This is a genomic window from Streptomyces sp. E11-3 (genome assembly GCF_046540415.1).
GTDB lineage: Bacteria > Actinomycetota > Actinomycetes > Streptomycetales > Streptomycetaceae > Streptomyces.
Genome location: NZ_JAZGRL010000001.1, coordinates 2306827 through 2350148, shown reverse-complemented (window position 1 = coordinate 2350148; position 43322 = coordinate 2306827). Strand labels below are relative to the sequence as shown.

The following is a 43322-nucleotide window of genomic DNA, read 5'->3' as shown; positions in this document are numbered from 1 at the left end:
GACGGGGTGGCGGGGTGGCGGGGTGGCGGTCGGGGTCTCAGCCACGCGGCGACGCCCGGCGCGCGGCCCCGGCGACCACGCCGCCGATCAGAGCGACGGACAACAGGAAGGCCGCCGAGGTCGCGGTGCCGCCCAGCCACGGATCGCTGAAGCCGACCTGCGCGTACAAGGACACCGCGGCCGCCACACCAACAGCCGCTGCCGCCCATCCGAGTACGGCGACCTGGCTGCGGGCGGCCACCAGCACCAGCGCGCCGACCACCACCAGCACCACCCCGCCGACGAGGTTGTACCTGCCGAGGCTGAGCGACCAGTCGGTCGACGCCAGGCCGGAGCCAAGGCGGGCGAGGGGCTCGTCGGCCGATGCCACCACGCTGTAGGCGCCGACGACCACCGCGAGCGCGCCCCACACCTGGCCGAGAGCCCGGGCGGAGCCCACGCCGGACCGCACCGCGTCGACGGCGAACACCCGTCCGGCCGAGGAGAACAGAATCACCAGATGGGCGCCGACCATCAGCCAGTACGACCAGGGCCATTCGTCCGGCGCGAAGGCCACCGACAGGCCGATGGCCAGGGACTGGGCCACACCCAGAACCGCGGCCACCCGCACCCAGGCCCCCGTCAGCAGCAGCACCGCCAGCGCGGTCTCGACGAGGAGGACGACCCACCCGAAGGCCACGATGTTGGGCAGTACGGCGTGCTCCACGACCCAGCTGTACGGCGGGAGCACCGGGTCGCTCACGGCGAAGGACGTGAAGTGGAAGAGCCCCTTGTCGGCGTCCTCGCCGAAGTCCGGGGGACGCTTCCACACCACGTTGTAGAGCCACATCAGGCCGAGCAGGACGCGGAGGAAGCCCGCGGCGTAGGCCTGTTCGCGACGGACCTCGTCGGTCGCGGGGGCGAGCAGCCAGCGTACGGGGGCGAGCAGTGAGCGGGTCTCAGGCAAGTGCGAGCGGGATTCAGGCACAGCGGAACACCTCACGTCCCGATTGGGCGGCGGCGTCCTGGACGGCGAGCGTGTCCCGTACGACGCCGAAGACCTCGGACAGCGGCAGCGGGGCATCGGCGATCCGCATATACGGGTCGGTGACCGCTACCGGGTGCCACCAGGCGCCGTCCGCCGTGAGCGTCGGCTCCGGCTCCAGACCCTCAAGCGAGACATGCACCCCCTTGTCGGCGAAGCCCTCGTGCGCGACCGGCCGAATGATCCGGTCCGGCATCGCGATCCCGGCGTCGTCGAGGCGCCGATGCAGCGCTTCGACGCCCTTCGGGTCCTCGTCGTACAGCGTGGCGGCCACCCGTACCCGGAACCCGAGCGAACGGGCCAGCGTGATGCCGTCGACCGCGCGGTTCCACGACCCCGCACCGCGCTGCCGGTCGTGCAACTCGGGCGTGGCCGAGTCGAGGCTGATCTGGAGCACCACATCGCGATCCAGGTGCTCCAGGGTCTCCCGACGGGCGCCCCTGCCGAAGATCATCCCGTTGGTCAGGATGGTGCGCTCCAGACCGCCCGCCGCCCTGACCAGTGCACCGAGATCGGGATGCATGAAGGGCTCGCCTCCGGTGAAGAACACCTCGCGCCCGTCCTGGGCCGTGAACTCCCGGAACACCTCGGTGGCCAGGTCCGCGTCGAAGCGCCGGGCGGCGGCCTTCGGGGAGGACTCGGCGCAGCAGTACTCGCACGCGAGGTTGCAGTCGAAGTTCGTGTAGATCCACAGTCGGCGGCCCACCGGCAGCCGCTCACCCGGAGTGAACACCGTGGCCGCCTGCGCGGGCTTGCCCGCCTTGCTGACGGCGAACCACCACGGGCCGTCGGGCGACTCGGCGACCTCGGTGACGAGGTCATGCCCGATCAGCTCGGCCCACGCGGGCAGATCGGTGACGACACTGACCTCCGCGCTGCGCACCCCGAGCAGCTGCCCGGGTTCGAGCCGGCGCATCGCGCGGGTGATCAGCAGCAGCAGGCCGCTGCCGCAGTCCATGTCACCGCCGTCGACCAGCGCCGCGACTTCGCCCAGGGGATTCGGCGCCTGACCAGCATCTGTCCGTTCGACCATGGTTTCACCGTAGCGACGGGCGGCAGGGCCCGCACCGGATCGCTCCTTACGAAACCCTGACGGCGGCGGCTCCCCGTACTCCCGTACCTGCTGAGGCGCACCCCCGGGTCTACCCTCACCCCCATGACGACCGACCACGGCACACCGCGCCCTGACGACGCAGCGACCCGGACGGAGTTCTGGGAGGGCGTCCACGACAGCAAGGACGTCGACGGAGTCTCCTGGTGGCAGTCGGTCCCTGGCCTCTCCCTTGGCCTGGTCGACAGGGCCGGGCTCGGCCTCGACGAGCCGATCATCGACGTCGGCGCCGGCTGGTCGACCCTGGTGGACCACCTACTCGAACGCGGCTACCGCGACCTGTCAGCGGTCGACCTCTCGACCACCGCCCTGCAGACCGTCCGCGACCGCCTCGGCCCGGCCGGCGCCGACGTCGTCCTCACCATGGCCGACGTACTCGACCTGCGCATGGGCCGCACGTACGCCCTGTGGCACGACCGCGCGGTCTACCACTTCCTCACCGAGCCCGAGGAACGTGCCGACTACCTCGCCTCGTTGGAGCGCTCGCTGCACCCGGGCGGCTGGCTCGTCGTGGCCACCTTCGGCCCGGACGGCCCCACCACCTGCAGCGGCCTGCCCATCGTCCGCTACACCCACGCCGAACTCGCCGCCCAGTTCCCCGGCTACGACCTGATCGACACCGCGGGCGAGGACCACCGCACCCCGTGGGGCACGTCCCAGCAGTTCACGGCCGTACTGATGCGACGCCGCTGAGCGGGCGAGTCGCGGCAGACGGACGGCGCCCCCGGCGTGACGGCACGACCCGGCGCGGAAGGGCGTGGACAGGAGCGCTACTCTCCGGCGAGGTACGCGGTCACGTAGGCCACGTGAACGGTCTGAGGCGGGGAACGACGGGCGTGGAGAAGCAGCAGAGCCGCGGCGGCGCGCGGAGTGCGGCCGACGGGGCGCGTCTCGCCGCACGCGCCCTCGTGTACGCGGTGGTCGGCGGTGTCGCGCTGATCGTGATCGCCACTGTCGCCTCGGTGCTCGGGCCGATGCTGGCGCTGGATCTCTACACACCGGCGGTGGCCGCCTGGTGGACGGTGTTCACGGCCGTGGTCGTCCAGGGCGTGCCGTTCCTGATGCTCGGCACGGTGGTGTCGGCGGCGATCGGCGCCTTCGTACCGGAACACGTCTTCCGTCGCCTGCTGCCCAAGAGCCAGGCGCTGGCCGTGCCCGTCGCGGGAGCGGCCGGAGTCGTCCTGCCGGGCTGCGAGTGCGCGTCGGTGCCGGTGGCCGACAGTCTGATGCGGCGCGGGGTCGCCCCGGCGGCCGCGCTGGCGTTCCTGCTCTCCGCGCCGGCGATCAACCCGGTGGTCCTGGTGGCCACGTCCATCGCCTTCCCTGACAGTCCGGAGATGGTGGTCGGCCGGCTCGTCGCCTCGCTCGCCACAGCCGTGGTGATGGGCTGGCTGTGGGTCCGTTTCGGAAGCGAGAAGCTGCTGCCGCCACGCAGGAGTCGTACGTCGTCGGGGCGGGAGGGGCGGGAGCCGAAGACCCGCGCCGACCGGTGGCAGGAGTTCCGCGGCGGGGTGCAGCACGACTTCCTGCACGCGGGCGGGTTCCTGGTCGTGGGCTCGGCGGCCGCGGCGACGTTCAACATCGTCGTGCCGGGCTCGGTGCTGGACGCGTTCACGGGGTCGCCGTGGCTGTCGGTGCTGCTGCTGGCCGTGCTCGCGGTGGTGCTGTGCGTGTGCTCGGAGGCCGACGCGTTCGTGGCGGCCTCGCTGAGCGGCTTCTCGCCGACCGCGCGGCTCGCGTTCATGGTCGTCGGGCCGATGGTGGACCTGAAGCTGATCGCGCTTCAGTCGGGCACGTTCGGGCGCGCGTTCGCGTTCCGGTTCTCGGCGGCCACGTGGGTGGTCGCGGTGGCGAGCAGTGTGCTGGTGGGGTGGTGGTTGCTGTGAGGCGGAACGTCCAGGCGGGCCTGTTGGTCCTCAGCGGGGCCGCGGTGCTGCGGATCTCGCTCTTCAGCGACCTGTACCTGCGGTATGTGAAGCCGAGCCTGCGCCCGTACCTGATCCTCTCGGGAGGCTTGCTGGTCGCACTCGGGCTGCTGGCGGCCATCGCCGCGTGGAGGTCTTCCACGTACGAGAAGAAGCGGTCGTACGCGGACGAGGAGTCGTACGGGGACGAGGCGTCGTACGAGAAGACGCGGTCGTACGAGGAAGCCGACCAGGGCCAGGGCGACTACGCGGGCGAGGACGCCGGCCACTGCCACGACCACAGCAACGGCCCCCGCGTCGGCTGGCTCCTGGCCGTCCCGGCGGCGGCCCTGCTGCTCTTCCCGCCGCCCGCCCTCGGCTCGTACAGCGCCGAACGCGAGGAGGCCGCGCGTATCGCCCAGCGAGTCGGCACCTTCGACGCGCTGCCCGACGGGGACCCGGTCGACCTCACGCTCGGTCAGTTCACCTCCCGTGCCGTGTACGACAGCGGCGGCTCGATGACGGGCCGCACGCTACGGCTGACCGGGTTCGTGACCCGCGGGGACGACGGCACCTGGTACGCGACCCGGCTCCAGATCTCCTGCTGCGCGGCCGACTCGCGACCGATCAAGGTGGAGGTCCGGGACGCGGCCGCCCCGCCGGACGGTGCCTGGGTGACGGTCACCGGCACCTGGCATCCCGAGGGCGAGCTGGGCACGGACGAGGCGTGGCCGCCCGTCCTGGAGGCCACGGCTGTGCGGCGCGTGGCAGAGCCCGAGAACCCGTACGAGAAGTGGTAGACGTTCAGAAACAGGCTCTCAGGGATTCGCGGCCCGGCTCCTGGCCCAGATCGACCGGACGTGCCCGAGATGCTTGGCCATGCACGCCTCCGCGCCCTTCGCGTCGCCCGCCAGCATCAGGTCGAGGAGTTCCAAATGCTCCTCGGCCGACGGGATCAGCTCACCGCGCTCGTCCAGCGCGGTCAGCCCGTACAGGCGTGAGCGCTTGCGCAGGTCACCGACGGTCTCGACCAGGCGGTCGTTGCCGGAGAGTGCGAGTAGCGAGAGGTGGAATCGCCGGTCGGCCTCCAGGTAGCCGATGAGGTCGTGGGCGCGCGCGGCCCGCACGATCTCCTCGGCGACCGGCCGCAGGGCTTCCAGCTCCGCACGTGTGGCGGACTTGGTGATCCGGCCGATCACGGGGACCTCGATGAGCGCGCGGATCTCCGCGTACTGGTCGAGGTCGCGCTCGTCGACCTCGGTGACCCGGAACCCCTTGTTGCGGACCGGCTCGACCAGGCCCTCCCGGGCCAGGTCGAGCATCGCCTCGCGCACGGGCGTGGCCGAGATCCCGAAGTCCTGGGCCAGGGTCGGGGCCGAGTACACCACCCCCGGCCGCAGCTCGCCGGAGATCAGGGCGGCCCGCAGGGCGTGGGCGACCTGGTCGCGCAGCCGCTCACGGGTGGCGCTGAGATCGTGGTGCTGCAGGTGCCCCATAGCGGTGGTGGTCCTTCCAGGCGGAATGGACCACCACCTTACAATGTCACATTGTTTTTGCAGGTGACAGGGTGTGCGCAGCCAAGCCGACGGTCCCTCAGTGCCCTCCCCTGGGCCGGTCGCAGCTCCCACCCACCCCCGGCTCCATGTAGGGCCCGTGCGCCTCAGCGCTCACCTCACGCCCGCGTACGACCCCGCTCACACAGGCATCACCGGTGTGCACCCCGTACGAGATCCACTCACCATCCCCCTGCACATACATCGCGTTCCCCGCCTCGCAGCCGAGCCCGTGCAGTACCGCGGTGATGTCGTCGGCCGTGGCGCCGCCGCTCTTCTCCACAGCCGTCGTCAGAGCCTTGCGTACGAGCTCAGCCGACGCGTCCCCACTCGCCTGCGCCTGCCGCGAGAGCGCACTGGGCCGCTTGAACGCGTTGTTCTCGGCGTACTTGGGATTCTCCGGAACGGGCTCGTCGCCGGCGCCCGCGTCCGTCTCCTGCGTGGCGGGAGGCTTGGGCGTCGGCGTACCCGGCGCCTGGGCGCAGCGCGGCCGTGCCTCCGGTGACGGAGCCTGGGGAGCCTCCGCACTCGGCGAGCCCCCTCCGGCGCTGGCCGATGGCCGCTCCTCGCCGCAGGCGGCGGTCGCCAGGAGTATCAGGGTGACCGCGGCGGCGGCACGCAGCGGCCGAGCGGTACGCAGTGAATTCACCATGGCCACAGCATCGACCATGCCCCGCCCGCACCGACCGCCACCCTCGATCCACGCGACTGACCGAGTTTTGGGCGACCCTTTCAGGGGAACCCTGACCAGGGTCGGCGAGTCGGCTTCTCTCGAGTGGTCCTCAGCCGAAAGGTCCCACCATGAACTGCTATGAATGCGGCCAGCAGGGCCGTACCACGCCCGCCACCGCCGTCTGCCGCGTGTGCGGAGCGGCTGTCTGCACCGACCACGTGCGTACGGAGAGCAAGAGTCTTCGCGAGTCCGCGAGCCCGGGCAAGGTGACCCACGACCAACCGGCCCGGCAGCTGACCTGTCCGGTGTGCCACGCGGCGGAGGAGTCTTCCTGAGGCCGTCCCCTTGGTGGCACCAGAGGCCCGGGATGGATCCCCGGCCAGGAAGAGAGGGCGAGACATGGCCGACTTAATCGAGGTCATTTCCGGGAGCGGTCAGGAAGTCGGCCGGGGCGAAGAGCTCGCCCCCTTCACCGTCCGACTCGTCTCCGAAGAGGACGGCAGCCCGGTGGGTGGCGCCGTGGTCAGCTACTTCGTCGACGACGTGCAGGGCACCGGGACGGACTTCCGCGGCGGCTCTCCCGTCATGGTCACCAGCAGCGCCAACGGCATCGCGACGACGGACGTCCCGCTCATCGCGGGCGACTCCGCGGGGCGGGTGGACGTCAAGGCGATCGCGGAGTCCGCCCGCTGCACGCTGACCTTGCACGTGCGGTAGCCGCAGGACGTTCTGCCTGGCTCGTCTCAGCACGTTCTGCCTGGCTGGTCTCAGCCTGCCGCTCTCATCAGGGTGCGCGGCCCTCGATCCGGGCCTGCTCCCTCGGTCTGCCAGTCTGCGCTGGCGCCTTGGTATCGCCTTCCCCCTGCTCGCCAGGACGCGCCTGATCGTCCTCGACGAGCCCACCAACGGCCTCGACCCCGTGGGCATCCGTGAGATGCGCGGCATCACGCTCATGGTTCCAGCTCGATGCCGATCGTGGGCGTGTGGTGCAGCGTGTTGTGGACCGTGCAGTGCGAGGCGACGGCGAGCAGGGCCGCGCGACGCTGCTCCGACAGCCCCGGCGGCGTACTGATGGCGATACGCACGGATGCCACGCGGGCCGGCCGGTCGGTCGCCATGGCGAACTCGGCGCGCACCCGCAGCCCCGCGCGCTCCAGGCCGTGGCGCTTCAGGTAGCGGCCGGCGTAGAAGGCGATACAGGTGGCCAGGGAGGCGGCGAACAGCTCGGTGGGGGTCGGCGCGGTGTCCGTGCCGCCAGCGTCCTCGGGCTGGTCCACCAGCAGCTGGTGGCCGCGTACGTCGACGGCGTACGCGTCTCCGTCGACGTGGGTCACGTCGAGGACGTGCGCCGTGGCGGCCGGCATGGGGGAGGTGTCCGGCGTGCGTGGGGCGGTGGTCTCTGATGCTGTCCCTGTCATGACCGCGCCTCCTTAGCCAATGTCATCCGTTATCCGTTATCCGCTATCCGTTATCCGTCAGCTGCCAGTTGTCCGATGCCCGATGCCCGATGCCCGATGCCGGCCGTCATCCGTAATCCGCTGCCGACTTCCAGTGGACCGCGAGCGGAGCGGTGGCGCGAGGGGCCGGTGGGGCGCGGTCGGGACCGTTCGGCCCTGTCTCCGCCTGAGCTCCCTCACGAGAGTGGAGGGATGGCCCACCACATCGTGATTCTCGGAAGCGGCACCGCCGGCACGCTGACGGCCAACCGGCTGCGGCGGCAGTACGACGAGCGCGAGTGCCGGATCACGGTCGTCGACCAGAACGACGACCACGTCTACCAACCCGGTCTGCTGTTCGTCCCGTTCGGGCTGACCCAGCCGCACCACCTGATCCGGTCCCGGCCGCGCCAGCTGCACGCCGGCATCGGCTACGAGCGCGCCCGGATCGACCGGGTCGACCTGGACGCGCGGACGGTGCACTTCGCGGCCGGCGACCGGCTGGGCTACGACGTACTCGTCGTGGCGACCGGCGCCGCGCTCCAGCCGGAGGAGACCGAGGGACTGACCGGCCCCGGCTGGGGCGAGAACGTCTTCACCTTCTACGACCTGCCCGGCGCGGTCGGCCTGCAGCGCGCGCTGGAGCACTTCACGGGCGGCAGGATCGTCGTAGACGTCGCCGACATGCCGATCAAGTGCCCGGTCGCACCTCTGGAGTTCGCCTTCCTCACCGACTGGTACCTGCAGCGCTGCGGCATCCGCGACAAGGTCGAACTGACCTACGTCACCCCACTCGACGGCGCCTTCACCAAACCGGTCGCCGCCCGCGCCCTGGGCGGCCTGCTGGAGCGCAAGGGCATCGAACTCGTCACCGAGTTCACCCTCGGCGAGGTCGACGGCACGGGCGGCCGGCTGGTGTCGTACGACGAGCGAGAGGTGCCGTTCGACCTGGCGGTGGTCGTGCCGCTGCACGGCGGCGCGGAGTACGTCGGCCGCTCGCCCGGCCTCGGTGACGCGCTCGGGTTCGTCCCGGTCGACCCGCACACGCTCCAACACCCGGACCGGCCGGAGGTGTTCGCCATCGGGGACGCGGCGGGCCTGACCGCATCCAAGGCCGGCTCGGTGGCGCACTTCGAGGGCGAGGTGCTGGTGCACAACATCGGCCGCTTCCTCGCCGGACGGCCACTGGACGCCACGTACGACGGACACACCAACTGCTTCATCGAGACTGGCTTCCACAAGGCCCTGCTCATCGACTTCAACTACGACACCGAGCCGTTGCCCGGCCACTTCCCGGCCTCCGTAGGGCTACCGCTGCTCAAGGAGTCCTACGCCAACCACCTCGGCAAGCTCGCCTTCGAGTGGCTGTACTGGCACAGCCTGCTGCCCGGCAGGGAACTGCCCGGGATCGGCTCGGCGATGCCCGAACGCGGCAAGACCCACATCCCCGCCTGACCCTCCGACCCTCTCGCGCCCCTCCGACCCGAGTAAGGACACCGTCATGCCCACCGCCACCTTCGACGGCACCACCGTCACCATCGACGACGAGGGCTTCTTCACCGACCCCGGCCAGTGGACCGAGGACATGGCCACCGGGATCGCCCGCGAGCTGGGCATCGAGGAGCTGACCGACCGGCACTGGACCGTCATCCACTTCATGCGCGCCGAACACGCGGCGAAGGGCACCGGCCCCACCGTCCGGGTGCTCGGCAAGGCCTCCGGCGTGAGCGTCAAGGAGCTCTACCAGCTCTTCCCGAAGGGCCCGGCGAAGACCGCCGCGAAGATCGCCGGGATCCCCAAGCCGCGCGGCTGCATCTGAGGAGCGTGCCCGTCATGCCCGACACCGCCACCCACGACACCCAGGCCACCCCCGCCACCATCGAGAAGGTCTCGATCATCGTCTCCAAGGGATCCCTGGAAGGGATCTACCCTGCCCTGATCATGGCCAACGGCGCCCGCGCCGAAGGTATCGAGGCCGACCTGTTCTTCACGTTCTTCGGCCTCGACGCCATCACGAAGAAGCAGTACGACCACATCAAGCTGGCCACCGTCGGAAACCCGGGCCTCCACCTTCCCACGCTCCTCGGCGGGCTGCCGGGCGTACCGGACCTGATCACCCGGTACATGGAACGCAAGATGGAGAAGCTCGACATCCCGCCGATCCCCGAGTTCATCGAGATGATCTCCGACACCGGCGCCGGCATCTACGCCTGCAAGGCATCGGTCGACCTCTTCGACCTCGACAAGGACGATCTGATCGACCAGGTCCAGGGCATCATCACGGTCGGCGAGTTCTACGAACACGCAGCCGGCGCCCAGATCATCTACACCTGAGGTGCCCGGCACCGGCCTGCCGGACGGAACGGACCCGCAGTCAGGAGGAAGGGCCAGCCTGCGGGGGTTGCGGGGGCTTCGGGGCGGGGGCTTCGGGGGTTGCGCGGGCTTCGGGGAAGGCCCAAGAGCCTCGGGGTCGTCTTCGGCCAGACCGGCGTGAAGAAGGAGCAGGCGGGCAAGTTCACGCGCCTCGTCGGCGCTGAGCGCCGCCCACACCCCCGGTTCGCCGCCCTGGTCCTGGCCAACGTCCAGGGTGACCCGGCTGATGGGCCGGTTCGGGGACGCGAGCCGCAGGCGCCCCACCGCGATGCGGCGTCCGCAGGTGGTCACGAGAGGCGTGTCATCGGTGATGCGGAACCGCTCTCGCCCAGTCGTCATCGCTCTCACGCCCTTCCTCGTGGGTGGCTCCCGTTCCCCGGCCGGGTATTAGGCGCAGCGTCCGACGGCCCCGGATTGTTCCCCGCGCGTGCCTGCGCGGACGCCGCGTCCCAGGCCTGTCCGTCGGACGAGGGATCGGCGTCGCCGCCAGGAGTCACTTCCGTACGGCGCGTACGAGCACAACGACAGCCGCGTGGCTGCCGTCGGCGTCGGTCACCGGTCGGGTGACGGCCTCGGCCCGCAGGACGTCGGCGTACGGCCGCCACAGCTCGGCGATCTGCTCGGCCGTGTACAGCACACGCGGATCCTGCGGGCCGCCGTGGCCGTGCTCGAGATTGGCCGCGTCATGGCCGACAAGCAGCAGGGTTCCGCCCGGACGAACAGCGCTCGCGGCCCTCCGCAGCACCTGGGCCATCTGCGGCCACGGCAGGTGCAGATACGCGATCAGGGCCAGGTCGTACGGCGCCTCAGGGGCCGACCAGCCCGTCAGGTCGGCGCAGACGGTACGGAGGAGCCCCACCCCGCGCTCGGCGGCCAGCCGTCCGGCCTTGTCCAGCGCGACGGCCGAGAAGTCCACGGCGTCCACCTCCCACCCCCGCTCCGCGAGCCAGAGCGCGTTGCGCCCCTCACCGGCGCCCAGGTCCACGGCCCGCCCGACCGGCAGGCCGGCCAACTCCTCCTCGACGAACCGGTTGGGCCCCGCCGTCCACACCAACTCGGCACCGCGGTAACGCTCGTCCCAGCTCGCTGCGTCCATCGTGTGCACTTCCTTCCCGGTCCCTCCGTGTGAGCAGACTCCCATGCAGGCATGGCAGGCCTGGCAGGCATAGCAGGCCTGGCAGGGACGGCATCCGCCATCCGCCGAGAACGCGGCGTCGGCGAAGTCGCCTACGAGCGGCAGCGATCCCACGCCCGTTCCCACGCCCGTTCCCACGCCTGTTCCCCCGCCCGCTCCACCGCCCGTTCAACGAAGGCGCGGAAGCTGCGCGGTGGTTGGCCGGTGAGGCGCTGGACGATGTCGGTGGTGCGGTCCTCGGCGCCTCCGGCGATGGCACGGTCCATGCCGGCGAGCATCGCGGCGAACTCGCCGGGCATGTCGGCGGCGGCCAAGCGGTCGCGCAGCTGCTCGTAAGTCAGCTGGCGGTGGGTGATCGTCCGGCCGGTGACTTCGCTGAGGATGGCGGCGATGTCGTCGTAGCTCAGCGCGCTGGGCCCGGTGATGATCAGGTCGGTGTTCGGGGCCTGGGTCTCGGTCAGTGCGTGCACGGCGACGGCGGCGATGTCGTCGGCATCGACGAATCCGACACGACCCTCGCCGGCCGCCGTACGGATGATCCCGTCCACTCTGATGGACCGGGCATGCACGTGATCGCCGGTGAAGTTCTGCATGAACCACGACGGCCGCAGCACCGCCCACTGGGAGAACAGTCCGGGCAGAACCCGGTGCACCTGTCCCACGGCAGGGCCGCCGGCGGGGATCGCCGACGAACTGAGGAGCACCGCCCGTCGGACCCCGGCGGCGCGGGCCTGCTGGAGAAAGGGCAGCATCACGGCTGCCGGGTCCGGAGCGCCGAGCGGCGGGATGAGATACACCCGCCCCGTGCCTTCGAGCGCGCCTGCAAAGGACGCGGGATCGCCCCAGTCGAACCGTACGGGCAAGGCCTCACCCACGGGAGTGGCGCCCCGGCTAGCGGCCTTGACGCGCTGGCCTGCGGCGGCCAGTCGGGCGGCGACACGGCTGCCGGTGGTGCCGGTGGCCCCGATGACCAGAGTGAACTCCTGCGACCCATCCATCAGTTGCTCCCAGCGAAGTTGGCGGCGGGGTGGGCGGGATTCTGGACGGCGAGTGGGTTCCAGTAGTCGCGGTAGTGGGTGATGAGGCCGTTCTCGACTGTGACCACGGCGATGTAGGACATGTCGAAAGGACTGCCGGTATTAACCAGACGGCCCACACCCCGCATCTCGACCACGATGGTCTCCGGGGCGGTGGTCTGGTGAATCTCGACGTAGGGGAAGTCGTGCAGGTCGATGTGGTCGGGGTAGCCGCGCATGTACTCGGCGACGGCCGCCTTGCCCTCCAGCCGCTTGGGCCAGCCGTCCGGCGCGAAGGGGAACTCGAAGATCCCGCCCTCGTCCCAGAGGCCAACCCAGCCGGGGATGTCCTTGTCCAGCAGTAACTGCAGGCCGTGGCGGTACAGGTCCGCCGGTGCGGTGCTCGCGCTCATCGGGTACTCCACCCACTAGGATACGGACCAGGGGTCCGTTTTACCCTCTCGACAATACGGACCCAAGGTCCGCTTTGTAAACGGAGAACCCGCATGCCCGAACGGAAGCCACGCGCGGACGCCACGCGCAACCGTGAGGCCGTCCTCGCGGCTGCCGACACACTCTTCGCCCGTTGCGAGAGCCCACAGGCGGTCACCATGGCCGACATCGCGGCAGCGGCCGGCGTCGGCAAGGGAACGCTCTTTCGCGGCTTCGGCGACCGCACCGGCCTGATCCACGCCCTGTACGAGATGAGACTCGCGCCGATCAGACTCGCCGCCGAGGAGGGGCCACCGCCTCTGGGACCCACCACCCCGCCACTTCAGCGGATCCCCGCCCTCCTCGACGCCGTCCTGTGCTTCAAAATCGACCACCGCCACCTCGCCCTGGCCCTGGAGGGAACCAGCAGCGACAGCCCCTACGCGGCAGACCACTATGAGCGCTGGCACGCCACACTCCGAACCGCGCTGGACCAGATCCCCGAACTCACCGACAGCGACTTCACGGCGCACGCCCTACTGGCCGCCACCCGCGCCGACCTCATCGAACACCTCGTAAGCCGACAGCGGATGACGCGTGAACAACTGCGGGCCCACCTGCGGGCCTTCACCACCAAACTCCTGGAACCCGGTGCACCAACAGTCTGAACACCCCGCGCGGAACCGAAACTGGCTCCGCCAAGCCCGACCAGGCACCTCACACAGGTTGCCCCGGCCAGCGCGCGGCGCACCGTATGCCTCACTCAGGCGCGGCGTCGCCGCCTGGTGACCATCGTGTAAGCGATGGCCACGGCGGAGCCAGCAGCAAGACCGAGGCCGATACCTGTTTCGAGATTGGTGGGGCCCGATGCGCCGCCGATACCGCCCTGGGCTCCGCGAGTATGCATCACGGTCGGGCTGGCGGGGCGAGGGCTGGCGGTAGCGCTGCCCCTTCTGGGGAGTACCTCGCAGGCAATGCCATCGTTCGGCCCCGGGTCCTCATCGAGCCGGTGCGGGTCACTCGGGTCCCTATCGAACTCTGCTTGCGCGTCTTCCTGAAAGACGAAGTCGGCGCAGTCGAGATCCTGCGCGAGCGCGACGCCGGAGAGCGGAGCGATGGAAGCGACAGCCAGGGCTATGCCGCTCACAGCGGTACGGCAGTTCACGAGGGCCTCCTTGGTCGGCGGGACCGTCAACTCGACCGTAGGAGCTGGGTGTTTTCCCGGCTCGCGACGCTAGGCCGAACGGGAACGCGGGCCCGGACGCACCCAGCCGCTCCCACTCCAAGCGGAACGCTGGGATTGGGGGGTTGCCACACAGAGCTCGTGATCAAGAAGGAGCGCAGTTCGTAAGAGCGGCGTACGGCCGCACACGTACAAAGACCCCGCACTCAACGCAAGCGTTGATGGCGGGGTCTTTAGGCACCTCATCAGGGGTGCCCCCGGCAGGATTCGAACCTGCGCACACGGCTCCGGAGGCCGTTGCTCTATCCCCTGAGCTACGGGGGCGTGTCGGGCGCTCGGTGAGCGGCGACGGGTAGAACCCTACCAGCTCGTTGGGGGTCTCCAGGAACGGGTATTTCGTGTCCCGTCCGTCGCATGCGTCCCGGGGGTATCAGGGGTGGGGCGCAGGTCAGCCGGTGCGTTGTGGGTGTGGGGTACCCGAGGGGGGTGGAAGTGGGGAAAAGCCGGACGCGACGGTGGGCGCGGACCTACGCTCGAGTTGTGCCAGGGGCGTCCGGCCGCGTGCTTGTTGTGGACGACAACAAGGTCATCCGGCAGCTGATCAGGGTCAATCTCGAGCTTGAGGGCTTCGAGGTCGTGACCGCGGCCGATGGTGCCGAGTGTCTGGATGCGGTGCATCAGGTGCGGCCCGATGTCGTGACGCTTGATGTGGTGATGCCCCGCCTTGATGGGCTGCGGACCGTCGCGCGGCTGCGGGCCGATGCGCGGACGCGGCATCTGCCCGTGGTGATCGTGAGTGCCTGTACGCAGTACGAGGTGGAGACGGGCCTGGAGGTGGGGGTGGACGCGTTCCTCGCCAAGCCCTTTGAGCCCGGTGAACTGGTGCGTACCGTACGGCAGTTGGTGGAGCAGGAGCGTCGTCCCGCGTTCGGGGGCGAGCAGGCTCCGGGGCAGGGGCCTGGCCGCGCCGGGCTTGCGCGGGGGCGGGCTGATCAGGGGTGCGAGCGAGGGGCGGGCCCCGCGCGGTGCTGAGCAGCTGAGCAGCTGAGCAGCTGTATGGGTGGCCAGCGCGCCTTCGGGGCTGACCACACGGTCGGCCCCGTGCGGTTGGCCCCGTGTGGTTGGCCACGTGGTCGGAGGGCTTGTCCTTCGTGCGTGGATGGGCCGGCTCCGTACCCTGATCGCTGGCCTCCCCGCACCCGCGCTGTCCGTATCGCGGGAAGTCGGGCTAAACAGTTCGCCTTCTCACCCCCCTCCTCCCATACGCTTGTCCCGTGACCCCCGCCGATCTCTCCCGTACCGTGCTGCGCGCCGTGCGCCGCGCTGTCGAGGAGGGGGAGCTGTGCGTGGCCGTACCCGCACGGGCCGTGGTCGAGCGGCCTCGCCCCGGAGGCCGTGGGGACTACGCCACGAACATCGCCCTGCAGCTCGCCGGGCCCGCGGGGCGGCCGCCCCGCGAGGTCGCGGACGCGCTGCGCGGGCGTATCGCCGCTGTCCCCGGCATCGCGCGCGTGGAGATCACCGGGCCCGGGTTCCTGAACTTCACGCTCGCTGGTGGCGGGCGGGGGGAGCTGGTTCGTACGGTCTGCGCGCAGGGGGCCACCGGGTATGGGCACAGCACCACGATGGCCGGGCGGAGCGTGACGTTCCGAGCCGTCGACGAACTGCGGGCCCAGGTCGTGACCCAGGCGGTCGTACGGCTGCTTCGCGCGCAGGGCGCGCGGGCCGAAGTGCTGGCGAGTGCGGCGGCTGAGCCGCTGCCCGACGACGTCGAGTCGCTGCCGGTAGCCCCCGTCCCCGCCAGCGAAGGTGACGTACTCCGTCGGTTCGGGCGGGATGCCGTCGTCTGGGCGGCGCTCAGCGGCGCCACGCAGGAGCGGCCGCGGTTCGGGCCCGGGCTGCTCGTCCAGGACGAGAGCAATCCGTTGTTCCGGGTGCGGTATGCGCATGCTCGTACGCGGGCGCTGCTGCGTAATGCCGATGACCTGGGCTTCGGGGCGGAGGCAGCGGAGATTCCGGACGGCGACGCGCTGCTCGACGCCCTCGCCCAATACCCCGCCACCCTCGAAGCCGCCGCCCACCACCGCGCCCCCGACCGGCTCGCCCGTCAGCTGGTCCTTATCGCCGATGCCGTGCTCGCCTACCAGCACACCGTCCTCCCGCTCGGCGACGAGAAACCCTCGGCCGCCCACCGCGCCCGGCTCGCGCTCGCCGAAGCCGCCGGGACGGTGCTCGCAGGCGGCCTGTCCCTGCTCGGCATCAGCGCACCCGATCATCTGTGAGATGTGAGAGAGACGACAGAACCATGAGCCGTTCCGCACACCCCGCCGGGCCCCGCCACGCCGACGTCCTGCCCGAGGGGCACTACCACGCGCCGCCCACCGACCTGAACGCCCTGGACGACAAGGTCTGGGCGCACACCGTCAGCCGTAACGAGGCCGGAGTCGTCAGCGTCGGCGGTATCGAAGTGACCCGGCTCGCCGAGGAGTTCGGCACCCCGGCCTACTTCCTCGACGAGGCCGACTTCCGTTCGCGGTGCAAGGCATGGCGGGATGCCTTCGGGGCCGACGCGGACGTCTTCTATGCCGGTAAGGCCTTCCTGTCGCGGGCCGTCGTCAAGTGGCTGCATGAGGAGGGGCTCAATCTCGATGTGTGTTCCGGGGCTGAGCTGACCGTCGCCCTCGGCGCCGGGATGCCCGCCGAGCGCATCGCCTTCCACGGCAACAACAAGAGCCCGGAAGAGATCGAGCGGGCCATCGAGGTCGGGGTCGGGCGGATCGTGCTCGACTCCTTCCAGGAGATCGCCCGGGTCGCGCACACCGCGCAGCGGCTCGGCAAGCGGCAGCGGGTGCAGATCCGGGTGACCGTCGGCGTCGAGGCGCACACCCACGAGTTCATCGCCACCGCCCACGAGGACCAGAAGTTCGGCATCGCGCTGGCCGACGGCCAGGCCGCCGAGGCCGTACGCCGCGCACTCCAGCTGGACGGCCTCGAACTCATCGGTATCCACAGCCACATCGGCTCGCAGATCTTCGACATGGCGGGCTTCGAGGTCTCCGCCCGACGTGTCGTCCAGCTGCTCGCCGAGGTCAGGGACGAGCACGGCGTCGAGCTGCCCGAGATCGACCTCGGCGGCGGCCTCGGTATCGCGTACACCTCGGACGACGACCCGCGCGAGCCGCACGAGATCGCCAAGGCGCTCGGCGAGATCGTCACCCGTGAGTGTGAGGCCGCGCAGCTGCGCACCCCGCGGATCTCCGTCGAGCCGGGCCGCGCGATCGTCGGGCCGACCGCCTTCACGCTCTACGAGGTCGGCACGATCAAGCCGCTGCAGGGCCTGCGCACGTACGTCTCGGTCGACGGCGGCATGTCGGACAACATCCGCACCGCGCTGTACGACGCCGAGTACAGCGTCGCCTTGGTCTCCCGCCGCTCGGACGCCGAGCCGATGCTGGCCAGGGTCGTCGGCAAGCACTGCGAGAGCGGTGACATCGTGGTGAAGGACGCCTTCCTGCCCGCGGACCTGGCACCGGGCGACCTGATCGCCGTGCCCGCCACCGGCGCGTACTGCCGTGCCATGGCGAGCAACTACAACCACTCGCTGCGCCCGCCCGTCGTCGCGGTCAGGGACGGCCAGGCGCGGGTGGTGGTCCGGCGCGAGACGGAGGAGGATCTGCTGCGCCTCGACGTCGGCTGAGGCCGGCGCGGGCCGCGCGGGCGGCGCGTGAGGTCACCTGGTGTCGGGTGATGAAATAGACATCTCAGGATCCGGACGATGGATGGAAAGTCCGTTCCGGTGGGTGAGACTGGTTCAACCGTCGAAGTACGAGAAGTGAAGTACGAGAAGTGAGGTCGGATGATGCGTACGCGTCCGTTGAAGGTGGCGCTGCTGGGCTGTGGGGTAGTCGGCTCAGAGGTGGCGCGCATCATGACGACGCACGCCGACGACCTGGCGGCCAGGATCGGTGCCCCGGTGGAGCTGGCGGGCGTGGCGGTCCGCCGCCCCTCCAAGGTGCGTGAGGGCATCGACCCCGAGCTCATCACCACCGACGCCACCGCCCTGGTCAAACGGGGCGACATCGATGTGATCGTCGAGGTCATCGGCGGCATCGAGCCCGCCCGTACGCTCATCACCACCGCCTTCGAGCACGGCGCGTCCGTCGTCTCGGCGAACAAGGCGCTGCTCGCCCAGGACGGCGCCGGACTGCACGCCGTCGCCGAGGAGCACGGCCGCGACCTCTACTACGAGGCCGCGGTCGCCGGGGCGATCCCGCTGATCAGGCCGCTGCGCGAGTCCCTCGCGGGCGACAAGGTCAACCGCATCCTCGGCATCGTCAACGGGACCACGAACTTCATCCTGGACAAGATGGACTCCACCGGGGCCGGCTACCAGGAAGCCCTGGACGAGGCCACCGCGCTCGGGTACGCGGAGGCCGACCCGACCGCCGACGTCGAGGGCTTCGACGCCGCCGCCAAGGCCGCGATCCTCGCCGGGATCGGCTTCCACACGCGCGTGCGTCTCGATGACGTGTACCGCGAGGGGATGAGCGAGGTCACCGCCGCCGACTTCGCCTCCGCCCGCGAGATGGGCTGCACCATCAAGCTGCTCGCCATCTGTGAGCGCGCGGCCGACGGCGGGTCCGTCACCGCCCGCGTACACCCGGCGATGATCCCGCTCAGCCACCCGCTGGCCTCCGTACGCGAGGCATACAACGCGGTGTTCGTGGAGTCGGAGGCCGCCGGGCAGCTGATGTTCTACGGTCCCGGCGCCGGTGGCTCGCCGACCGCGTCCGCCGTGCTCGGCGACCTGGTCGCGGTCTGCCGCAACAAGCTCGCGGGGGCCACCGGGCCCGGCGAGTCCGCGTACACCCGCCTGCCGGTGAGCCCGATGGGCGAGGTCGTCACGCGGTACCACATCAGCCTCGACGTGGCCGACAAGCCGGGTGTACTCGCCCAGGTCGCGACGGTCTTCGCCGAGCACGGCGTATCGATCGATACGGTGCGCCAGCAGGGCAAGGACGGCGAGGCCTCACTGGTCGTCGTCACCCACCGCGCGTCCGACGCCTCCCTGAACGGGACCGTCGAGGCGCTGCGCAAGCTCGACACCGTGCGCGGTGTCGCCAGCATCATGCGTGTTGAAGGAGAGTAAGGGACATGACCGCCACCCGGACCGGCGCCCACCAGTGGCGCGGGATCATCGAGGAGTACCGCGACCGTCTGCCCGTGAGCGAGACGACGCCCGTGGTCACGCTCGGCGAGGGCGGCACTCCGCTCGTCCACGCAGAGGTGCTGTCCGAGCTCACCGGCTGCGAGGTCCACCTCAAGGTCGAGGGCGCGAACCCGACCGGGTCGTTCAAGGACCGCGGGATGACCATGGCCATCTCCAAGGCCAAGGAGGAGGGCGCGAAGGCCGTCATCTGCGCCTCCACCGGCAACACCTCGGCCTCGGCCGCGGCGTACGGCGGCAAGGCCGGGATGGTCAGCGCCGTACTGGTGCCGCAGGGCAAGATCGCGATGGGCAAGCTGGGCCAGGCCCTGGTGCACGGCGCCAAGATCCTCCAGGTCGACGGCAACTTCGACGACTGCCTGGTTTTGGCGCGAAACTTGTCCGAGAACTACCCGGTGGCATTGGTCAATTCGGTCAACCCGGTGCGTATCGAGGGCCAGAAGACCGCCGCGTTCGAGATCGTGGACGCGCTCGGCGACGCCCCGGACATCCATGTGCTGCCGGTCGGCAACGCCGGCAACATCACCGCGTACTGGAAGGGCTACAAGGAGTACGCGGCGGACGCGTTCGCGACGCACACCCCTCGAATGTGGGGCTTCCAGGCCTCCGGTTCCGCCCCGATCGTGCGCGGCGAGGTCGTCAAGGACCCGTCCACCATCGCCACCGCGATCCGGATCGGCAACCCGGCCTCCTGGGCCTTCGCCGAGGCCGCGCGGGACGAGTCGGGCGGCTTCATCGACGAGGTGACCGACCGTCAAATCCTGCGCGCCTACAAGCTGCTGGCCTCCCGTGAGGGCGTCTTCGTGGAGCCCGCCTCTGCCGCGTCCGTCGCCGGACTGCTCAAGGCGGCCGAAGAGGGCAAGCTCGACAAGGGCCAGCGCATCGTCTGCACGGTCACCGGAAACGGCCTCAAGGACCCGGACTGGGCGGTCGCGGGAGCCCCGCAGCCGGTCACCGTTCCGGTTGACGCGGTCGCCGCTGCGGAGCGCCTCGGCCTCGCGTAGGGTGTTCACGACTTGACGCAGGGAAGGCGGGACCGGAAGCGAGTGATCGTTTCCGGTCCAAAACCACCCAACCCTGGGTAGTAGGTGCATGGGGGGCTTACGACACGCATCGTGCGCCTCCTGTGCGCCCTATGTCGCCGCAGAACCTTCCTTCGATAGGCTGTACCGAACCCGCCCCGCCGCATATGCCAGCGGTGCCGCCGGTAGCGGCCTTCGGGGGTTGTGGCCTTCGGGTGTTTCTGCCTCTTGCGATAACTTCGAAAACTCGCAGCTCAACAAGGAGAGTCATCGAGCGATGGCCGGTCCAGCCTTCCGCGCCGCCGCCGTCAGGGTGCGCGTCCCCGCCACCAGCGCCAATCTCGGCCCGGGCTTCGACGCCCTCGGCCTGTCGCTGGGTCTGTATGACGACGTCGTCGTCCGGGTGGCCGACTCCGGGCTGCACGTCGACATCGCGGGTGAGGGCTCCGAGACCCTCCCGCGCGACGAGAGTCATCTGCTCGTACGGTCCCTGCGCACCGCCTTCGACCTGCTCGGCGGGCAGCCGCGCGGCCTTGAGGTCGTCTGCGCCAACCGCATCCCGCACGGCCGCGGCCTCGGCTCCTCGTCGGCCGCCATCTGCGCCGGCATCATGGCCGCCCGCGCGGTCACCATAGGCGGGGACGCCAAGCTCGACGACGCCGCGCTCCTTGAGCTCGCGACCGAGATCGAGGGGCACCCCGACAACGTCGCCGCCTGTCTGCTCGGCGGCTTCACGCTCTCCTGGATGGACGGGGGAGCGGCCCGGGCGATCAGGATGGAGCCCGCCGATTCCATCGTTCCGGTGGTTTTCGTCCCCGCCCAGGCGGTACTCACCGAGACCGCCCGCGGGCTGCTGCCGCGTACCGTCCCGCATGTGGACGCCGCGGCCAACGCGGGCCGGGCGGCCCTGCTCGTCGAGGCCCTGACCAGGCGCCCCGAGCTGCTGCTGCCCGCCACCGAGGACCGGCTGCACCAGGAGTACCGCACTCCCGCCATGCCGGAGAGCGGCGCCCTGGTGGAGCGGCTGCGCGGGGACGGTATCCCCGCGGTCATCTCCGGCGCGGGCCCCACGGTGCTCGCGCTGACCGAAGACAGTGCGGCCGACAAGGTCGCGCGACTCGCGGGTCCGGGGTGGGCGGCCAACCGCCTCGCCCTCGATCTCGCGGGAGCGAGTGTGCTGCCGCTTGCGCAGTGAAACACGCATGCCGGGGAAGGAGAGGGGGAATATTTGTTGGATCCGGTAGTGTTAATCTCAAGTCTGCACCCGACACCTGCAAGGCGTGGTGCTTCGCGTCCCCGTCAGGTAAACCGCTGGGGACAGACCTTCTTCCGGGAGCCTCCCAAACTGCTTGATGCCGCGCGTTGAGCAGTGCTGAGCACGCTCCGGAACCGGCGTGACCGAGCCGAGTGACACAGCACGACCGGTGACACTGCTTCGGACTCGTCGACATCAATGACCTCTTCCGCCGTTTAGGCGGACCACCGCCCCGGCTCGGTCCGTAGAACCCAAGGACCCCGCCGGACAGCACAACCGGTCGCCGAGCCAGACAGGCCGACGTCCGCTCCAGGGAAGGACCCTTCGTGAGCGACACCACCGATCTGATGGGCGCACGTGTCGACGAGACCGCTGCCGCGCCCGCCACGGACGCCTCTGCCGCGCCTGCCGGTGCTTCCGGCTCCACGCGGCGGCGCCGCGGTACCGGCCTCGAGGGCATGGTGCTGGCAGAGCTGCAGCAGGTCGCGTCCGGCCTCGGGATCAGGGGCACCGCGCGGATGCGCAAGAGCCAGCTGATCGAGGTCATCAAGGAGGCCCAGGCGGGCGGCGGCGCGGCCGCGGCCAAGAGCGCCGCTCCTTCGGGGGACTCCGCGGCCACCGAGACCAAGCCGAAGCGCCGTGCGACGTCCAAGTCCCGTACTGGTGACGCCGATGCCGCCCAGAAGGCAGACAAGGCCGAGAAGGCCGTCAAGAGCCAGGACAAGGCCCAACAGGCCGTGTCCCAGCAGCAGATCGACATTCCCGGCCAGCCCGCCAGCGAGGACGCCCCGGCCACCGAGCGCCGTCGGCGCCGGGCCACCGCCGAGGTCTCCAGCCCCGACACCAAGGCCGAGGCCGTCGTCGAGGCCAAGAGCGAGCCGAAGGCCGACGCGGGCCGCACCAAGACCGACACCAAGGTCGAAGCGCAGCCCGAGACCAAGGCCGAGGCCGCCCAGGAAGGCGAGGGCCGTGGCCAGGGCCGCGAGCGTGGCAACCGCCGTGAGCGCGGCCGCGACCGCGACCGTGGCGACCGCCGCGGCAAGGGCGACGACCAGCAGGGCGGCGGCCAGGGCCGACAGCAGCGTCAGGGCGGCCAGGGCGGCCAGCGCGCCGACGAGGACGGCTTCGACGACGAGGGCGGTCGCCGCGGTCGCCGTGGCCGTTACCGCGACCGTCGTGGCCGCCGTGGCCGCGAGGACTTCGGCAACGAGCCGCAGGTCTCCGACGACGACGTCCTGATCCCCGTCGCGGGCATCCTGGACATCCTCGACAACTACGCGTTCATCCGTACGTCCGGCTACCTCCCGGGCCCGAACGACGTGTACGTCTCGCTCGCCCAGGTCCGTAAGAACGGCCTGCGCAAGGGTGACCACGTCACCGGCGCCGTGCGCCAGCCCAAGGACGGCGAGCGCCGCGAGAAGTTCAACGCGCTGGTCCGCCTGGACTCCGCCAACGGCATGGCGGCCGAATCCGGCCGCGGGCGCCCGGAGTTCCAGAAGCTGACGCCGCTGTACCCGCAGGACCGGCTCCGTCTGGAGACCGACCCGGGCGTGCTGACCACCCGCATCATCGACCTTGTGTCGCCGATCGGTAAGGGCCAGCGCGGTCTGATCGTGGCCCCGCCGAAGACCGGCAAGACCATGATCATGCAGGCGATCGCCAACGCGATCACCCACAACAACCCCGAGTGCCACCTCATGGTCGTCCTGGTGGACGAGCGTCCCGAGGAAGTCACCGACATGCAGCGGTCGGTGAAGGGCGAGGTCATCTCCTCGACCTTCGACCGCCCGGCCGAGGACCACACCACCGTCGCCGAGCTGGCCATCGAGCGCGCCAAGCGCCTCGTCGAGCTGGGTCACGACGTGGTCGTCCTGCTGGACTCGATCACCCGCCTGGGCCGCGCGTACAACCTCGCGGCCCCCGCCTCCGGACGTATCCTGTCCGGTGGTGTCGACTCGACCGCGCTCTACCCGCCGAAGCGCTTCTTCGGTGCCGCGCGCAACATCGAGGACGGCGGCTCGCTGACCATCCTGGCCACCGCGCTGGTCGACACCGGCTCGCGGATGGACGAGGTGATCTTCGAGGAGTTCAAGGGCACCGGCAACATGGAGCTCAAGCTCGACCGGAAGCTCGCCGACAAGCGGATCTTCCCGGCCGTGGACGTCGACCCGTCCGGCACTCGCAAGGAGGAGATCCTCCTCAACAGCGAGGAGCTCAGCATCGTCTGGAAGCTGCGCCGGGTGCTGCACGCGCTCGACTCGCAGCAGGCGATCGAGCTGCTGCTCGACAAGATGAAGCAGACCAAGTCGAACGCCGAGTTCCTGATGCAGATCGCGAAGACGACCCCGTCGCCGGGCAACGGCAACGACTGACCTCGCGGCAGCGCACCACCCAGGGCCGCCCTCGTCACTTCGGTGACGGAGGCGGCCCTTCGGCATCTCACAGCGCGCTCTCAGAGCGTTCCTAATGTCCCGTGCAACCCTTTTTGCGGATTCAACGTCTGACAGACGACGGCTGAGTACTGAGCTGGGGGTACCCGGACCACCGAGGACTGAGGAGCGCATGGCGGAGCAGAGCGGGCCAGTGAGCGGCATATCGGAGCGGCGGGGCGGTGCGGGCGGCCGTCGGCGCAAGCCGCGCAGCGGGCGCAGCAAGGCACTCACCGGCGCCGCCTGGGCCGCGGCGGCCGTGGTGGTGCTCGGCGGCACCGGACTCGGCTATGTCTACTTCCGGCTGGACGGCAATCTCAAGAGCGTCGACATCAACGGGGCGCTCGGCACCGACCGCCCCGAGGACATCGACAACGGGTCGATGGACATCCTCGTACTCGGCTCCGACTCCCGGGACGGCGCCAACGGTGAGTACGGCGGCGGCGACGAGGGCGCCCGCTCGGACACCGCGATGATCCTGCACGTCTACCAGGGCCACAAGAAGGCCAGCGTGGTGTCCATCCCCAGGGACACCCTGGTCACCAGGCCCGAGTGCGAGACGGACGGCGGCGGGAAGGACCCCGGCGGCGAGCGCAGGATGTTCAACGAGTCGTACTCGGTCGGCGGCCCCGTCTGCGCCGTCAAGACCGTCGAGAAGATGTCCGGCATCCGCATGGACCACTACCTGGAAGTCGACTTCTCCGGCTTCAAGAAGCTGATCGACGAGCTCGGCGGCGTGGAGATCACCACCGAGAAGGCCATCAAGGACAAGGACAGCCACCTCGACCTCCAGGCCGGTACGCATACGCTCAACGGCGAGCAGGCCCTCGGCCTCGTACGCACCAGGCACGCGGTCGGCGACGGCGGCGACCTCGGCCGAATACAGCTGCAGCAGGCCTTCATCAAGGCGCTGATCGAGCAGGTCAACGAGATCGGCCTGCTCACCAGCCCCAAGAAGCTCCTCGACCTCGCCGAGACCGCCACCAGTGCGCTCACCACCGACTCGGAGCTGGGCAAGGCCAAGGACCTGGCGAGCTTCGCGCTCGGCCTCAAGGGCATCGACTCGAAGAACATGAGCATGGTCACGCTCCCTGTGACGTACGACACCATCGACCCGAACCGCGTGGTGCCGCTGCCGAAGGAGACCCGGCTGGTCTGGGACGCGCTGCGTGCGGATCAGGCCATTCCGGCCGAGGCGACCAAGGACTCGGCGGGCGACAAGGGCGAGGCGGGCTCGGTCGTGAAGGACGGATAGGCGGCCCGGAACGGCTCCGGCACAGTTCCGGCACAGCTCCGGAATAGATCAGGACCCCCCTCGGTTTTGGGAGATACGGCCGGTCCTGGCAGACTGGTACGTCGGCCCCGGTTCACGGACGAGCATCCCGCTCGTGCGACCCGGAGCCCTCCCGAAACTAGGAGACACCCTTGAAGCGCGACATCCACCCCGAGTACGTCGAGACCCAGGTCAGCTGCACCTGTGGCGCGTCGTTCACCACCCGCAGCACGATCGAGTCCGGCACCGTCCGTGCCGAGGTCTGCTCCGAGTGCCACCCGTTCTACACGGGCAAGCAGAAGATCCTCGACACCGGTGGCCGTGTGGCCCGCTTCGAGGCCCGCTTCGGCAAGGCTGCCGGCTCCAAGAAGTAGCGAGCCACTGCGCCGGTCCTCGGTCGCTCCCGCCAAGGGGGGACCAGGACCGGCGTTTTTTGGTCGGTCAAGCCCATGTCGTAACGAGGATCCAGGAGCCCGGAGATGTTCGAGGCGGTCGAGGAACTGGTCGGCGAGCACGTCGACCTCGAGAAGCAGCTCGCCGACCCTTCGGTCCACGCGGACCAGGCGAACGCGCGCAGGCTGAACAAGCGCTACGCGGAGCTCACGCCGATCGTCGCGACCTACACCTCCTGGAAGCAGACCGGTGACGACATCGAGACGGCCAAGGAACTGGCCGCCGACGACCCGGAGTTCGCGGCCGAGGTGAAGGACCTGGAGCGCCAGCGCGAGGAGCTCACCGAGAAGCTGCGGCTGCTCCTGGTGCCGCGCGACCCGAGCGACGACAAGGACGTGCTCCTGGAGATCAAGGCGGGCGCGGGCGGCGACGAGTCGGCCCTGTTCGCCGGCGATCTGCTGCGGATGTATCTGCGGTACGCGGAGCGCGTCGGCTGGAAGACCGAGATCATCGACGCCACCGAGTCCGAGCTGGGCGGCTACAAGGACGTCCAGGTCGCCGTGAAGACCAAGGGCGGCCAGGGCGCCACCGAGCCCGGGCAGGGCGTCTGGGCGCGGCTGAAGTACGAGGGCGGGGTGCACCGCGTCCAGCGGGTGCCGTCCACCGAGTCCCAGGGACGTATCCATACCTCGGCGGCCGGTGTGCTGGTCACCCCGGAGGCCGAGGAGGTCGACGTCGAGATCCACGCGAACGATCTCCGTATCGACGTCTACCGCTCGTCGGGCCCCGGCGGGCAGTCCGTCAACACCACCGACTCGGCGGTACGCATCACGCACCTGCCGACCGGCGTCGTCGCCTCCTGCCAGAACGAGAAGAGCCAGCTCCAGAACAAGGAGCAGGCCCTGCGTATCCTGCGTTCCCGGCTGCTCGCCGCGGCGCAGGAGGAGGCCGAGAGCAAGGCCTCCGACGCCCGCCGCAGCCAGGTCCGCACGGTTGACCGCTCTGAGAAGATCCGTACGTACAACTTCCCGGAAAACCGCATCTCGGACCACCGCGTCGGGTTCAAGGCGTACAACTTGGACCAGGTGCTCGACGGGGAACTGGACGCGGTGATCCAGTCCTGTGTCGACGCGGACTCCGCGGCCAAGCTCGCCGCGGCCCAGTAAGGGGTAGGCGCGTGAACCTTCTGCTCGCCGAGGTGGCCCAGGCCACCCAGCGGCTGGCCGACGCCGGTGTGCCGTCGCCGCGCCATGACGCGGAGGAGCTCGCCGCCTTCGTGCACGGCGTCAAGCGCGGAGAGCTGCACTCGGTCAAGGACGTGGACTTCGACGCGCGCTACTGGGAGGCCGTCGCCCGCCGCGAGGCCCGGGAGCCGCTGCAGCACATCACCGGGCGGGCCTTCTTCCGCTATCTGGAGCTCCAGGTCGGACCCGGTGTCTTCACCCCGCGTCCGGAGACCGAGTCCGTCGTCGGCTGGGCCATAGACGCGGTGCGCGCGATGGACGTCGTCGAGCCGCTGATCGTCGACCTGTGCACCGGGTCGGGCGCGATCGCGCTGGCCATGGCGCAGGAGGTGCCGCGCTCGCGGGTGTACGCCGTGGAGCTGTCCGATGACGCCCTGGTGTGGACACGCAAGAACGTCGAGGGGTCCCGCGTCGTTCTCAGCCAGGGTGACGCGCGGACCGCGCTGCCCGAGCTGAACGGCCAGGTCGACCTGGTCGTCTCCAACCCGCCGTACATTCCGCTCACCGAGTGGGAGTATGTCGCCCCGGAGGCCCGTGACTACGACCCCGAGCTCGCGCTGTTCTCCGGTGAGGACGGCCTCGACCTGATCCGCGGCATCGAGCGCACCGCGCACCGGCTGCTGCGCCCCGGCGGTGTGGTCGTCGTCGAGCACGCCGACACCCAGGGCGGCCAGGTGCCGTGGGTCTTCACCGAGCAGCGGGGCTGGGCGGACGCCGCGGACCACCCCGACCTGAACAACCGGCCGCGCTTCGCGACCGCCCGCAAGGCGATGCCGTGATGCGGGGCGAGGCCGTAACGACGGTCATGCCGTTCACGACGTTCACGACCGTCACGACTGTCATGACGAGGAACACCAGGACCATGCACGCGTACGAGGAGGCTCGCTAGATGGCACGGCGATACGACACGAACGACGCGACCGACCGCGCGACCGGTCTGCGCGAGGCCGCGTCCGCCGTCCGCCGCGGCGAGCTGGTCGTGCTGCCCACGGACACCGTGTACGGGGTCGGGGCCGACGCCTTCAGCTCCGAGGCCGTCACCGACCTGCTGCTCGCCAAGGGCCGCGGCCGTGGCATGCCCACGCCCGTCCTGATCGGCTCCCCGAACACCCTGCACGGCCTGGTCACCGACTTCTCCGAGCAGGCCTGGGAGCTGGTCGACGCCTTCTGGCCCGGCGCGCTGACCCTGGTCGCCCGCCACCAGCCGTCCCTGCAGTGGGACCTGGGGGACACCCATGGCACGGTCGCGGTACGGATGCCGCTGCACCCGGTCGCCATCGAGCTGCTCACCGAGGTCGGCCCGATGGCCGTCTCGTCGGCCAACCTCAGCGGGCACCCGGCCCCCGAGGACTGCGACGCCGCGCAGGAGATGCTCGGCGACTCGATCTCCGTGTACCTGGACGGCGGCCCGACCCCCGGCATCGTCCCCTCCTCGATCGTGGACGTGACCGGGAAGGTCCCCGTGCTGCTGCGCGCCGGTGCGCTGGATGCGGAGGAGCTCCGCAAGGTCGTACCCGACCTCGAGGTGGCCAGTTGACGGCCCCCGAGGGGCGTGGCATAGCGGGCTTCACCGGGCATTCGGACCATTTCCGCATCCTCCACGTCAGCACCGGCAACGTCTGCCGCTCGCCCATCACCGAGCGGCTGCACCGCCATGCCCTGGCGCACCGCCTCGGCGACCCCCGCACCGGCGGCCTGGTCGTGGAGAGCGCGGGCACCTGGGGGCACGAGGGCGCGCCGATGGAGACCAACGCCGCGGCGGTGCTCGCCGACTTCGGCGCGGACTCCTCCGGCTTCATGGGCCGCGAACTCCTGGACGAGCACGTCATCCGGGCCGACCTGGTGCTCACCGCGACGCGTGACCACCGGGCACAGGTGATCTCGATGGGGCACTCGGCTGGGCTGCGCACCTTCACGCTCAAGGAGTTCACCCGACTCGTACGGGCCATAGACCCGGCCACGCTCCCGGAGCCGCTCGACGACAGTGTGGTCGAGCGGGCGCGCGCCCTGGTACGGGCGGCGGCCGCCCTCCGGGGGTGGCTACTCGCTCCCACGGCGGAGGCGGACGAGGTCCATGACCCGTATGGCGCACCGCTGCCGTTCTTCCGCTCCATCGGCGACGAGATCCAGCTGGCGCTGGATCCCGTCGTCACGGCGCTGACGGGGCTGCCGGCGCGGGCGTAGTGGGGGTGCCGGTCAGAGATTGGCCCCCACCTCGCCCCTTCCCGAAAGGCCTCAGTCGCCGGCCGGGCTCAGAGACTGGCCTCAAACTCCCCCACTCTCGGCTTCGCTCGGGCGGGAGGTGCCCCCCTGCCGGGCTGAGATCAGCCCGGCCACCGGCCTGCGGGCGCAGACGAGGGCTCCGGCCTACATTGGAAGGGCCACCCCTCCGCGAGGCCCGGAGCCGAACATGTCGGTCAGCATGGAACCCGCCACCCGCGCAGCGCCCGCGGACTTCGACGCGCTGCGCCGCCAGGACCCCGAGCTCGCCGACGTCCTGAGCGCCGAGCTCGAACGCCAGTCCTTGGGCCTGCAGCTGATCGCCGCCGAGAACTTCACCTCACCGGCCGTCCTGGCCGCCCTCGGCTCCCCGCTCGCCAACAAGTACGCCGAGGGCTACCCCGGCGCCCGCCACCACGGCGGCTGCGAAGTGGTCGACGTCGCCGAACGCCTCGCGATCGAGCGCGCCAAGGCCCTCTTCGGCGCCGAACACGCCAACGTCCAGCCGCACTCCGGCTCGTCCGCGGTCCTCGCCGCGTACGCCGCGCTGCTGCGCCCCGGCGACACCGTGCTCGCGATGGGCCTGCCGCACGGCGGCCACCTCACCCACGGCTCACCCGCCAACTTCTCCGGCCGCTGGTTCACGTTCATCGGCTACGGAGTCGACGCCGAGACCGGTCTGATCGACTACGAGCAACTGCGCGCCCTGGCCCGCACCCACCGCCCCAAGGCCCTGGTCTGCGGCTCGATCTCCTACCCCCGGCACATCGACTACGCGGCCTTCCGCGAGCTCGCCGACGAGATCGGCGCCTATCTGATCGCGGACGCCGCACACCCCATAGGGCTGGTCGCCGGGGGAGCGGCGCCCAGCCCCGTCCCGTACGCGGACGTGGTGTGCGCCACCACCCACAAGGTGCTGCGCGGTCCCCGGGGCGGGCTGCTGCTGTGCCGGGCCGGGCTCGCGGAACGCATCGACCGGGCGGTCTTCCCCTTCACGCAGGGCGGCGCCCAGATGCACACGATCGCCGCCAAGGCCGTCGCCTTCGGCGAGGCGGCCACGCCCGCGTACACGACGTACGCCCATCAGGTGGTCGCCAACGCCCGGGTGCTGGCCGACGGGCTGGCCGCCGAGGGTCTCACGATCACCACCGGCGGTACGGACACCCACATGATCGTCGCCGATCCGGCCGCGCTCGCCAGCGACGCCCGTAGTGCGAGAGGACTGCTCGGCGGGGCGGGCCTGGTCGTCGACGTGTGCGCGCTGCCGCACGGCGACGCACGCGGGCTGCGGCTGGGCACCGCGGCAGTGACGACCCAGGGCATGCGCGAGGCGGAGATGGCACGGATCGCCGTACTGGTGTCGGCCGCGCTCCGAGCCGACGGCGATCAGGGCGATGGGGTGCGGAAGATGCGGGACGAGGTGCGTGCGCTCGCCCGGCGATTCCCGCCGTATCCGCCGCTGTATTCCGCCTCGTAGAGGGTAGGCGGAGCTGCATCGGCGCGACCGAGTGCAACCATCGTCGCTACCGCTCCTGGCGGTGTTGGCCGGTGTCGGCCAACCTGCCATGACCCGGATCGGAGATCCGGTGACCTCGCGAACGGTCTTCGAGATCGGGGAACAGCATGAGGTGGTCACCCTGGCGCAGCCTGGTCTTGCCGCCCTGGTGGGGCGTGCCCGCTGTCCTGGGGTGGGCTCGTGGTCCCGTGTGGCCTGGGGGCGAATGCGGTCTGGCCGGTAGCTCTCCGCTGCACCATCCTCCGGTGGCGAGTGGTCACACCTGGCCGACGCCGGATTCGATATCCCTGGCCGCGTCTGCCGATCGCCACGGCGGCACTATGGTGCCGGGTGACGGGGGTCGTGGTCTGCTGCTGGAGCGAGGCTTGCCAGTGCTGACTGCCCCAGATCGAGGTGTAGGCCGGATCGACCGCCACGACCAGCAGGCCCTGGTGGTAGGCCATACCGCGCAGGCGTTCCCGGAAGCGGGTGGTGGGGATACCAGCCACGGTGCGGCGGAAGGCCTTGCCGCGCTTGCCCCGGCCCATGGTCTCGCGGCCGGTCTGCCGAGCGTCGGTGAAGCCGAGGTTCTCCACGCAGATGCCCGCGCAGTTGCGTTCCTGGGCAATGGCGAGGAGTTCGGTGATCGCGGCGCGCAGCCTCCCGTCGCGCTGACTGGCGGGGCCGGTCAGCTCCAACGGCACGGTGATCGGATCACCCGCCGGGTTGCCGTGTGCGTCGAGCACAATCGCGGCGAGGTGGTCGGCGTTGAGGTCCACCGCCAGCAGCCGCCCGCCCGCCGCGTGGATCTCCTGCGGAGTGGGCAGGGCGGCGGTTTCGGCCGACCAGGACGCATCCAGGTACCAGCGGCCCCGGGCCACGTCGTACCTGATGTCGTAGCGGACCGCCCGGTTCGCCCGCACCCGGTCCAGCCATTCCTCCCGGCGGTGCGAGAACGTGACAGTGCATTCCAGCCGGTAGCGGCCGCGCGGGGCGTTGGCCAGGTGCCGCAGGGGCTCGGGCAGCACGATCGTCACCGCGCCGTCGTGCGGGTCGACGGTGATGGTGTAGTTGCCGTGCGGGGCACCGGACTCCCCGTCGGCGGTGAGGAACAGGCGGGCCGCGTCCCAGCGCTGCCGCCACTCGCGCGTGGTGAGCTGGGCCTCTGCGAGGTGGTGCCGTACTTGCGCCAGGCGCCTTCCGCCCATCACGATCGCCGGACGCCCCGCCTCGATCCGAGCCTCGAGCACGGCAAGCCGGGCGCTGAGGGCCTGCGCCCGGCGCTGCTTGCCGAAGCGTTCGACTTGGTCGGCATAGCCACGCACCCGGCCCCGGCGCTGGCCGCACGGCACTGCGAGCCGAGTGCCGATCGTGGCGATGGCGCGGCGCAGGCTGGCGCGCTCGTCGTACAGGCAGCGCACCGAGAGCTGGTACTGCTCCTCGCTCGCGCGGGTCATCGCTCCGGCCCACCGCGAGGACGACACCGCCGTCAGCGCCTTCTTCCGACTGGCGCGCTGGGTGTCTTTACGGGGCACGCTGCCCAGGGCGACCCGCTCGGCCAGATCGGCCCGCTGATGGCGCCCCAGGTGCTTTCCCGCCAGGGTGAGTACCATGGCGTCCGCCTCGGACGGGCGGAGCCGGTCACGTACCCGGGCACCCGCGGGCGCGGCCACCGTGAAGGGGGCCGTGATCGGGCGCAGCTCACGCTTCTTCCGCCGCTTGGACACCCTCGTCACCTCCATCCCGCCCCGGTCGCCTCGCCACGATCAACGTATCGACCGCCACCTACAATCAGCACTCGCCGAGATCTATTCACCCAGACGAGGGGCCCGGACGATCCACAACGATCAACAGCTGCCAACCCGGAAGTCACCAACCGTATGCACACAGAGCTAGTGTGTGGGGCTCAGATGGCCAGCGATACCAGTGGGGAAGCCCGTGCGTGAATATCTGCTGACGCTCTGCGTCACGGCAGCGGTCACCTATCTCCTGACCGGGCCGGTGCGGAAGTTCGCCATCGTCGCCGGGGCGATGCCGGAGATCCGCGCGCGGGACGTGCACCGTGAGCCCACGCCGCGGCTCGGTGGCATCGCCATGTTCTTCGGGCTCTGCGCGGGTCTGCTCGTCGCCGCCCATCTGGCCAACCTGGAGCCGGTGTTCGAACAGTCCAACGAACCGCGGGCGCTGCTCTCGGGCGCGGCCCTGATCTGGATCATCGGGGTCCTGGACGACAAGTTCGAGCTGGACGCGCTGATCAAGCTGGGCGGCCAGATGGTCGCCGCGGGCGTCATGGTGATGCAGGGTCTGACGATCCTGTGGCTGCCGGTGCCGGGCTTCGGCTCGGTCTCGCTGACCGCGGGGCAGGGCACCCTGCTGACCGTCGCACTGGTCCTGATCACCATCAACGCGGTCAACTTCGTGGACGGCCTGGACGGGCTCGCGGCCGGGATGGTGTGCATCGCCGCCACGGCGTTCTTCATGTACGCGTACCGGATCTGGTACGGCTACGGGCTTGAGGACGCCGCGCCCGCGACGCTCTTCGCGGCGATCCTGATGGGCATGTGCCTCGGCTTCCTGCCGCACAACATGCATCCGGCCCGGATCTTCATGGGCGACTCGGGTTCGATGCTGATCGGCCTGGTGCTCGCGGCGGCCGCGATCTCCATCACGGGTCAGGTGGACCCGGACGCGATGAACCTCTTCGCGGGCTCCGAGAAGGCGGCGGTGCACCAGACGGTGCCGGTCTACATCCCGCTGCTGCTGCCGCTGACCATCATCGCGGTGCCGGCCGCGGACCTGGTCCTGGCGATCGTCCGCCGTACGTGGCGCGGCCAGTCCCCCTTCGCGGCGGACCGGGGCCACCTGCACCACCGCCTGCTGGAGATCGGTCATTCGCACAGCCGCGCGGTGCTGATCATGTACTTCTGGTCGGGCCTGATCGCGTTCGGCACCCTCGCCTACTCGGTGAACTCGGCCTCGATGTGGATCGTCCTGGTCCTGGTCGCCCTCAGCGCGGTGGGCCTGGTCCTCCTGCTGCTGCCCCGCTTCACCCCTCGGGCCCCGCTCTGGGCCCAGTCCTTCGTACCGCCGCGTTACCGCCGCCGGAGTGTGGCGGCTTCCGTCGAGGACGCGCAGGCTGCCCGGACAGCAGGCCTCAACGGCGCCACGGCGGTAGGCGGACGTCAGCGTTTCCTCTCGCGTCAGAAGGTCGACAGCAGCCGCTAGAGATCTTTAACGGTGTGGGTTACGTCGGGTCGTGACGGTTGGTGGCGGCTGCGCTATGCCGGAGGGATGAGGTATCCCGATGGCGGTGGGCTGACAGCCCAGGAGCGGGATCGGCGTGAGCAAGTCCGGCTCGCGGCCGCTGACTTGATCGAGGCGGGGGCCAGTGACCGGGAGGTGGCCCGGCGGTTCAGGGTGACTCGGATGTCGGCGAACCGCTGGCGCCGGGCGCTGGCTTCGGGTGGTCGGCAGGCCCTGATATCCAAGGGCCCTGGCGGTGCACGCTGCAAGCTCAGTGCCAGTCAACTGCGTGCTTTGGAAGCGGTGTTGGAAGCCGGTCCGGCCGCGTGCGGTTGGACCGACCAGTGCTGGACGCTGGCGAGGATCGCCGAGGTCGTGCGCCGCCGGTTCGGCGTCGACTACACCCTGGCCGGGCTCGACCTGCTGCTGCATCGCATCGGCTGGAGTGTGCAGGTCCCGGCCCGCAAAGCCACAGAGCGGGATGAGTCGAAGATCGCCGCGTGGAGGGACGAGCAGTGGCCCGTCATAAAAAGAGGGCGGCGGACCTGGGCGCCTGGGTCTGCTTCGAGGACGAGGCAGGCCAGGGCCTGAGGCCGCCCAAGGGCCGCACCTGGGGCCGCCGTGGCCACACACCGCTCGTGCGAGTCACCGCCGCAGGCACCAAACGCGTCTCGATGGCTGCGCTGATCTGCACCAAGGCCGGCCGCAGGCCGCGGTTGATCTACCGCATCCACCTGGACCGCGGCCCCGCCAAGGGCCGACGCAAGGGCTTCACCGAGACCGACTACGCCCGCCTGCTGGATGCCGCACACCAACAGCTCGGCGGCCCCGTCGTCCTGGTGTGGGACAACTTGAACACGCACGTCAGCCGCACCATGCAGGAGCTGACCGCCGCCCGGTTATGGCTGACCGTCTACCAGCTGCCGCCGTACGCTCCCGAGCTCAACCCGGTCGAGGGTGTGTGGTCGCACCTCAAGAGGTCGCTGGCCAACCTCACCAAACACAGTCTCGACGAGCTCACCGCGTTGGTGAAGACGCGACTGAAGCGGATGCAGTACCGACCCAGTCTCATCGAGGGCCTCATAGCCAAGACCGGACTGGACCTCCAACCGTCGTAACCCCAGCCGTTAAAGATCTCTAGACGACATACGACGCGGCGGCCAGAGCGACATTGGCTGGTTTGTGATCTCTGTGGCGGCACGCTCGGTGGTGGCCCTGTGAGCACGCCTGCCATCAGCGATCTTTGGTGCCGTGTTTCCTGTGCCCAGGGCGTACAGGTAGGGAAAAGATAGGAATAAGACATTCCCCTCCCTGGGGTCTCGGTTATTCGCGTTGAAACTCATTGCAGTGGCCGTCGCGTTTCGCATAGCGTCTGGCGTGCCGCGTCCGTGACCGGGGCGCGGTAATCCAAGATTGAATCAAGGGGAAACAGTGCGTAAATTCGCCTGCATAGTCGCATCGGCGGCGATGATGAGTGGCCTGCTCGGGGCTGGAGTCGCCCAGGCCTCGGTGTCGTCTGCTCAGCAGCCCATCGAGGCCAAGAGGACCAAGAAGTTCACCATCTCGACCAGCCCGCTGGAAAAGAAGGAGTCTCCCCAGAAGTTCAAGAAGGGGAAGACGGGGAAAGTTGAATACACCATCACCAAGAAGCAGTACAACAGCGCGATTGGCGTCCGCCTGATCACATGCGGCAAGAAATGGAAGTCGCTGACAGACTGGAAGGACTTCAAGAAGAAGAAGGGCCAGTACTACACGTTCGACAAGTCGGTGAAGAAGGGGACGTGCTTCCGGGTGCAGTCGGGGCGCACCTGGGCTGGCGGGGGCTCGGACGTTGAGGGCAAGGTCAGGTACTCCTGACCCTGACCCAAAGCGGGATGTAGTACCTGGATCGGCGGCTGCTTCGGCAGCCGCCGATCGCCTTGTCTGGCGTCGCCAGCAGGGGGGCGGTGGGCTGAGGGTGCCCACTCGTTCAGGTGGCGAGCGCCTCAGGCCGGCCCAATATGCGCCTATACCAGACAACTCGACCAACACGGCGCACAGACGCGCGCGTTGCTCCTCATGTGTGACAGCTGGCACACTCAGTAGGTAAAGACCTCATCAAATAGTTTGTGATACCGTTCACGAGATCCCGGGGTAGGGCCGTTAGGCCGTCGTCCGACGGTCCGGTGGCATGCGAAGCCCCACCTGACCCGGGGCTTACGCTCGTTCATGACGACAACTCGTCCCCTTCAGTAAGTGGAGCTTGCCGCCATGCAGTCCAGTGCCCTACGCACGCTGTTCCCGATGGTCGTACCCACAGCCGCAGTCGGCGTTCTTGCCGCTGTGGTCAGTGGTGTCGTCGTCGGCGGCAAGGGTGCTCTCGGGGCGATTCTGGGCGCGCTGGTGGTCATTCTCTTCATGGGGGCCGGCCAGGTCGCGTTGCAACACGTGGCCAAGGCCATGCCGCAGCTCCTCCAGGGCATGGCGCTGGTGGTCTACTTCGGCCAGCTTGTGCTCCTGCTGGTCTTCATCCTCTCAGTCAGGAACACCACGCTCTTTCACCACAAGGCCTTCGCGTTGACTCTCGTGTTCGGCGTTGTCGTGTGGATCGTGGCGCAGGCGCGTGCGCAGATGAAGTCCAAGACCCTTTACGTAGACCCTGACGCCGAGGCCGAAGGTGACTCCCATGGGACGGGAGAGTCGCGTGAGAAGTAGGGCCGGTATAAGTCCTTGTACGACGGGCTGCTATCGTCCGATCCCGACTGCGGCACTGCGGGCGCGGGCACCAGAGCTGACGCCTGCCACATCGCGAGGCTCTGCGCCTGTCCGCCGCCACCCCCTTGTAAGACCCGACCGGTGCCGAACTGCGGCCGCCCCGCCGCTCAGACTTAACGAGGTTGCCGTATCCATGCGCCATGCAGAAGGAGCTCCTGGTGACTGCTGACGCCCAGCTGCTCGCTTTCGAGACCGACTGTCACTTGTTCGGGGACTGTGGATTCCCGGCCCCGAGTGTCTGGTCGTTCTTCTTCGAGCCGCTCTTCACCATCGGCCCTGTCGAATTCAACAAGCCGATGCTGCTCGCGCTCGTCGGTACGTTCGCCATTCTGGGCTTCTTCTGGGCCGGCTTCGCCAAGCCGCAGGTTGTGCCCGGCAAGCTCCAGATGGTCGCCGAGGCCCTGTACGACTTCGTGCACCGCGGTATCTCGAAGGAGGTCATCGGTAAGAAGGGCGAACCGTTCGTCCCCTTCCTGGTGTCGCTGTTCTTCTTCGTCTGGATGCTGAACCTCTGGGCGCTGATTCCGCTGGGGCAGTTCCCGGTGAGCTCGGTCATCGCCTTCCCGGCGGGTCTGGCGTTGGTCGTGTGGGTCACCTACATGACGGTGACGTTCAAGACCAACGGCTTCGTCGGCGGTATCCGGAACCTGTGTGTTCCCAGCGGACTGCCGAAGCCGATCTACGTCATCCTGACGCCGATCGAGTTCGTCTCGAACGTCTTCGTGCGGCCCTTCACGCTGGCGGTGCGACTCTTCGCGAACATGTTCGCGGGTCACATCCTGATCCTGATCTTCACCATCGCCACGTGGTACATGCTCGGCACGGTGCTCGGCACCGTCTACGCCTCGGCGTCGTTCGTCCTGACCCTGGTCCTGACCGTCTTCGAGATGTTCATCCAGGCGCTGCAGGCGTACGTCTTCACCGTGCTGACCGCCACCTACCTCTCCCAGGCGCTCGAAGAGGCGCACTGAGACACCGAAGCCACCCCAGGCTCCGCCCCCACTGACGTCCGGTGGACGCACTCTCCACCGGCCCACCAAGAGAAGGAAACACGGACATGTCTGCTCTGGACACCCTCGCGGCCATCGAAGGCAACGTCGGCACCATCGGCTACGGCCTCGCCGCGATCGGCCCCGGTGTCGGCGTCGGCATCATCTTCGGTAACGGTGTGCAGGCCATCGCCCGCCAGCCCGAGGCTGCCGGCCTGATCCGTCAGAACATGCTGCTTGGCTTCGCCGTGGTCGAGGCCCTGGCCCTGATCGGCTTCGTCGTTCCGTTCATCCTCTGACGTACGGCCGTAGCCACACCCGATGAAAGGTCCACCACGATGAACTGGTACCTGGCAGCCGAGGAGGCTCAGGACCCTCTGATTCCGGTCTGGCCCGAGGTTCTCATCGGCCTGATCTGCTTCGGCATCATCTTCTTCGTCTTCTCCAAGAAGCTCCTCCCGGCCATCAACAAGGCCCTGGACGAGCGTCGCGAGATGATCGAAGGCGGCATCGAGAAGGCCGAGGCCGCGCAGACCGAGGCCCAGAGCGTTCTTGAGCAGTACAAGGCTCAGCTGGCCGAGGCGCGTCACGAGGCGGCGCGGCTGCGTCAGGACGCGCAGGAGCAGGGCGCCACGCTCATCGCTGAGATGCGTGCCGAGGGCCAGCGGCAGCGTGAGGAGATCATCGCTGCCGGTCACGCCCAGATCGAGGCCGACAAGAAGGCGGCTTCGACGGCGCTCCGTCAGGACGTGGGCAAGCTCGCCACCGACCTGGCCGGCAAGCTCGTCGGTGAGTCGCTGGACGACCACGCCCGGCAGAGCCGCACTATCGACCGTTTCCTCAACGAGCTTGAGGAGAAGGCCGAGGCGGCACGATGAGTGCGCACGGAGCGAGCCGTGTGGCGCTGGGCGCCGCACGCGAGCGGCTGGACGCGCTGACCGACAACACCTCGGTCGACGCGGCGAAGCTCGGTGCCGAACTGGCGTCGGTCACCGCGCTGTTCGACCGCGAGGTCTCGCTGCGTCGGGTCCTGACCGACCCGGCGCAGTCCGGCGAGGCCAAGGCCGAGCTGGCCGGGCGGCTGCTCGGCGGCCAGGTGGGCGGCGAGACCGTCGACCTGGTGGCCGGTCTGGTCCGCTCGCGCTGGACGTCGTCCCGTGACCTGGTGGACGCGCTGGAGGAGCTGGCGGACACCGCCGACCTCACCGCGGCCCAGCAGGCGGGCACGCTCGACAACGTCGAGGACGAGTTGTTCCGGTTCGGCCGGATCGTCGCGTCCAACACCGAGCTGCGCGCCGCGCTCACCATCCGCGGTGGCGCTTCGCAGGCCAAGGGCGAGCTGCTGCGCAGCCTGCTCGGCGGCCGCGCGGAGTCGACCACGGAGCGGCTGATCGAGCGTCTTGTGACCCGGCCCAGGGGACGTAGCCTGGAAGCGGGACTCGAGTCCCTGTCCAAGCTCGCCGCCGACCGCCGGAACCGGACGGTCGCGGTGGTCACCTCGGCCGTACCGCTGTCCGACGGACAGAAGCAGCGGCTGGCCGGTGCGCTGGCCAAGCTGTACGGCCGGGACATGCACCTCAACCTCGACGTGGACCCCACCGTCCTCGGCGGGATCAGGGTGCAGGTCGGTGACGAGGTCATCAACGGCTCCATCGCGGACCGTGTCGAAGACGCGCACCGCCGACTGGCCGGCTGACGACTTCACGTCGTCCCGGCCGTCACACCAACTCAACAAGCATTGCTAACGGCCCGAGTTGGGCCGTGCAGAAGATGCACAGTTTTTCTGGGGGCCCGCGGCGAAGCCGCTCGCGTGCACAGCCCCAGACCCCCAAAGAAACTTCGGGCCCAACAAGGAGAGCAGGGAACCCAGATGGCGGAGCTCACGATCCGGCCGGAGGAGATCCGGGACGCGCTGGAGAACTTTGTCCAGGCGTACAAGCCGGACGCGGCCTCGCGCGAGGAGGTCGGTACGGTCAGCGTGGCCGGCGACGGCATCGCGAAGGTCGAGGGCCTGCCCTCGGCCATGGCCAACGAGCTGCTGAAGTTCGAGGACGGCACCCTCGGCCTCGCCCTCAACCTCGAGGAGCGCGAGATCGGTGCGGTCGTCCTCGGTGAGTTCAGCGGCATCGAAGAGGGCCAGCCGGTCAGCCGTACCGGCGAGGTCCTGTCGGTAGCGGTCGGCGAGGGCTACCTCGGCCGTGTTGTCGACCCGCTCGGCAACCCGATCGACGGCCTCGGCGAGATCGAGACGTCCGGCCGCCGCGCCCTCGAGCTGCAGGCCCCGGGCGTCATGGTCCGTAAGTCGGTGCACGAGCCGATGGAGACCGGCTACAAGGCCGTCGACGCGATGACCCCGATCGGCCGTGGTCAGCGTCAGCTGATCATCGGCGACCGCCAGACCGGCAAGACCGCCCTGGCCGTCGACACGATCATCAACCAGCGTGACAACTGGCGCTCGGGCGACGTGAACAAGCAGGTGCGCTGCATCTACGTCGCCGTCGGCCAGAAGGGCTCCACCATCGCCTCCGTGCGCGGTGCCCTTGAGGAGGCCGGCGCGCTGGAGTACACGACCATCGTCGCCGCCCCGGCGTCCGACCCGGCCGGCTTCAAGTACCTGGCGCCGTACACCGGTTCGGCCATCGGCCAGCACTGGATGTACGAGGGCAAGCACGTCCTCATCATCTTCGACGACCTCTCGAAGCAGGCCGACGCCTACCGCGCCGTGTCCCTGCTGCTGCGCCGCCCGCCGGGCCGTGAGGCCTACCCGGGTGACGTCTTCTACCTGCACTCGCGTCTGCTGGAGCGCTGCGCCAAGCTCTCCGACGAGATGGGCAAGGGCTCGATGACGGGTCTGCCGATCGTCGAGACCAAGGCCAACGACGTGTCGGCGTTCATCCCGACCAACGTCATCTCGATCACCGACGGCCAGTGCTTCCTGGAGTCGGACCTGTTCAACGCCGGTCAGCGCCCCGCGCTGAACGTCGGTATCTCCGTCTCCCGTGTCGGTGGTTCCGCGCAGCACAAGGCGATGCGCCAGGTTTCCGGTCGGCTCCGTGTGGACCTCGCCCAGTACCGCGAGCTGGAGGCGTTCGCCGCCTTCGGTTCCGACCTGGACGCCGCGTCCAAGGCCTCGCTCGAGCGCGGTCAGCGGATCGTGGAACTGCTGAAGCAGGACCAGTACCAGCCGATGGCCACCGAGGACCAGGTCGTCTCCGTCTGGGCCGGCACCACCGGCCGTATGGACGACGTACCGGTCGCCGACGTGCGCCGCTTCGAGAGCGAGCTCCTTGACTACCTGCACCGCAAGGAGCAGGGCCTGATGACCTCCATCAAGGAGGGCGCCAAGATGTCGGACGACACCCTGGCCGCCGTCTCGGACGCCATCGCGGACTTCAAGAAGCAGTTCGAGACCTCGGACGGCCAGCTGCTCGGCGAGGACGCTCCGGCTGCCGTCGACGCCTCCAAGTGACGACGGAAGGGACCTGACTCATGGGAGCCCAGCTCCGGGTCTACAAGCGTCGCATCCGGTCCGTCACCGCGACGAAGAAGATCACCAAGGCGATGGAGATGATCGCCGCCTCGCGCGTCGTCAAGGCGCAGCGCAAGGTGGCGGCCTCGGCTCCGTACGCGACCGAGCTGACCCGCGCGGTGACCGCGGTGGCCACCGGTGCGAACAACAAGCACGCGCTGACCACTGAGGTGGAGAACCCGACCCGGGCCGCGGTCCTGCTCATCACGAGCGACCGCGGTCTGGCCGGCGGGTACTCGTCGAACGCCATCAAGGCGGCCGAGCACCTCACCACGCAGCTGACGAACGAGCGTAAGCACGTCGACACGTACATCGTCGGTCGCAAGGGTCTGGCGTACTACAACTTCCGGGACCGTGCGGTGTCGGAGTCGTGGACCGGGTTCACCGACAACCCGACCTACGCGGACGCCAAGCGGGTGGCCGCCCCGCTGATCGAGTCGATCATGCGGGACACGGCCGACGGTGGCGTGGACGAGCTCCACATCGTCTTCACCGAGTTCGTCTCGATGATGACGCAGTCGCCGGTCGAGAAGCGGATGCTGCCGCTCAGCCTCACTCCGAGCACCGCCGAGGAATCGGCGGAGGTCCACACCAAGGGCGCTGAGGTGCGACCGCTGTTCGAATTCGAGCCGTCGGCCGAGGACGTCCTCGACGCCCTGCTGCCGCGGTACGTCGAGAGCCGGATCTACAACGCGTTGCTGCAGGCGGCCGCTTCCGAGCACGCCGCACGCCGCCGCGCGATGAAGTCGGCCACCGACAACGCCGGAGACCTGATCCACAACCTCTCCAGGCTTGCCAACGCGGCCCGACAGGCCGAAATCACCCAGGAAATCAGCGAGATCGTCGGCGGCGCGAGTGCCCTGGCCGACGCGACCGCGGGGAGTGACAAGTAATGACCACCACAGCTGAGACGGCCCCTGCCGCTGGCGTGGCCACTGGCCGCGTCGCGCGGGTCATCGGCCCGGTCGTCGACGTGGAGTTCCCCGTCGACGCGATGCCGGAGATCTACAACGCGCTGCACGTCGAGGTCGCTGACCCGGCCGAGGACGGCAAGCAGAAGACGCTGACCCTCGAGGTCGCCCAGCACCTGGGCGACGGCGTGGTCCGCACGATCTCGATGCAGCCCACCGACGGCCTGGTCCGCCAGGCCCAGGTGACCGACACCGGCAAGGGCATCTCGGTGCCCGTCGGTGACTTCACCAAGGGCAAGGTGTTCAACACCCTTGGTGAGGTGCTGAACCTGCCGGAGGAGAACGGCAAGGAGTCCGAGCGCTGGGCCATCCACCGCAAGGCTCCCGCCTTCGACCAGCTCGAGTCCAAGACCGAGATGTTCGAGACCGGCCTGAAGGTCGTCGACCTTCTCACCCCGTACGTCAAGGGTGGAAAGATCGGTCTGTTCGGTGGCGCCGGTGTCGGCAAGACCGTCCTCATCCAGGAAATGATCATGCGTGTGGCGAAGCTGCACGAGGGTGTTTCCGTGTTCGCCGGTGTCGGTGAGCGCACCCGTGAGGGCAACGACCTCATCGACGAGATGGAAGAGTCGGGCGTTCTGGACAAGACCGCGCTGGTCTTCGGCCAGATGGACGAGCCCCCGGGCACCCGTCTGCGCGTCGCCCTGGCCGGTCTGACCATGGCGGAATACTTCCGCGATGTGCAGAAGCAGGACGTGCTGTTCTTCATCGACAACATCTTCCGCTTCACCCAGGCCGGTTCCGAGGTCTCTACGCTGCTCGGCCGGATGCCCTCCGCGGTGGGTTACCAGCCGACCCTGGCGGACGAGATGGGTGTGCTCCAGGAGCGCATCACCTCGACCCGTGGTCACTCGATCACCTCGATGCAGGCGATCTACGTCCCCGCGGACGACCTGACCGACCCGGCCCCGGCCACGACCTTCGCGCACCTCGACGCGACGACCGTGCTGTCGCGTCCGATCTCGGAGAAGGGCATCTACCCGGCGGTGGACCCGCTGGACTCGACGTCCCGCATCCTGGACCCGCGCTACATCACCAAGGAGCACTACGAGGCGGCCAGCCGCGTCAAGGGCATCCTGCAGAAGTACAAGGACCTGCAGGACATCATCGCGATCCTTGGTATCGACGAGCTGGGCGAAGAGGACAAGCTGGTCGTCCATCGCGCCCGTCGTGTCGAGCGGTTCCTGTCGCAGAACACCCACGCCGCCAAGCAGTTCACCGGCCTGGACGGTTCGGACGTGCCGCTGGACGAGTCGATCGCCGCGTTCAACGCGATCATCGACGGTGACTACGACCACTTCCCCGAGCAGGCGTTCTTCATGTGCGGTGGCCTCGAGGACCTGAAGGCGAAGGCCAAGGAGCTCGGCGTCTCCTGAGTCGGCGCTCGTCAGAGCACCGCACTCGTCGCGGGGGGGGGGGGCCGCCCCCCCCCCCCCCC

General features: G+C 69.5%; 45 protein-coding genes and 1 tRNA gene. 35 read left to right on the top strand and 11 right to left on the bottom strand.

Annotation, left to right across the window (positions count from 1 at the left end; translation table 11 throughout):
- Positions 1 to 37: 37 nt before the first annotated feature.
- Together U9R90_RS10525 and U9R90_RS10520 are read right to left on the bottom strand one after the other, a co-directional pair.
- Positions 38 to 967, bottom strand: a complete 930-nt coding sequence (locus U9R90_RS10525; protein ID WP_411056142.1) for a hypothetical protein — start codon at positions 965 to 967, stop codon at positions 38 to 40.
- Positions 960 to 2057: a radical SAM protein gene (locus U9R90_RS10520; RefSeq protein ID WP_411056141.1), complete on the bottom strand. Its 1098-nt coding sequence runs from the start codon at positions 2055 to 2057 to the stop codon at positions 960 to 962. Before U9R90_RS10520 ends, U9R90_RS10525 begins: the two co-directional genes overlap by 8 nt.
- Before the next feature lie 123 nt (positions 2058 to 2180).
- Here U9R90_RS10520 and U9R90_RS10515 point away from each other — a divergent pair, with 123 nt between their 5' ends.
- From U9R90_RS10515 to U9R90_RS10505, 3 genes are all read left to right on the top strand, one after another.
- Entirely contained in the window at positions 2181 to 2828 is a 648-nt protein-coding gene (locus U9R90_RS10515; protein ID WP_411056140.1) for a class I SAM-dependent methyltransferase, read from the top strand.
- A gap of 143 nt (positions 2829 to 2971) precedes the next feature.
- The gene (locus tag U9R90_RS10510) at positions 2972 to 4021 is read left to right on the top strand and encodes a permease (RefSeq protein ID WP_411056139.1); all 1050 of its coding nucleotides are present in this window, start codon (positions 2972 to 2974) and stop codon (positions 4019 to 4021) included.
- Complete coding sequence (locus U9R90_RS10505) at positions 4018 to 4839, top strand: TIGR03943 family putative permease subunit (protein ID WP_411056138.1); 822 nt, start codon at positions 4018 to 4020, stop codon at positions 4837 to 4839. The genes U9R90_RS10510 and U9R90_RS10505 overlap by 4 nt, the downstream gene beginning before the upstream one ends.
- An 18-nt stretch (positions 4840 to 4857) precedes the next feature.
- Here U9R90_RS10505 and U9R90_RS10500 read toward each other — a convergent pair whose 3' ends face one another.
- Together U9R90_RS10500 and U9R90_RS10495 are read right to left on the bottom strand one after the other, a co-directional pair.
- On the bottom strand, positions 4858 to 5535 hold the full coding sequence (locus U9R90_RS10500) for a GntR family transcriptional regulator (RefSeq protein ID WP_411056137.1): 678 nt from the start codon (positions 5533 to 5535) through the stop codon (positions 4858 to 4860).
- Between the two features lie 97 nt (positions 5536 to 5632).
- Complete coding sequence (locus U9R90_RS10495; protein ID WP_411056136.1) at positions 5633 to 6244, bottom strand: hypothetical protein; 612 nt, start codon at positions 6242 to 6244, stop codon at positions 5633 to 5635.
- 149 nt (positions 6245 to 6393) lie between these two features.
- Here U9R90_RS10495 and U9R90_RS10490 point away from each other — a divergent pair, with 149 nt between their 5' ends.
- Both U9R90_RS10490 and U9R90_RS10485 read left to right on the top strand, forming a co-directional pair.
- Entirely contained in the window at positions 6394 to 6600 is a 207-nt protein-coding gene (locus U9R90_RS10490) for a DUF2180 family protein (RefSeq protein ID WP_411056135.1), read from the top strand.
- Between the two features lie 64 nt (positions 6601 to 6664).
- Positions 6665 to 6982, top strand: a complete 318-nt coding sequence (locus U9R90_RS10485) for a hypothetical protein (RefSeq protein WP_411056134.1) — start codon at positions 6665 to 6667, stop codon at positions 6980 to 6982.
- A gap of 233 nt (positions 6983 to 7215) precedes the next feature.
- On the opposite strand, the gene U9R90_RS10480 is transcribed toward U9R90_RS10485, so the two are convergent.
- Entirely contained in the window at positions 7216 to 7683 is a 468-nt protein-coding gene (locus U9R90_RS10480) for an OsmC family protein (protein WP_411056133.1), read from the bottom strand.
- 231 nt (positions 7684 to 7914) lie between these two features.
- Between U9R90_RS10480 and U9R90_RS10475 the strand changes: the two genes are divergently transcribed.
- Genes U9R90_RS10475 through U9R90_RS10465 form a run of 3 tightly spaced genes read left to right on the top strand, consistent with a single transcriptional unit; the run spans position 7915 to position 10035 of the window.
- Positions 7915 to 9156 (top strand): NAD(P)/FAD-dependent oxidoreductase, encoded by a 1242-nt coding sequence (locus tag U9R90_RS10475; RefSeq protein ID WP_411056132.1) that lies wholly within the window; start codon positions 7915 to 7917, stop codon positions 9154 to 9156.
- Between the two features lie 46 nt (positions 9157 to 9202).
- Positions 9203 to 9520: a TusE/DsrC/DsvC family sulfur relay protein gene (locus U9R90_RS10470; RefSeq protein ID WP_411056131.1), complete on the top strand. Its 318-nt coding sequence runs from the start codon at positions 9203 to 9205 to the stop codon at positions 9518 to 9520.
- Positions 9521 to 9534: 14 nt separating this feature from the next.
- Positions 9535 to 10035 (top strand): DsrE/DsrF/DrsH-like family protein, encoded by a 501-nt coding sequence (locus U9R90_RS10465; protein WP_411056130.1) that lies wholly within the window; start codon positions 9535 to 9537, stop codon positions 10033 to 10035.
- Between the two features lie 532 nt (positions 10036 to 10567).
- Here U9R90_RS10465 and U9R90_RS10460 read toward each other — a convergent pair.
- The 3 genes from U9R90_RS10460 to U9R90_RS10450 all read right to left on the bottom strand — a co-directional run bounded on the left by U9R90_RS10460 (position 10568) and on the right by U9R90_RS10450 (position 12638).
- Positions 10568 to 11170 (bottom strand): class I SAM-dependent methyltransferase, encoded by a 603-nt coding sequence (locus U9R90_RS10460; RefSeq protein WP_411056129.1) that lies wholly within the window; start codon positions 11168 to 11170, stop codon positions 10568 to 10570.
- 131 nt (positions 11171 to 11301) lie between these two features.
- Entirely contained in the window at positions 11302 to 12207 is a 906-nt protein-coding gene (locus U9R90_RS10455) for an NAD(P)H-binding protein (protein WP_411056128.1), read from the bottom strand.
- Positions 12207 to 12638, bottom strand: coding sequence for a nuclear transport factor 2 family protein (locus U9R90_RS10450; protein WP_411056127.1), 432 nt, complete (start codon positions 12636 to 12638; stop codon positions 12207 to 12209). The genes U9R90_RS10455 and U9R90_RS10450 overlap by 1 nt, the downstream gene beginning before the upstream one ends.
- A gap of 93 nt (positions 12639 to 12731) precedes the next feature.
- On the opposite strand from U9R90_RS10450, the gene U9R90_RS10445 reads away from it, so the two are divergent.
- Complete coding sequence (locus U9R90_RS10445) at positions 12732 to 13325, top strand: TetR/AcrR family transcriptional regulator (RefSeq protein ID WP_411056126.1); 594 nt, start codon at positions 12732 to 12734, stop codon at positions 13323 to 13325.
- Positions 13326 to 13420: 95 nt separating this feature from the next.
- Here U9R90_RS10445 and U9R90_RS10440 read toward each other — a convergent pair whose 3' ends face one another.
- The gene (locus U9R90_RS10440; protein ID WP_411056125.1) at positions 13421 to 13822 is read right to left on the bottom strand and encodes an excalibur calcium-binding protein; all 402 of its coding nucleotides are present in this window, start codon (positions 13820 to 13822) and stop codon (positions 13421 to 13423) included.
- 270 nt (positions 13823 to 14092) lie between these two features.
- Positions 14093 to 14164 (bottom strand) — tRNA-Arg (locus tag U9R90_RS10435).
- A gap of 168 nt (positions 14165 to 14332) precedes the next feature.
- Here U9R90_RS10435 and U9R90_RS10430 point away from each other — a divergent pair.
- From U9R90_RS10430 to glyA, 14 genes are all read left to right on the top strand, one after another.
- Entirely contained in the window at positions 14333 to 14872 is a 540-nt protein-coding gene (locus U9R90_RS10430; RefSeq protein WP_411056124.1) for a response regulator, read from the top strand.
- Positions 14873 to 15114: 242 nt separating this feature from the next.
- Positions 15115 to 16122 (top strand): ArgS-related anticodon-binding protein NrtL, encoded by a 1008-nt coding sequence (gene nrtL, locus U9R90_RS10425; protein ID WP_411056123.1) that lies wholly within the window; start codon positions 15115 to 15117, stop codon positions 16120 to 16122.
- 23 nt (positions 16123 to 16145) lie between these two features.
- Entirely contained in the window at positions 16146 to 17537 is a 1392-nt protein-coding gene (lysA, locus tag U9R90_RS10420; protein ID WP_411056122.1) for a diaminopimelate decarboxylase, read from the top strand.
- A gap of 162 nt (positions 17538 to 17699) precedes the next feature.
- On the top strand, positions 17700 to 18989 hold the full coding sequence (locus tag U9R90_RS10415; RefSeq protein ID WP_411057701.1) for a homoserine dehydrogenase: 1290 nt from the start codon (positions 17700 to 17702) through the stop codon (positions 18987 to 18989).
- A 5-nt stretch (positions 18990 to 18994) separates the two neighbouring features.
- The gene (thrC, locus tag U9R90_RS10410) at positions 18995 to 20071 is read left to right on the top strand and encodes a threonine synthase (RefSeq protein WP_411056121.1); all 1077 of its coding nucleotides are present in this window, start codon (positions 18995 to 18997) and stop codon (positions 20069 to 20071) included.
- Positions 20072 to 20366: 295 nt separating this feature from the next.
- Positions 20367 to 21284, top strand: coding sequence for a homoserine kinase (thrB, locus tag U9R90_RS10405; RefSeq protein ID WP_411056120.1), 918 nt, complete (start codon positions 20367 to 20369; stop codon positions 21282 to 21284).
- A gap of 386 nt (positions 21285 to 21670) precedes the next feature.
- Positions 21671 to 23716, top strand: coding sequence for a transcription termination factor Rho (gene rho, locus U9R90_RS10400; protein ID WP_411056119.1), 2046 nt, complete (start codon positions 21671 to 21673; stop codon positions 23714 to 23716).
- A 190-nt stretch (positions 23717 to 23906) separates the two neighbouring features.
- The gene (locus U9R90_RS10395; protein WP_411056118.1) at positions 23907 to 25028 is read left to right on the top strand and encodes an LCP family protein; all 1122 of its coding nucleotides are present in this window, start codon (positions 23907 to 23909) and stop codon (positions 25026 to 25028) included.
- 170 nt (positions 25029 to 25198) lie between these two features.
- The gene (gene rpmE, locus U9R90_RS10390) at positions 25199 to 25420 is read left to right on the top strand and encodes a 50S ribosomal protein L31 (RefSeq protein WP_355740462.1); all 222 of its coding nucleotides are present in this window, start codon (positions 25199 to 25201) and stop codon (positions 25418 to 25420) included.
- 105 nt (positions 25421 to 25525) lie between these two features.
- Positions 25526 to 26605 (top strand): peptide chain release factor 1, encoded by a 1080-nt coding sequence (prfA, locus tag U9R90_RS10385; RefSeq protein WP_411056117.1) that lies wholly within the window; start codon positions 25526 to 25528, stop codon positions 26603 to 26605.
- Between the two features lie 11 nt (positions 26606 to 26616).
- Entirely contained in the window at positions 26617 to 27462 is an 846-nt protein-coding gene (gene prmC / locus U9R90_RS10380) for a peptide chain release factor N(5)-glutamine methyltransferase (RefSeq protein WP_411056116.1), read from the top strand.
- Between the two features lie 110 nt (positions 27463 to 27572).
- A complete protein-coding gene (locus U9R90_RS10375; RefSeq protein WP_411056115.1) occupies positions 27573 to 28220 on the top strand; it encodes an L-threonylcarbamoyladenylate synthase in 648 nt (215 codons plus the stop codon).
- On the top strand, positions 28217 to 28867 hold the full coding sequence (locus U9R90_RS10370; RefSeq protein WP_411056114.1) for a protein-tyrosine-phosphatase: 651 nt from the start codon (positions 28217 to 28219) through the stop codon (positions 28865 to 28867). Before U9R90_RS10375 ends, U9R90_RS10370 begins: the two co-directional genes overlap by 4 nt.
- Positions 28868 to 29093: 226 nt before the next feature.
- On the top strand, positions 29094 to 30380 hold the full coding sequence (gene glyA / locus U9R90_RS10365) for a serine hydroxymethyltransferase (RefSeq protein ID WP_411056113.1): 1287 nt from the start codon (positions 29094 to 29096) through the stop codon (positions 30378 to 30380).
- Between the two features lie 155 nt (positions 30381 to 30535).
- On the opposite strand, the gene U9R90_RS10360 is transcribed toward glyA, so the two are convergent.
- Complete coding sequence (locus tag U9R90_RS10360) at positions 30536 to 32125, bottom strand: hypothetical protein (RefSeq protein ID WP_411056112.1); 1590 nt, start codon at positions 32123 to 32125, stop codon at positions 30536 to 30538.
- A gap of 211 nt (positions 32126 to 32336) precedes the next feature.
- Here U9R90_RS10360 and U9R90_RS10355 point away from each other — a divergent pair, with 211 nt between their 5' ends.
- The 12 genes from U9R90_RS10355 to atpD all read left to right on the top strand — a co-directional run bounded on the left by U9R90_RS10355 (position 32337) and on the right by atpD (position 43260).
- Positions 32337 to 33623, top strand: coding sequence for an MraY family glycosyltransferase (locus U9R90_RS10355; RefSeq protein WP_411056111.1), 1287 nt, complete (start codon positions 32337 to 32339; stop codon positions 33621 to 33623).
- 66 nt (positions 33624 to 33689) lie between these two features.
- Entirely contained in the window at positions 33690 to 34232 is a 543-nt protein-coding gene (locus U9R90_RS10350) for a winged helix-turn-helix domain-containing protein (protein ID WP_411056109.1), read from the top strand.
- A complete protein-coding gene (locus U9R90_RS10345) occupies positions 34157 to 34759 on the top strand; it encodes a transposase (protein ID WP_411056108.1) in 603 nt (200 codons plus the stop codon). Before U9R90_RS10350 ends, U9R90_RS10345 begins: the two co-directional genes overlap by 76 nt.
- Positions 34760 to 35072: 313 nt before the next feature.
- Entirely contained in the window at positions 35073 to 35498 is a 426-nt protein-coding gene (locus U9R90_RS10340; protein ID WP_411056107.1) for a hypothetical protein, read from the top strand.
- 393 nt (positions 35499 to 35891) lie between these two features.
- Entirely contained in the window at positions 35892 to 36335 is a 444-nt protein-coding gene (locus U9R90_RS10335) for a hypothetical protein (RefSeq protein WP_411057700.1), read from the top strand.
- Positions 36336 to 36535: 200 nt separating this feature from the next.
- Positions 36536 to 37366 carry a F0F1 ATP synthase subunit A gene (gene atpB, locus U9R90_RS10330; protein WP_411056106.1) on the top strand — a complete coding sequence of 277 codons (831 nt, stop codon included), beginning with the start codon at positions 36536 to 36538 and terminating at the stop codon, positions 37364 to 37366.
- An 86-nt stretch (positions 37367 to 37452) separates the two neighbouring features.
- Complete coding sequence (gene atpE / locus U9R90_RS10325; RefSeq protein WP_411056105.1) at positions 37453 to 37683, top strand: ATP synthase F0 subunit C; 231 nt, start codon at positions 37453 to 37455, stop codon at positions 37681 to 37683.
- A gap of 39 nt (positions 37684 to 37722) precedes the next feature.
- A complete protein-coding gene (locus U9R90_RS10320) occupies positions 37723 to 38262 on the top strand; it encodes a F0F1 ATP synthase subunit B (RefSeq protein ID WP_411056104.1) in 540 nt (179 codons plus the stop codon).
- Positions 38259 to 39080 carry a F0F1 ATP synthase subunit delta gene (locus U9R90_RS10315; RefSeq protein ID WP_411056103.1) on the top strand — a complete coding sequence of 274 codons (822 nt, stop codon included), beginning with the start codon at positions 38259 to 38261 and terminating at the stop codon, positions 39078 to 39080. Before U9R90_RS10320 ends, U9R90_RS10315 begins: the two co-directional genes overlap by 4 nt.
- A gap of 174 nt (positions 39081 to 39254) precedes the next feature.
- Positions 39255 to 40853, top strand: coding sequence for a F0F1 ATP synthase subunit alpha (gene atpA, locus U9R90_RS10310; protein WP_411056102.1), 1599 nt, complete (start codon positions 39255 to 39257; stop codon positions 40851 to 40853).
- A gap of 20 nt (positions 40854 to 40873) precedes the next feature.
- Positions 40874 to 41806 (top strand): F0F1 ATP synthase subunit gamma, encoded by a 933-nt coding sequence (locus U9R90_RS10305; RefSeq protein WP_411056101.1) that lies wholly within the window; start codon positions 40874 to 40876, stop codon positions 41804 to 41806.
- Positions 41806 to 43260, top strand: a complete 1455-nt coding sequence (gene atpD / locus U9R90_RS10300; RefSeq protein WP_411056100.1) for a F0F1 ATP synthase subunit beta — start codon at positions 41806 to 41808, stop codon at positions 43258 to 43260. The genes U9R90_RS10305 and atpD overlap by 1 nt, the downstream gene beginning before the upstream one ends.
- Positions 43261 to 43322: the final 62 nt, after the last annotated feature.

Bases quoted from the DNA above. Each gene is read 5' to 3' on its own strand.
- U9R90_RS10455 (WP_411056128.1), bottom strand. From the start codon at position 12,207: ATGGATGGGTCGCAGGAGTTCACTCTGGTCATCGGGGCCACCGGCACC.
- glyA (WP_411056113.1), top strand. From the start codon at position 29,094: ATGTCGGTCAGCATGGAACCCGCCACCCGCGCAGCGCCCGCGGACTTC.
- U9R90_RS10485 (WP_411056134.1), top strand. From the start codon at position 6,665: ATGGCCGACTTAATCGAGGTCATTTCCGGGAGCGGTCAGGAAGTCGGC.
- U9R90_RS10465 (WP_411056130.1), top strand. From the start codon at position 9,535: ATGCCCGACACCGCCACCCACGACACCCAGGCCACCCCCGCCACCATC.
- atpD (WP_411056100.1), top strand. From the start codon at position 41,806: ATGACCACCACAGCTGAGACGGCCCCTGCCGCTGGCGTGGCCACTGGC.
- U9R90_RS10350 (WP_411056109.1), top strand. From the start codon at position 33,690: ATGAGGTATCCCGATGGCGGTGGGCTGACAGCCCAGGAGCGGGATCGG.
- U9R90_RS10315 (WP_411056103.1), top strand. From the start codon at position 38,259: ATGAGTGCGCACGGAGCGAGCCGTGTGGCGCTGGGCGCCGCACGCGAG.
- U9R90_RS10480 (WP_411056133.1), bottom strand. From the start codon at position 7,683: ATGACAGGGACAGCATCAGAGACCACCGCCCCACGCACGCCGGACACC.
- U9R90_RS10475 (WP_411056132.1), top strand. From the start codon at position 7,915: ATGGCCCACCACATCGTGATTCTCGGAAGCGGCACCGCCGGCACGCTG.
- thrB (WP_411056120.1), top strand. From the start codon at position 20,367: ATGGCCGGTCCAGCCTTCCGCGCCGCCGCCGTCAGGGTGCGCGTCCCC.
- U9R90_RS10460 (WP_411056129.1), bottom strand. From the start codon at position 11,170: ATGGACGCAGCGAGCTGGGACGAGCGTTACCGCGGTGCCGAGTTGGTG.
- atpA (WP_411056102.1), top strand. From the start codon at position 39,255: ATGGCGGAGCTCACGATCCGGCCGGAGGAGATCCGGGACGCGCTGGAG.
- U9R90_RS10515 (WP_411056140.1), top strand. From the start codon at position 2,181: ATGACGACCGACCACGGCACACCGCGCCCTGACGACGCAGCGACCCGG.
- U9R90_RS10450 (WP_411056127.1), bottom strand. From the start codon at position 12,638: ATGAGCGCGAGCACCGCACCGGCGGACCTGTACCGCCACGGCCTGCAG.
- U9R90_RS10470 (WP_411056131.1), top strand. From the start codon at position 9,203: ATGCCCACCGCCACCTTCGACGGCACCACCGTCACCATCGACGACGAG.
- U9R90_RS10335 (WP_411057700.1), top strand. From the start codon at position 35,892: ATGCAGTCCAGTGCCCTACGCACGCTGTTCCCGATGGTCGTACCCACA.
- U9R90_RS10490 (WP_411056135.1), top strand. From the start codon at position 6,394: ATGAACTGCTATGAATGCGGCCAGCAGGGCCGTACCACGCCCGCCACC.
- U9R90_RS10305 (WP_411056101.1), top strand. From the start codon at position 40,874: ATGGGAGCCCAGCTCCGGGTCTACAAGCGTCGCATCCGGTCCGTCACC.
- atpB (WP_411056106.1), top strand. From the start codon at position 36,536: ATGCAGAAGGAGCTCCTGGTGACTGCTGACGCCCAGCTGCTCGCTTTC.
- lysA (WP_411056122.1), top strand. From the start codon at position 16,146: ATGAGCCGTTCCGCACACCCCGCCGGGCCCCGCCACGCCGACGTCCTG.
- U9R90_RS10415 (WP_411057701.1), top strand. From the start codon at position 17,700: ATGCGTACGCGTCCGTTGAAGGTGGCGCTGCTGGGCTGTGGGGTAGTC.
- U9R90_RS10520 (WP_411056141.1), bottom strand. From the start codon at position 2,057: ATGGTCGAACGGACAGATGCTGGTCAGGCGCCGAATCCCCTGGGCGAA.
- U9R90_RS10375 (WP_411056115.1), top strand. From the start codon at position 27,573: ATGGCACGGCGATACGACACGAACGACGCGACCGACCGCGCGACCGGT.
- U9R90_RS10395 (WP_411056118.1), top strand. From the start codon at position 23,907: ATGGCGGAGCAGAGCGGGCCAGTGAGCGGCATATCGGAGCGGCGGGGC.
- U9R90_RS10495 (WP_411056136.1), bottom strand. From the start codon at position 6,244: ATGGTGAATTCACTGCGTACCGCTCGGCCGCTGCGTGCCGCCGCCGCG.
- atpE (WP_411056105.1), top strand. From the start codon at position 37,453: ATGTCTGCTCTGGACACCCTCGCGGCCATCGAAGGCAACGTCGGCACC.
- prfA (WP_411056117.1), top strand. From the start codon at position 25,526: ATGTTCGAGGCGGTCGAGGAACTGGTCGGCGAGCACGTCGACCTCGAG.
- U9R90_RS10320 (WP_411056104.1), top strand. From the start codon at position 37,723: ATGAACTGGTACCTGGCAGCCGAGGAGGCTCAGGACCCTCTGATTCCG.
- U9R90_RS10445 (WP_411056126.1), top strand. From the start codon at position 12,732: ATGCCCGAACGGAAGCCACGCGCGGACGCCACGCGCAACCGTGAGGCC.
- thrC (WP_411056121.1), top strand. From the start codon at position 18,995: ATGACCGCCACCCGGACCGGCGCCCACCAGTGGCGCGGGATCATCGAG.
- U9R90_RS10500 (WP_411056137.1), bottom strand. From the start codon at position 5,535: ATGGGGCACCTGCAGCACCACGATCTCAGCGCCACCCGTGAGCGGCTG.